We start from the raw sequence: 55194 nt of genomic DNA on the forward strand, positions 1-55194 counted from the left end.
GTGGCGCTCTCGGTGCCCTTCATCGCCGCGGGCGCCGTCATCCTGCTGAGTCAGGCCAGCGCGTTCCGGGCGCTGACGCTCGGCGAAGAAGCCGCGCAGAGCCTCGGCGTCGATGTCGCCCGGTTGCGGCTCTTCGTGATATCGGGCGTCGCGCTCGGCGTCGGTGGCGCGGTCGCCGTCACCGGCACGATCGGGTTCATTGGCCTGGTCGCGCCGCATCTGGTGCGGCCCCTGGTCGGCCACGACCCGGCGCGGCTGTTGGTGCCGAGCGCGCTCGCGGGCTCGGCACTGCTGCTTGCGGCCGATATCGCGGTGCGGATCATCCCCTCGACTTCGGACATCAAGGTCGGCGTCCTGACCTCGATCATCGGCGTGCCGTTCTTCCTCTATTTGATCATGCGCGAGCGCCGCGCGCTCGGCGGAGGCGTCGCATGACGCTGTTGAGGGCGACAAATCTCGACGCATCGCTCGGCGGCCGCAAGGTGCTCCGCGCCATCTCGCTGTCGCTGTCGTCGGGGCATCTGGTCGCGCTCGTCGGCCCGAACGGCGCCGGCAAGACCACGCTGTTGCGCGCGCTCGCAGGCTTGATTCCGTCCGGCGGCGGAATCGAGATCGGCGGCGTGGCGCTGTCGTCGCTGTCGCTGCGCGAGCGGGCGAAGCGCTTTGCCTATCTGCCGCAGGGGCACATGGTGCACTGGCCGCTGCCGGCGCGCGACATCGTCGCCCTCGGCCGCTATCCGCATGGCGCGACCGATCCGGCGCGGCTGTCGCCGAAGGACATGGAGGCGGTGCTGCGGGCGATGCAGACCGTCGATGTCACCGAATTCGGCGATCGCCGTGTCACCGAGCTCTCCGGCGGCGAACGCAGCCGCGTTGCGCTGGCGCGCGTGCTCGCGGTGGAAGCGCCCGTCATCCTCGCCGACGAGCCGACCGCCTCGCTCGACCCGCGCCATCAGATCGACGTGATGCAGAACCTGCGCAGCGTCGCCGACAAGGGCGTGCTGGTGATCGTGGTGACCCACGATCTCGGGCTCGCCGCGCGCTTTGCCGACCATGTGCTGGTGCTTTGCGAGGGCCGGCTGGCGTCGCAGGGCGCGCCGGCGGAGGCGCTGTCGGACGCCGTGATGGCCGATGTGTTCCGGATCAGCGCCTATCGCGCCGAATACCGCAGCGAGGCCGTGATCGTGCCGTGGGCCGATGCCTGAGGCCGCGGCTTAGAGCGTTTTCGAGCGAAGTGGAAACCGGTTCGCGTGAAGAAAACGCGTCAAAACAAGAATCTAGAGCCCCGTTCCGATTCCGTCGGAACGAAAAGGGCTCTAGCCCGTCACCACCGGCCCGCCGGCTTTCTTCCAGGCATCGATGCCGCCTTCGATGTGGGCCGTGTTTTCCAGCCCGGCCTTCTTCGCGGCCGCCACCGCCATCGCCGAACGCTCGCCGAAGGCGCAGAAGAACACCACGCGGCGGCCGGTCGCGGCGGCGACCTCGCGCAGCATGCCGCCGGGCATCAGGCTTTCGCCGATGCCGGGATAGGGGGCGTGCAGTGCACCCGCGAGCGTGCCGTGCTTGGCCCGTTCGCCGCTTTCGCGCAAATCCACCAGCAGGATGTCGGGCCGTCCGAGGCCCGCAATGGCGTCGCGCGCGGTCAACGACAGCCCCTGCTTGGCGAGTTCGTCCTGATGCAGGCCGACATGCATGTTGGCGGGAACCGCAACGTCCATCATTTTCGGGTTGGGCAAATGGAGGTTGTTCATCATCTCGACATAGTCGTCGATCGACTTCACCTGCAGGCGCGGATTGTAGCGCCTTTCCTCGCCGATCGTGGACACAGTATCGCCCTTGTAGTCATGGGCGGGGAACACCATCGTCTCGTCAGGCAGTTTCAACAGGCGATTGAAGATCGAATCATACTGCTCCCGCGCGCTGCCGTTCTGGAAGTCGGTGCGGCCGGTGCCGCGGATCAGCAGCGTGTCACCGGTGAAGACGCGGTCGCCCATCAGGTAGCTGTAGGAATCGTCGGTATGGCCCGGCGTGTACATCGCTTCCAGGCACAGGCCCTCGATCGTCACCTTGTCGCCGTCGGAAACCCGCATCGACACCACGTCGGCCTTGCTCTGCTCGCCCATGATGGTGATGCATTGGGTGCGGTCGCGCAGCTCGCCGAGACCGGTGATGTGGTCGGCATGCAGATGCGTATCGACCGCCTTCACCAGCCGCAAGTCGAGTTCCTGCAGCAATTTGCAGTAGCGGTCGGCTTTCTCCAGCACGGGATCGAGGATCAGAGCCTCGCCGCCGGCGCGGCTCGCGAGCAGATAGCTATAGGTGCCCGAGACGCTGTCGAAGAGCTGACGAAAGATCATGACGGCTTACCTATTCTCTGAAGTCTATCCTGCATAGGACAGTATTCTATAGGAAGTGCCGTCTCAAACCAAAATCATCCCCGCGTGATGCCGACTCGCTCAACCGAGCCTGGCAATGCCCGGATTGCCCTCGACACCGTTCAGCGTCACGCCCGGCGCATCGCGGTTCGGCGGACGGCCCGCGCGCAGATGCCTTGCGACGATATCCCAGACCGGCGCGCCGCTCTGTTCGTTGACCGAGGCCCAGCCCGCGACCCTGTAGCGCTTGCCGGCTTCGAGATGCCGGCCGTTCCTGAGCTTGAGCTCGGAAATGCGCTTCCCGATGCTCTCCGCCGGCGTGCAGGCATAGGCAAGGCCGCCGACCCGGACCATGTCGCCGCCCTGCTGGTGATAGGGGTCGGCATTGAAGAGGTTGTCGCAAACGTCTTCCAGCACATCCTTGATCTGGCTGCCGGTCATGGTCGCGACATAGGTCTCCGGATAGGTGATCGCGGTTTCCGCCAGCACGTCTTCCATGGTGAGCGGCTGGCCGGCGAGCGCGGTGGGGCCCCAGCGGAAGCCTGGCGACAGCGCGATCTCGGAATCGAGCTCGTTCAACAGCGCGTCACAGATCAGTTGATCCATGGTGCCGGAGAAGTTACCGCGGCGGTAGAGCAGGTGATCGGCGGTGGCGAGCTTGTCGCTCCAGTCGGTCACGTGCGGCTCGCGCACCCTGTCGATCAGCGCCTGCATCGTGGAATCGGGCTTCAGCAGCTCTGAAAATACCGGCAGCAAGCGGTAGCGCACATTGGCGACCTTGCCCCGTGTCAGCTCCAGATCAAGCACGGCGAGGAATTTACCGTTCGAGCCGGCATTGGTGACGAGCGTCACGCCGCCGGCATTGGTCACCGTGATCGGCAGCGGGATCGCATCATGGGTGTGGCCGCCGAGGATCACGTCGATGCCGGTGACGCGGCTTGCGAGCTTGAGGTCGACGTCCATGCCGTTGTGCGACAGCAGGATCACGGCGTCGACCTTGTCGGTGTTGCGATGGCTGTCGACGAGCTTCTGCAGCTCCTCGTCGCGGATGCCGAACCTCCAGTCCGGCGTGAAGCGCCTCGGATGCGCGATCGGAACGTAGGGAAAGGCCTGGCCGATGATCGCGATGCGGAAGCCGGCGATCTCCTTGATGACGGAGGGCCTGAACACACGCCCCGACGCCGGATCGAACGCCTTGGCGTCGTTGAACGCGGCTTCGTCGGTCAGGAACACGTTCTGCGCCAGGAACTCTCCCTTGAAGCGGGAGAGATTGTCGCGCAGCACCTGTTCGCCATAGGTGAATTCCCAATGCCCGGTCATCGCCTCGATGCCAAGCAGATTGGCGGCCTCCACCATGTCGGCGCCCTTCACGGTATTGGCGAGCCCGGTGCCCTGCCAGAGGTCGCCGCCGTCGAGCAGCAGCGAACGGCGCTCGCCGACATCGGCGCGAAGCTTGTCGACCAGTGTTTTCAGATGGGCGAAGCCGCCCAGCTTGCCGAAGCGGCCGGCGGCCTTCTCGAACTCGACGCAGGTGAAGGCATAGGCATCGGCGCTATCGGGCCGAATGCCGAAGCGATCGAGGAAGGCCTTGCCGACCAGGTGCGGCGGCTGGCCTGCCATCGCGCCGACGCCGAGATTGACGCTGGGCTCGCGGAAGAATACCGGCTTGAGCTGCGCATGGGTGTCGGTGATGTGCAGGATCCGCGCATTGCCGAAGCGTTCCAGATCGTAGACGCCCGGCGTATCCGCGGCGCGCGCGCGGCGCGGCAGGCCCGCCGTCAGCGTCGCCGCGGCCGTCGCTGCGAGAAGGTCCCGGCGGCGGATACTCATGGCTCTCTCCGCGCGGCCCGCCTAACCTCTCTCGCCGCAAGCGAGAGAGGGGGTGCAGTCGCTTTGCGGCGGCGGTTCGATCCGATCTCCATCCCTAACGAATTTCCATGTCCTTCCAGCGTTCCTTCTCGCTGGTCGCCTGGAAGATCGATGCCCGGGCCAAGGCTTCCGCTTCCCTGGCCTGCGCCACCGCGGTGTCGAAATCGCCGGCGTCGCCGGCCTTTTTTGCGGCTGCGAGGGTGGCCGCGGTCGTCGTCCACTGGTTACGTAGCGCGCCCGCTTCCTTGTTCGCGGCTTCCGCCGCGGCAAAGGCCGCCTTGTAGTCGGTCTCGGAGGCGGCAAAGGCGGAACCCCCGTTTGCGATCAGCAGCGCCGCCGCTGCAAAGACTCTCGTCATCGTCATGGCCGCGCTCCCGGACCCGAGATCGGCAATCCGTTGCTCACGTAGGACAGGTAGTATTCGAGGTTGCGGTACTCGTCGTCCTGCGGATTGAGCGGCACGCCGCGGATCTGACTATTGCAGGTGGTGAAGCGCCGGCTGGTCGTACCCATGCCTGACCATTCCGAGCGATAGATCGGCATCGCATTCAGGATGCCCAGCGCCGGCGCCAGCACCTCGGCGCGGATACGCTCGCCCGGGCTCTGCACATGGCAGGTGGCGCAGGAGAAATTGAGCTGGCCGCGCCGGGTGTAGAAATACTCCTTGCCCTTCTGGTAGGCCTCCAGTGCGCGCGGGTCGTTCGGGATCTTGATGTCCATAGGCTTGCCGCGCGACGTGTAGGCCATATAGGCGGTGAGCGCCGCCATCTCGTCCTTCACATAGGAGAACGGCGCTTCGCCATTGGCTTCTCGGCAGCGGTTCAGCGCGAGCTCGAGCGTGATGACCTTGCCTTCCTTCTCGTCGAAATAGGGATAGTTCTGGCGGATGCCGATGCCCTTGTTCGGGAAGCAGTCCGCGTAGCTCTTGCCGTTCTTGAACGGCTTCGCGAACATCTCCTTGCCCGCTTCGAGCGCGAATTCGTATGGCGGAAACTCCTCCTTCTCTTCCCACTGCCGGTGCAGGTCCTCACTCATCGAATAGGGACCGTTGACGAAATCCTTAAGCGTCACCTTGGGGAATTTGTCGGTGAAGAACTTCTTGAATGCGTTCGCATCCGCCACGGGATCGACGGAATCGGCCGCGTGCGCGGCGGGCGCAAAGGCCAGCAGGCCGAACGCGACCGCGGCGGACGCCGCATGAATTGCGAGACGTAGGATCATTGAATCTTTGCCGTGGTAGCGTCGGTCGCGCCCTTGTTGTCGATCCAGGCGATCTTCAGATCGTCGCCCTTCTTGCCGTTCTTGAAGGCGAACTTGACATACGGGTCCTTGGAGACGCCGCTACCCCAGTCGGCAATGAACACCGCCTTGCCACCATGTTCGAAGGTCAATTGCTGGATGTAGTGCGGCGGAATGATCTCGCCCTTGGCGTCCTTGACGTAGCCGGTATCCATCGGGTGCTGGATCAGCACCTGCACTTCTGTGGTCTCGCCGTTTGACGTGGCGCGCACGCGAATGGTTGAAGCCATTTGACTCCTCCTGATGACCTAGCCGCCGCAGCCGCCGACGGTGACCTTGACTTCCTTGGTGGCGCTGTAGAGCTTGCCGCCGGCCTCGACGATCACGGTCAGGTTGCTGGTCTTCGCCATCTTGATGCGGTTGGACACGCTCGGCAGCGTGCCGTCCGGGATCCGGTACGAGGCGACCAGCGCGACCGGGTTCTCGCTGACCAGGAACGAGATCGAGGTGACGCCGGTAAGCGTCGTGATGGCGGAGACAGGCACGACAGCGCCATTCTCGGCGATCTCGGGCGCATCCATCTTCACCTGGTCGGATGGCTCGGCGGTCCGGCCACCATAGAGCGCCTTGATCGCGTCGGCCTCGTTCTTCTGCTTGAATGCCTCTTCCGGATATTTGTCGTTCGCTGCCGCCAGCGCCTGCGGCACGTCTAAGGGAAGGACGCCGAGGCCGATCAGCGCGGCGACGCCCGCGCCCTTCAGCACCAGCCGGCGCGTCGCCGAAAATTCACGGTCCGTAATGTTCATCTAGCAAATCTCCAAAAAAAGTTCGCCGCGTCGTCACAATGTCTGCAGAAAATCCACCACCGCGTTGATCTCCTTTTCGGACAGGATCCGGTTTCGCCCGAACGGAGGCATCACCGTCAGCGGATTGCGCTTGGTTTCGTCTGACACGATCGCGATCAGATCGTCGCGGCTGTATCTGCTTTTGAGATCGGATAGTTCCGGGCCGATCGTGCCGGGCAGGTCGCCGCCCTTGATAACGTGACAGGTCAGGCAGTTCCCCTTGGCGCGGTCGAAGGCGAGTTTCTGCCCCTCGGCGATGGATTGGGCCTGAACGGCGGACGCCGTCAGTATAGGATACGTCAGCAGCGCCAGCACGAGGGATGGCTTGGAGAACCTGGCGATCAAAGGCGCTTTCACGGACTTAAATCTCGATGATCCTGTCGCAGTATAGGGTGTGAAAAGCACAAAGGCCATCGGCTGGCAATGTCGGGAATGATTGCTGCGGCGACGCCGGTTTGGGTGTCAATGCGCTGCATGTTTCCGGCGGTTTGTGCGCCTTTTCCCCGTCATAGTCGTGCGGTTGAGATAGTCTGACAGGAGACTGCCATGGCGGAATATGTGGTGGAGTTCGGCAAGGACGGCCAACCGGTGGAAGCCGACGGGCGGCTCGATGCAGCCGCGTTCCACCGCAACCATCAGCCAATTTGGGATGTGCTCAAAGGCTTCCTCGCCGGCCGGTCGGGCGACGTGCTGGAGGCCGGCAGCGGCACCGGACAGCATGTCGTGTATTTCGCCGGTCATACGCCCGGCATCAGCTGGTGGCCGAGCGATTTCCAGGACTCCCATCTCAGGAGCATCGAGGCGTGGCGTGTGCATTCCGGCCTCGCCAATATCCGCCCGCCGCAGCGGATCGATTTGTCTGATCCCGCCTGGTCGCCCGCGCCGCCAGAGGGCAGCGGTCCCGACAAACTGCTCGCGATCTTTTGCGCCAATGTGATCCACATTGCGCCCTGGCCGGTCGCCGAAGGCCTGTTCGCCGGCGCCGCGCGCCATTTGCGCGCGGATGGACGACTGTTCCTCTATGGCCCGTTCAAGCGCGACGGCAAGCACACCGCGCTCAGTAACGCCGTGTTCGACACCTCCTTGCGCGAGCGCGATGCCGAATGGGGCGTGCGCGATATTACTGATCTCGAAAAGCTTGCGGAGGGAGTCGGCCTGAGATTGGCGGATACCTTCGAGATGCCCGCCAACAACATGATCCTGATGTTTGCGCGGCGATAGCTGCACTCAGGCGTCGCGGTCGATCCGGCAGGCGCAGGGCAGGCTAGCAGGGCGCAATCGGCCGCTCGCGAAAGGTGAAGATGGCGGATTGCGTTTCGCTGAGCCTCCCTGCAGGCTGCGCAAACGCAATCATTGATTTGCCCGACGAGGCAAGTCCGACGCGAGAAAACATTTCGCTTCGCGATTGACCCAAATCAGGTGTTGAATCCTGCCCATCTCACCCGATTGAGGGGCGCTTCGCGATCGTCACGAGTGTTGGGTTGAGATGCGGTGGACGCTGATTGCGTGACTGACGAGCACGCGAGAGGCGGACGGCGAAGTCGTGTGGTTCTGACGCCCCGATGCAGGTGTTAAGTTCGCCGAGCGGCAAGCTGCTCGCGGATGACGGTGACAACAAAGCTGGTCTCACCGAGAAGAGCACGAAGGACACCGTAAAACCATCGCGCAGGGAAAGCCGGGTCGTTTCCGGTTACACCTGTGGTCCTACCCCCGGTGCTTTTTGTTGCACCGGGCCCATGGGTGCAATCGGCACCCGGCTTTCCCTGCGCCCTCTGTCTTCGGCAGAGAGCGGAACGTGATGCAAGACTCGGGCAGATCGTGCCGCGAGAACGCGAACACTCATCCTCAGAGTTGTTTGATAATTGAGATTCAAGACCTCACATCGTCATTGCGAGCGAAGCAAAGCAATCCATGCCATCACTTGCTGAGACATGGATTGCTTCGTCGCTCCAGCGCAAGAACTCCTCGCAATGACGTCGTCGTGGCTTTCAAACGCGCCACGGCATGCCTGGAAAGCCGAACGCCGATCCACCGTGCATTGTCCGCATGGCCTTCGTCCGTTTGCGACGGTTGATCGGCACGGCCCATCCCTCCATAGTTGCCGGCAAACAACAGGGCTCCCGCCGGGGCCTTCCGGGCGGGAATGCCGATGATGGACGTGACAGCGACCGAAGAGTCGGCCGGCGATGCGCGGGCCCGTGGCAATGTGCTGCGGCTCGCCGCGGCGCAGGCGCTGACCGGCGCCAATTCGGCCGTCATCTTCGCCACCGGCTCGATCGTCGGCGCGACGCTGGCGCCCGACATCTCGCTCGCTACCGTGCCGCTCTCGATGTATGTGCTCGGGCTTGCCGCGGGCACGCTGCCGACCGGCGCAATCTCGCGCGCCTATGGGCGCCGCGTCGCCTTCATCATCGGCACCTTCTGCGGTGCGCTGACCGGCACGCTCGGCGCCTGGGCGATCCTGCATTCCTCGTTCTGGCTGTTCTGCTGCGCGACCTTTCTCGGCGGTCTCTATGGCGCGGTGGCGCAATCCTATCGGTTCGCGGCGGCGGACGGCGCCAGCACCGCGTTCCGGCCCAAGGCCGTGTCGTGGGTGATGGCGGGCGGCATATTTGCCGGCGTGCTCGGGCCGCAGCTCGTGCAATGGACCATGGACGTGTGGTCGCCCTATCTGTTCGCGTTCTCCTTCGTGGTGCAGGCGCTGGTCGCGCTGGTGGCGATGGCGGTGCTCGCGGGCGTCGACGCGCCGAAGCCGGCAGCGGCCGATCTGCATGGCGGCCGGCCTCTGCTCGAGATCGCGCGGCAGCCGCGGTTCATCGCGGCGGCGCTGTGCGGCGTGATCGCCTATCCGATGATGAATTTGGTGATGACCTCGGCGCCGCTCGCCATGAAGATGTGCGGGCTCTCGGTCAGCGATTCCAATTTCGGCATTCAGTGGCACATCGTGGCGATGTACGGCCCGAGCTTCTTCACGGGCTCGCTGATCGCGAGGTTCGGCGCGCCCGTGATCGTCGCGCTAGGGCTGTCGCTCGAGGCGGTCGCCGCGATGGTCGGGCTGTCGGGAATCACCGCGCCGCACTTCTGGGCGACGCTGATCGTGCTCGGCGTCGGCTGGAATTTCGGCTTTGTCGGGGCCTCCGCGCTGGTGCTGGAAACGCATCGGCCGCAGGAGCGCAACAAGGTGCAGGCCTTCAACGATTTCCTCGTCTTCGGCATGATGGCGATCGGTTCGTTCTCATCCGGTCAGTTGCTTGCCAGTTACGGCTGGAATGCCGTCAATCTGGTGGTGTTCCCGCCGGTGCTGCTGGGGCTTGCCGTACTGTCGCTTGTTTCGTTTGCCAGGCGGCGCGCAAGATTGCGCGACGTCGACGAGTTTCCGGAGCCGAGCCTCTAAACCTGATCCGAAAAGTGTGCGCCGATTTTCCGCACGGCCAAACGCCAAAGGTCGATTTGCTGCCAACTGCTGACAGTTCGATCTGCGTCGAACTAATCGCCTTGCTCGCCTTCCTACATCGTCTGGGTGAGGATTCCTGACGATGCGAAAAGCAAGAGAGCACAATGGACGCAACAGCGCATATCACGATCGACGAGACCTCGCTCCGCTACGATGGCTGGCGCATCGTCGTCGTCTGCTTCCTGCTCGCAACCTTCGGCTGGGGACTCGGCTTCTACGGGCAAAGCGTCTATGTCGCCGAACTGCAGAGGCTGCACGGCTGGCCGGCCGCGCTGATCTCGTCGGGCACGACATTCTTCTATCTGTTCGGCGCCGCGCTGGTCGCCTTCGTCAACGAGGCGATCAGGGCGTTCGGTCCGCGGAATTGCCTCATCGCCGGGACCTTCGCGATGGCGGCGGCCGCGGTCGCGATCGGCGAGGTGCGCGAACCCTGGCAGCTCTATCTTGCCGATGCCGTGCTGGCGTTCGGCTGGGCCGGCACCAGCCTCGGCATCATCACCAATACGCTCGGCCTGTGGTTCGACACCAAGCGCGGCATGGCGATCAGCCTCGCGCTGAACGGCGCGAGCTTTGGCGGCATCGTCGGCGTGCCGCTGCTGGTCGCGGGAATAGGATATTTCGGCTTCTCCGGCGCGATGCTCGCCGCCGCGGTGCTGATGATCGGGCTGATGGTGCCGGTGATCCTGATCTTGGTCGGGGAGCCGCCGGCTCACCTCCAAGCCGTCACGGCCACGGCCGCCAACGCGCCATCGGCGACGCAGATCCGCGCGCGGGCGCTGCGCGATATCGGCTTCCTCTCGGTCAGTATCGCGTTTGCGCTGGTGCTGTTCGCCCAGGTCGGCTTCATCGTGCACCTGATCTCGTTTCTCGACCAGGTGATCGGCCGCGAGCGGGCGACGGTGGCGATGGCAATGCTGACGGCCATGGCCGTGGTTGGCCGCGTCTCCTTCTCCGTTGTGATCGACCGGCTCAACCAGCGGCTCGCCTCAGCGCTGTCCTTTGTCAGCCAGGCGGTCGCGCTCGGCATCGTCATCAACGTACATAACGACATTGTGATGATCGCCGCCTGCGCGCTGTTCGGCTTCTCGGTCGGCAATCTGATCACACTGCCGGCGCTGATCGTGCAGCGCGAGTTCGACCCGCGCTCCTTCGGCGTGCTGGTCAGCCTGATCACGGCAATCAACCAGATCACATACGCGTTCGGTCCGGGTGCGGTCGGGCTGCTTCGCGATATTTCCGGGAGCTACGCGCTGCCGTTCTATGGCTGCATCGCCCTAGAACTCGCAGCCGCGGTGCTGGTCATGATCCGCGGGCGCGCAGGAGGTCTTCGACATCAAGCCGTTTCGTAAACATGGCAAGCTTGCCATCCTCGGTGCGCGGCCACTCCGACTCGGGCCGGTCCCGATAGAGTTCGACGCCGTTTTCGTCGGGGTCACGCAAATACAGGGCCTCGCTGACGCCGTGGTCGCTCGCGCCGTCGAGCACGATACCGGCCGAGAGCACGCGATGGAGCGCGTCGGCGAGGGCTGGACGCGTCGGATACAGGATCGCCGTGTGGAACAGGCCAGTCGTGCCGGGCGGAGGCGGGTGTCCGCCCTTGCTCTCCCAGGTATTGAGGCCGATGTGGTGATGATAGCCGCCGGCGGAGATGAAGGCCGCGCCAGAGTTCTGGCGCTGCTGCAGCCCGAAGCCGAGCACGCCGCAATAGAAGTCAAGCGCGCGGTCGAGATCGGCGACCTTGAGATGGACGTGCCCGATCCGCGTGCCCGCGATGATGGGTGGATTTTGCGGCATGTCGTGGCTCCGTTCACTTTAAGGTCGTTCCCGGGAGTGGGAATCCGTAGCCCACATAGGATTGGAATCCACGGATGGAAGAGCGGCCGACTTCAAAACGTATCGTGTCGGACGCATCCCGATTGCGGATGCAAGGATTTGGCCTACGCCAGCTCCGACAATTCGCCGCCGGGCACCTCGAACTCGAACGTGTTCAACGTCATCGACACCATCGTGTAATAGCCGCACAGCCCGATGATCTCGACCACGCCGCGCAGGGTCAGCAGTTCGACCGCCTCGTCATACAGCGCTTTCGCCACGCCGTGGCCCTCATGCAGCGACTTGGCAACCTCATAGATCATCTTGGCCTTGGGATCGTCGAAGGTCGGGATGCGACGCACACGGATGTCCTCGATGATCCTGGGATCCAGACCGCCCTTCAACGCCAGGCGCTTGTGCGCGTACCATTCGTAATGCGCAGTCCAGTGCCGCGCCGTGACCAGGATCGCGATCTCCGACAGCCTGGCCGGAAAGATGGTGTCGAAGCGCAGCACCTCGCCGAGCCGCGTGGCATGCCGCGCCATCTCCGGGCTGTTGAGCCAGGCCATCATCGGCGCCGGCGGGGCGCCGCGCTTGCCGGCGATCGACTCGTCGTAGGTTTCCTTCTGCGCCGCGTTCATTTCGCCTGGCGAAAGCAGCTTCAGCCGCATGTCCGTTTCCTCTTGTTTTTCAACCATTATGACCTCCCGCGCATACACCCGATCACGCGGGGTGACCACCGCTGCCACGGCATGGCGCGGCCGCAAGACGTATTGAATTCCGCGATGCGGCGGCTAAGGTCGAACCCAATTCGTCAATGTCGATCGGAAACGCGCCATGTCTGACCTGGAGAAATTCCGCCGCGAAGCCCGCGCCTGGCTGGGGCAGAACTGCCCGCCGGAGATGCGCAAGCCGATGGCCTCGGACAGCGATACGTTCTGGGGTGGCCGCAACGCAACGTTCTCGTCCGAAGCGCAGCGCGTCTGGTTCGAACGCATGCGCGACAAGGGTTGGACCGTACCACATTGGCCGACCGAATATGGCGGTGGCGGCCTCGATGGCGAGGAGGCCAAGATCGTGCGCCAGGAGATGGCGGCGATCGGCGCGCGTCAGCCGCTCACCTCGTTCGGCATCTCGATGCTTGGGCCCGCGCTGCTCAAATACGGCACCGACGAGCAGAAGAAGGAGCATCTGCCGAAGATCACCGCAGGGCTGATCCGATGGTGCCAGGGCTATTCCGAGCCGAATGCCGGCTCCGACCTCGCCTCGCTGCAGACCCGGGCCGAGAGCGACGGCGACGACTATGTCATCAACGGCCAGAAGATCTGGACGTCGTATGCCAACCATGCGGACTGGATATTCTGTCTTGTGCGGACCGATCCGGCGGCGAAGAAGCATGACGGCATCAGCTTTATTCTCTTCGACATGACGTCGAAAGGCGTATCAACCAAGCCGATCCTTTTGATCTCAGGCTATTCGCCATTCTGCGAAACCTTCTTCGACAATGTGCGGGTGCCGAAGGCGCATGTCGTGGGTCAGGTCAATCGCGGCTGGGATGTCGCGAAATACCTGCTGCAGCATGAGCGTGCGATGATCTCGGGCATGGGCGAGCGCGGCGTCGGCCGTCCGCTCGGCCAGATCGCAGCCGATTCGATCGGCGCCGACGAACAGGGCCGGCTCGACGATGCCCCGTTGCGCAGCCAGATCGCGAGCTTCGAAGTCGACGAGGCGGCACTCGCCGCGGCAGCCGAGCGCGCGGTCGATCTCGCCAAGGCCGGCCAGTCGCATCCGGCGTTTTCCTCGGCGATGAAATATTACGGCACCGAACTCAACAAGCGCCGTTACGAGATCCTGATGTCGGCCGGCGGCATCGACGCGCTGGAATGGGAAAGCGAACGCTCCAGGGGCGGCGCCCGGCCGCGCGCCTGGCTGCGCACGAAAGCGAACTCGATCGAGGGCGGCACCAGCGAAGTGATGCTTGGCATCGTGGCAAAGCGCATCCTCGATCTGCCGGGAGCGTGAATGAAGTTCCTCATCCTGCGGGGCGCGGAACGTACGTCTGGAAGGATGAGGCACCGATATCAGCCTTATGGCTCGAGACGACGCTGACGCGCCGCCTCACCGTGAGGGTCAACAGTGAATGCGATCGAAGATCAGAATAGCGGAATCCACCCATGGCTCTCGTCCTCACCGAAGAACAATCCATGCTGCGCGACAGCGCGCGCGGCCTCATCAGCGACAAGGCACCGGTGTCGCATCTGCGCAGCCTGCGCGACAGCAAGGATGCCACCGGCTTCTCCCGCGAACTCTGGAGAACCTTTGCCGAAATGGGCTTCTCCGGCTTGCTGGTGCCGGAAGAATTCGGCGGCAGCGGGCTCGGCTGTGTCGAGGCCGGCATCGTGATGGAGGAGATCGGCCGCACGCTGATGCCTTCGCCGTTCCTTGCGACCTCGGTGCTCGCGGCATCTGCGCTGTCGCGCGGCGGCAACGAGGCGCAGAAGGCGCAATACCTTCCCAAGGTCTCCGACGGCTCGTTGCTTGCAGCGCTCGCGATCGATGAAGGTGCAAAACATCGTCCGCTGCAGACCAAATTGCAGGCGACGCGCGCCGGTAACGGCTTCAAGCTTAATGGCGACAAGGCGTTCGTGGTCGACGGCCACACCGCCGATCTCCTGATCGTCGCTGCGCGCAGCGCGGGCGCCGCAGGCGACAAGAACGGGCTGACGCTGTTCCTGGTCGATCCGAAGTCAAAAGGGCTCGCGATCGAGCGTATCGCGATGGTCGATTCGCATAATGCTGCGCGAATCGTGTTCGACCATGTCGAGGTCAACGCCGACAGTGTGCTCGGCGAGGTCGACGAGGGATACGCGTTGCTCGATGGCGTGCTCAATATCGGCCGCGGCGCCGTCGCCTCCGAAATGGTGGGCCTGAGCGAGGAGGTATTCGGCCGCACCGTGACGTATCTCAAGGAGCGCAAGCAGTTCGGCAAGGCGATTGGCGAATTCCAGGCGCTGCAGCACCGCGCGGCGCAGCTCTATATCGAGATTGAGATCACCCGCGCCGCCGTCTTGAAGGCGCTTCAGACGCTCGATGCCGATCCCGGTAAGGCCGGCACGGCGGTTGCGGTTGCAAAGGCGCGCGCCGGAAACACCGCAACGCAGGCCGTGCAGGAGGGTGTGCAGATGCACGGCGGCATGGGCATGACCGACCAGTTCGACATCGGCTTCTTCATGAAGCGCGCCCGCGTCTGCCAGGAACTGTTCGGCGACAGCAACTTCCACGCCGACCAGTTGGCGCGCGCCAAGGGCTATTGACCGTCGTTCCTCATCGTAAGGAGCCGCGAAGCGGCGTCGCGAACAATGAGGCCGGGTCGGCTGCTTCGTCCCTTGAGAAGGCCGCTTTGCGGTCTCCTCAGAATGAAGCGATGCCGGCGCGTTTACCTGATCGGCGGCGCGTACTGGATGCCGCCGGCATTCCAGAGCTGATTCATGCCGCGCGGGATCTTGAGCTTGGACTCGCTGCCGACATTGCGGTCATAGACCTCGCCGTAATTGCCGACATGCTTGATGATGCGCACGGCCCAGTCCTTGGTCAGGCCGAGGTCCTCGCCATAGCTGCCCTCGGTGCCGACCAGGCGCATCACCTCGGGCTTCTTCGACTTCAGCGCCTCGTCGATGTTCTGCGAGGTGATGCCGAGCTCCTCGGCGTTGATCATGGCGTAGAGCGTCCACTTCACGATCATCATCCAGTCGTCGTCGCGCAGGCGGACCACCGGCGCGAGCGGCTCCTTGGAGATGATGTCGGCCAGGATGGTGTGGTCAGTCGGTTTGGGAAGGTTGAGCCGAAGTGCGTAGAGCTGGGAGGCGTCGGCGGTAAGGGTGTCGCACTGGCCCGATTCATAGGCCTTGACCACCTCATCGAGCTTTCCGAACTTCATCTCCGTGTAGTTCATGTTATTGGCACGGAAATAGTCTGCAAGGTTGAGCGCCGTCGTGGTGCCGGCCTGCACGCAGACCTTGCTGCCGTTCAGGTCGAGCGCGGAATCGATGTTGCGCGCGCGCGGGAGCATGAAGCCCTGGCCGTCATAGAAGGCCACCGCCGGGAAGTAGAGGTCGTAATTGGTCTCGCGCGACATGCTCCAGGTCGAGTTGCGCGAGAGGATGTCGACCTTGCGGTTTTGCAGCTCCTTGAAGCGTTCGCTGGCGTCGAGCGGGACGAACTTCGCCTTCGACGGATCGTCGAAAATCGCCGCCGCCACCGCGCGGCAGAAGTCGACATCGAACCCGGTCCAATTGCCCTTGTCGTCGGGGATCGAGAAGCCCGGCAGGCCCCTGTTGACGCCGCACAGCACCTCGCCACGGCGGATGGTGCGCTTCAGCGTGCGGGTGTCGTAGCGTTCATAGGTGATGGCGGCGGCCGCGACCAGCACGGCGACCGCGAGCCCGATGGTCAGGCCGCCTCGAAATGTGCGCATGGATTTTCTCTCGCCAATTATCGGAAGAACGGGTCGAAGCGGACTGAAGGCTACAGTTGGGGCTTCTGGCGGACGATCACCTTGGTGCCGACCGGTACGCGGTCGTAAAGATCGGCAACGTCGTTGTTGACGAGGCGGAAGCAGCCGGAGGAGACGGCGGTTCCGATGGTGTCAGGCCGGTTGGTGCCGTGGATACGATAGACCGTGGTACCGAGATACATCGCGCGGGCGCCAAGCGGATTGCCGGGACCGCCTGCCATGAAGCGCGGCAGATAGGGCTGGCGCGCGATCATTTCGGGTGGCGGTACCCAGTCCGGCCACTCGGCCTTGCGGGTGATGTTCAGCAGGCCCTGCCACTGAAAGCCTTCGCGGCCGACACCGATGCCGTAGCGGAGCGCACGGCCGTTACCCTGCACGAGATAGAGATGGCGCTCAGCGGTGGAGACGATGATGGTGCCCGGCGGCTCGTTGGTACGAAAATACACCACCTGCTTCTGCCATTCGGGATCGAGCTCATAGGATTCGTCGGCGACCAGGCCGGGCTCGTCGGCGTCCGGGCGCTTCTGCGCAAAGCTTTGCGATGTCGACAGCACGAGGACGACCGCGGCAATCAACATCCAGACCAGGTGACGCAGTTTGGTCATGCAAAGCTCTCCTTGTGGCGAGGCAGGTGGTTCCTCCCATCCAGCCCCGGAACCATCAAATCTCAGTGGCGGCTTGATGGCAAGTTTATGGCGGGTAGGGTCAATATGTTGCTGTAATGCTTTTGTTTTTCGTCGCGTGATCCGGGGGCGGCGCCATCTGCTCTATTTCGTCGCGATCCAGAGCCGCAGAACGTATGAGATCAGCGCCACCGTGCCGACGCCGCCCAGCCAGAGCGCGACGAACCACAGCAGACGCTGTGTCAGCGGCCGTGGATTCGGATGGGACCGCATCAGTGATACCCGCTTTCTGGCCTGACCTTGCCGCGGAATACCCAGTAGGCCCAGGCGGTGTAGCCGAGGATCAATGGGATCAGCACTGAGACGCCGAACAGCATGAAGATCTGGCTGTTCTCGGGCGAGGCCGCCTGCCAGATCGTGATGCTCTGTGGCACGATGTAGGGAAACATGCTGATGCCGAGCCCCGCATAGGATAGCGCGAACAGCGCAAGCGTCAGGAAGAACGGCTGGTAGTCGTATTTATTGGCAAGCGCGCGAAGCAGCATTGCAGTAACGGCGGCGACCGCGATCGGCACCGGCGCGGTGAGGATGATGTTCGGCCAGGCGAACCAGCGGTGCGTGTATTGCACGTGCAGGAACGGCGTTGCGATGCTGACGGCGCCGATTGCCCCCAGCATTGCGGTCAACAGCACCCAGCTCAGGCGATAGGCGCGGTCGCGCAGGATTCCTTCCGTCTTCATCACAAGCCAGGTCGCGCCGAGCAGTGCATAGCCGATCACGAGCGACACGCCGGTCAAGATGCTGAACGGCGTCAACCAGTCCCACCAGCCGCCGGCGTATTGGCGTCCCTCGACATGAATGCCCTGCAGGATCGCGCCGAGCGCAATCCCCTGTGCCAGCGAAGCGAGCAGCGAACCGCCGGAAAAGGCGAGGTCCCATTTGTTGCGCGCCGTCCGGGTGCGCCAGCGGAATTCAAAGGCGACACCGCGGAATACAAGGCCGAGCAACATCGCGATCATTGGCGTGTAGAGCGCCGGCATCAGCACAGCATAAGCGAGCGGAAACGCCGCCATCATGCCGCCGCCGCCGAGCACCAGCCAGGTCTCGTTGCCGTCCCACACCGGCGCCACGCTGTTCATGATGACGTCGCGATCGGCCTTTTGCGGAAACAGCGGAAACAGGATGCCGAGGCCGAGATCGAAGCCGTCCATGACGACATAGACGAACACTGCAAAGGCGATGATGAAGGCCCATATCGTGGCAATGTCCACGGCGAAGCTCATCGCGCACCCTCCGCGGCAGCGCCTGCCGCCGGCGTGATGCCGGCGGCGCGGGCAGGAATGTGGCTGTCCAGGCCATGCTCACCCGGATGCGGCGGTTGCGCCATCAGCCGCAGCAGATAGACCACGCCGGCGATGAAGACGATGAAATAGACGATGACGAAGGCGATCAGCGAGGAGCCGACTGCGGGCGCCGCCAGCGGCGAGGCGGAATCCGTCGTCCGCAGCAGTCCATATACCGTGAACGGCTGCCGGCCGGTCTCGGTGGTGATCCAGCCTGCGAGCACCGCGACGAAGCCGGCCGGTCCCATCGCGATGGCAAACAGGTGCAGCAGGCGCGAGCTGTAAAGTCCGCCGCGCCAGCGCATCCACAGGCTGAGCAGGCCGAGCCCGAGAATCAGGAATCCGAGTCCGGCCATGATGCGGAACGACCAGAACGTGATCGGCACCGGCGGCCAGTTTTCCCGAGGCACGGTGTCGAGGCCGGCCATCGGCGCGTCGGGCGAATGCTTCAGAATGACGGAGCCGAGTTTCGGGATCTCGATCGCGTAGTCGACTCGCCCGGCGGTCTGGTTGGGCAGGCCGAACAGGATCAGCGGCGCGCCGTCCTTGTGGCTTTCGAAATGGCCCTCCATGGCCATGATCTTCACCGGCTGATGCTCCAGCGTGTTGAGGCCATGCTGGTCGCCGGCAAGGATCTGGATCGGCGCCACCAGGGTTGCCATCCACATCGCCATCGAGAACATCACGCGGGGACCCGCAAGATGCTGGTCGCGCAACAGGTGATAGGCTCCAACCGCGCCGACCACGAGCGAGGTGGTGAGGTAGGCCGCCAGCACCATATGAACGAGGCGGTAGGGAAACGACGGATTGAAGATCAGCTTCAGCCACTCGTCGGCGACAAACTGCCCGTCGGCGTTGACCGCGTGGCCTGCCGGCGTCTGCATCCAGGAATTGGCCGAGAGGATCCAGAACGCCGAGATCAGGGTGCCGATCGCGACCATCAGGGTCGCCAGGAAATGCAGCCTGGGGCCGACTCGTTCGAGGCCGAACAGCATCACGCCAAGGAAACCGGCCTCGAGGAAGAAGGCGGTCAGCACCTCATAGGCCATCAAGGGGCCAATCACGGGACCGGTCTTGTCGGCGAACGCCGACCAGTTGGTACCGATCTGGTAGGACATCACGATGCCCGACACCACGCCCATGCCGAAGGCGACCGCGAAGATCTTCAGCCAGTAATTGAACAGGTTGATGTAGACCTCGCGCTTGGTCGCAAGCCACAGCGCTTCCAGCACCGCAAGGTAGCTTGAGAGTCCGATCGAGAATGCGGGAAATATGATGTGGAACGACATCGTGAAAGCGAACTGCGCCCGGGCGAGCGCGACAGCATCCCAGCCTTCCAACATCACGCGCCATCCATCGTCGGTTTCCTGGGCGCGATACTTCCCGAACCAGCTTCCACTCTTCGGGATCGCGCCCGACCCGGCACCCACCTTACCACGCCAGGCTTGGCGATAGTACGGTGCTGATGGTCGCGCGGCTCAGCTAATGGCGTCGAGCAGCCGTGCAACCCGTCCGGAGCACGTTTGGGATCGAGATCAAGGGCGCACGGGATCGCGCTCGGCACCTATGCCTGCATCGAGAATGACGCATCAAAGCCGAGCGAATCACCGCGGGAGGGGTGCCGCGCCTTGCGGGTCAGACCTGTCGAGGCCCCGAGGATGGCAGCATCGGCAGGGTGCAAGGCGCGGCGACCGTGGCGACACCGGCAAGCCGCGCAAGAGCAAGATCGCGCACCGGTATCCCGTTCATTTGGCTTCCCGGCTCGTCATTGGGCCGCTCCGGGACACATGATACCTTTCGTAAAATGTCTCGTGCCGTTACGGCGCCCCAAGCTTGGAGAACGTCACGTCTGTGTGACTCCGGCCGGGCCCTCCTCACCACGGCGCCGCCATATACAGGGCAACCCGGCCGGGGGGCATCCCGGCCGGGTTGTTGGAGGTTGCTTGGGAGACTTGGAAACTTGGTTCAGCGGGTACCCGTCCCGCGTTCGCTGGAGATCACGCAGACCTCCGTGGATGGTTTGAAGCTGCAATCCACCACCTGCTCGCGAACCAGCATCGTGCCGCTGTGCGGGAGGCGCGGCGCAACGTTCTGGGTGGACAGCGAGGCCAGGGTAGAGACGGCGCCGAGCGGGATGATGAGGAAGCGAAGGGAAGGCTTCAGCATGTCATTCTCCTGTTCGGCGTTGGCGTTGCGGCGTTAGTTGCGGGTATAGGGACCGAGCTTTTCCGCGTGATGTTTCAATTGTTTCGTCACTGGAGTCTTTTGGCTTAGACGCAATTGGCGAGCCGATAACTATCTAACGTAATGCGCTAAGGCTGTTTCACGCGGCAACACTGTCCACACCGGCGACCTTCAACAACTCGGCGAGTTGCTTGCGAGCGTAGAACATCCGGGTTTTCACCGTGCTCTGCGGGATCCCGATGATGAGTCCGGCTTCTTCAACCGACTTCTCATGGTAGTAAACGAGGTTGATGATCTCGCGGTGCGCCGGCGACAGCTTGGATACGCATGCGCGCAGGATTTCGCTGGTGGTGGCGCGATCGAGGGAGGATTCCGGCGTGTCGGCGCTGTCGGCGATCTCCAGCACGTCCTCCTGCTCGATATCCTCATGCTTACGCTGGCGCAGCGCGGTCAGCGCTTTGAAGCGGGCGATCGACAACAGCCAGGTCGAGACCTGCGAGCGTCCCTCGAACTGGGCGGCGGTCCGCCACACGTCCAGAAACACCTGGCTCACCAAATCCTCGGCCATCGCGGTGTCGCGCACCATGCGCAGCACGAAGCGGTAGACCCGGACGTTGTGACGAGAATAAAGGACGTGCATCGCGGTGCGATCGCCCCTGGCGATACTCTCGAGCAGCATTTCATCCGAGGTCGCGCGGGCAGCGGCAATGTGCTTCTCGGCTGCGGCGTTGATGGCGATGACGTTCGGCATGACAGGCTCCCAGTACGCCGTTTGGCGGCGGTTCGTTGGGAGAATTGTTAGATAGCCCCCGTTTCCGGACGTCTGCGCGAAAAACGGAAAATGGTTTCGTGAGCGGGAGAATTGTTTCGTCGCGAGCCACGCGACGAAACATCCGGAGCCAAAAAGGCAGTTATTTCAATACGCGGAAAATACCACAGGCCGGATTCGAGGGGTCGGAACGAATCTGCCACAGGCGTCTTGAAGGTTCGGCCTCATTCCGCTGCCTGGAGGGTAGGCACTGGCTTCTTCGGTGCTATCCAGAGCGCCTCGGGCCGCTCGAACAGGAAGTTGGCGTGCGCCGCCAGGGCCAGCCGCCAGATCAGGAGCGCGCCGGCGACGCCGACGGCCGTCACGATCAGCGAGATCAGGCCGATGTCACCGATCACGGCGGTACGCAGCAGGATCGTTCGCGTCGCAGCCATCGGCAGGAAGAAAGCGAGATAGATGACGATCGAATGCTCGCCGCAATAGCGTAGGACGCCGAGCCAGCGCGCCCGGGCAAGCAGGGTGCCTGTAACGATGATCGCGCAAGCGCCGGCAAGCCCGAGTGCGAGCGAGACGAGCGGCGCTTCGCTTCCACCTGATGCCACCAAGCCGCCGTTCACCAGTGCCCAAAGCGCGAGCCCGAGGAGCGCGAGCGCAGGCTGCGACCGTGCGCGATCCGAGAGCGCGAACACATGATTGGCCAGTATGTAGCCGGTGAAGAAGTAGACGAAGCGGGTGCAGAACTCGTCGATCGCAGTCCATCCGGTCGAGACATGCATCGTCTCAAGCGCCGCGGCGACGAGCCATATCGCCAGCGGAGGAACGCTGCGTGTCAGTTTTGTGACGACGAAGAAAATCGGCAGCAGATAGATGAACCACAGCGTGCCGAACGGCTCGACGAAGGATTCAAGATACAGCAAGGCGACCTGGCTCCAGCCCGATGCGGCGGCCAACGACGGCGCCTTAAAGCCGAACTGGATCGTCACCCACAGCACATAGAAATAGGCGAAATGCACGACCTTGCGATCGAGATAGGTGCGCCAGTCGCGGTCGATCACGACGGAGAGGAAGAGCCCGGAAATCAGGAAGAAGTCCGGCATCCGGAACGGCTTTGCGAAGCCGACCAGCACGTGCATGAAGCCGGTCTGGTCGGCGGCCTTTTCCACACCCAGCACCGAATGCATCATCACGACCATGACGATGCAGATGCCCTTGGCATAGTCGACCCAATCGACGCGGCCGCCAGAGGCCCTTGTGGAACGATTTGTCGCCGCGGGTGTGCCGTTTGCGATCATCTTTGTCCTGTTTCGGCCTGATCGGACGCATCATCGGCGCGATCTGTTGATTTCGCCTTTACTCCTTCAAATGGCATGCCGGGGTACTGCGCAATTCCACGTTCCCCTTGGCCGGCAAATGTTCTATGAGGCGCACGAATTCCCAGGGGTCATTAACCATAGCAAGCGGGTTGTTCCATGCGCATCGCCATGATTGGCACGGGTTACGTCGGGTTGGTGTCGGGGGCCTGCTTCGCGGATTTTGGTCACCACGTGACCTGTGTGGACAAGGATGCCGGCAAGATCGCCGCACTTCATCGCGGTGAGATTCCGATCTTCGAGCCCGGCCTCGACGCGCTGGTGGCGGACAATGTGAAGGCCAAGCGCCTCGAATTTACCACCGACCTGGCGGCGCCCGTCGCGGAGGCCGATGCCGTATTCATCGCGGTCGGTACCCCATCGCGGCGAGGCGATGGTCATGCTGACCTCACCTATGTCTATGGCGCCGCACGCGAGATCGCCGCGGCGCTGAAGGGCTTCACGGTCGTCATCACCAAATCGACCGTGCCGGTCGGAACCGGCGATGAGGTCGAGCGGCTGATCCGCGAGACCAACCCGGAAGCCGACGTCGTGGTCGCCTCCAACCCGGAATTCCTGCGCGAGGGCGCCGCGATCCGCGATTTCAAATTCCCGGACCGAATCGTGGTCGGGACGTCGGACGAACGCGGGCGGAAGGTGCTCGGCGATATCTATCGGCCGCTGTCGCTGAACCAGGCGCCGCTGATGTACACGGCGCGGCGCACGGCGGAGTTGATCAAATACGCCGCAAACGCGTTCCTTGCCACCAAGATCACCTTTATCAACGAGATTGCCGACCTCTCCGAAAAGGTCGGCGCCGACGTGCAGGAGGTCGCGCGAGGCATTGGTCTCGACAACCGCATCGGCTCCAAATTCCTTCATGCCGGGCCCGGCTTCGGCGGCTCCTGCTTCCCGAAGGACACCCGTGCCCTGATCAAGATCGCGCAGGACCATGACGTCCAGCTTCGCATCGTCGAGGCGGTGCTCGGCGTCAACGACAACCGCAAGCGCGCGATGGCGCGCAAGGTCGCGAGCGTCTCCGGCGGCAGCCTGCGCGGCAAGACGATCGCGGTGCTCGGTCTCACCTTCAAGCCGGACACCGACGACATGCGCGAGGCGCCGTCGATCCCGCTGGTCACCGGCCTGCTCGACATGGGTGCGAAGGTGCGGGCGCATGACCCGGCGGGGATGGAACAGGCTCGCCATGAACTGCCGCAGATCGAATATTGCGACGATCCCTATGTCTGCGCCAAGGGCGCCGACGCGATGGTGCTGGTGACCGAGTGGGTGCAGTATCGCGCGCTCGATCTCGAGCGGATCAAGGCCGAAATGGCGCAGCCGGTTGTGGTCGACCTGCGGAATATCTATCGTCCCGAGGACATGGCCGCCCACGGCTTTGCCTATGACAGCATCGGCCGCCCGCCGCTGCCGCGGGCGTAGTAGCTCCATTACCGCTGTCATACCCCGCAGAGGCGGGGTATCCAGTACGCCCGGTTTTTGTAATCGGACATGACGGTGGATCACCCGCCCGCGCGGGTGGTGACGGATGATTGGTTTTGCCCCACAATTTCGATTCGCCGCTGCCGATCGATGCCGTGCTCGGTGAACTCGAGCGCACGCTCGATGGCCACAGTGCCGCGGTGCTGGTTGCGCCGCCCGGCGCCGGCAAGACCACGCGGGTGCCGCTGGCGCTGCTCGACGTGCCTTGGGCGAAGGACAAGAAGATCATCGTGCTGGAGCCGCGCCGCATCGCGGCGCGCGCCAGTGCCGAGCGGATGGCCAGGACCCTTGGTGAACGCGCTGGCGAGACTGTCGGCTACCGCGTCCGCTTCGGCTCGAAGGTGTCGCGCGCGACGCGGATCGAGGTTGTCACCGAAGGCATCTTCTCGCGGCAGATTCTCGATGATCCCGAACTCAGCGGCGTGGCAGCGGTGCTGTTCGACGAATTCCACGAGCGTTCCCTCGACGCCGACCTTGGGCTCGCGCTTGCGCGCGACGCGCAGACCGGCTTGCGCGAGGACCTGCGCATCCTCGTGATGTCGGCAACACTCGACGGCGCCCGCGTCGCGAAGCTGCTCGGCGACGCGCCCGTGGTGGCGAGCGAGGGCCGTGCCTTTCCGGTCGAGACGCGCTATGTCGGCCGCAAGATCAACGTGCCGCTGGAGCGGCAGATGGCGGAGACGATCGCGACCGCCCTGCGGGCGGAATCGGGCTCGGTGCTGGCGTTCCTGCCGGGCGCGGCCGAGATCCGCCGCACCCAGACCTTCCTCACCGAGCGCGTGCAGGACGCATCGGTCGAGATCGTGCCGTTGTTCGGCGCACTCGATGCCGGCACGCAGGACCGTGCCATCGCGCCAGCCCCGAAGGGGAGACGCAAGGTGGTGCTGGCGACCTCGATCGCGGAGACCTCCCTCACCATCGAGGGCGTCCGTATCGTCGTCGATTCCGGCATGGCGCGGGTGCCGCGCTACGAGGCTGACATCGCGCTGACCCGGCTCGAGACTGTGCGCGCCTCGCGCGCGGCGGTCGATCAGCGGCGCGGCCGCGCCGGCCGGATCGAGCCGGGGGTTTGCTACCGCTTGTGGGACGAGCCACAGACTGCTTCGCTTGTCGCTTACACCGCGCCCGAAATCCTCTCCGCCGACCTGTCGTCGCTTGTGCTCGATCTCGCGCAATGGGGCGTCAGCGATCCCGCTAGCCTTGCGTTCCTCGATCCGCCGCCGGCCGCGGCGCTGAAGGAAGCCAAATCGCTGCTCCATGAACTCGGCGCGCTCGACGGCGACGGCCGCCTCACCGCAGAAGGAAAGAGCCTGCGCGCGCTCGCCCTGCCACCGCGGCTCGCGCGGATGATCGTGGATTCGGCGCGCTTCGGCGCGGCGGAGGACGCGGCCGACATCGCCGCCATCCTCACCGAGCGCGGGCTGGGTGGCGACAACATCGATCTCGATGTCAGGCTCGATCAGTTCCGCCGCGACCGCTCGGAGCGCGCCGCGAGCGCGCGCAGCATGGCGCGGCGCTGGGCCTCGCAGGTGGAGGCTCTCGGGAGCGAGAAGGAGCTTTCCACCGGCGTCATGCTGGCCTTCGCATTTCCGGACCGCATCGCGAAGAATCGCGGCAATGGCAGTTTCGTGCTCGCCAATGGCCGGGGCGCAGCCGTGGAGCAGACCTCGGCTCTGGCGCGTGCGCCCTATATCGCGGTGGCGGAACTGACCGGCACTGCTGCGAGCGGCCGCATCCTGCTCGCGGCAACGATCACCCAGGAGGAGATCGAGCAACGTTTCGCCGACCAGATCGAGAGTGCGGAAGACGTGTCGTTCGATCGCAACGCGATGGCGCTGCGCGCGCGTCGCAGGCGTTCGCTGCATGCGATCACTCTGTCCGAAGCACCGATGCCGCTGTCGCCATCGGCCGAGACCGCGCGGACCTTGGCCGACGGCTTGATTGCCGCGGGCCTCGACCGGTTGCCCTGGTCGAAGCATTCCAGGCAATGGCGCGACCGCGTCATGTTCCTGCGCAGGGCCGAGGGCGAGAACTGGCCCGATCTGTCCGACGCCGCGCTCGCCGCCCGCGCCGGCGACTGGTTGGTGCCGGCGCTATACGACAAGACCGCGCTGAAGGATCTCTCCGCCGGCGACCTGTCGGAGGCGCTGATGTCGCTATTGCCCTGGGATCTGCGGGCGCGACTCGATCGCGAGGCACCGACCCATTTCGAGGCGCCGACCGGCACTCAGCTTGCGATCGACTATGAGGCCGAGCAGGGGCCGACGATCGCGGTGCGCCTGCAGGAACTGTTCGGGCTCAACATCCATCCCTCGATCGCACGGGGCGCGGTGCCGCTGGTTCTGGAATTGCTGTCGCCGGCGCAGCGGCCGGTGCAGGTGACGCGCGATCTCCCGGGCTTCTGGCGCGGCAGCTACGCCGCCGTGCGCTCTGACCTGCGCGGCCGCTATCCTCGCCACCCCTGGCCCGAGGATCCCGCCGGCGCAATGCCGACAAAACGGGTGAAACCGCGCGGCACCTGAGTTGTCGCGCCGGCGACCGACAGCTCTGAAAAATTGTCAGATTTGAGGGCCGGGATCACCGGCTCGCTCTTCAATCGTCCTTCTTCACCGGCGTATTAACCGTTCGCTCATCCTTTTCGCCAAAATGGCAGGGTCCTGTCCGCGCCGTCGCTCCCGGCGGGGCATCAGGCGTGGTCAAATTGGGTCTCCGGTTTTCCGAGTGTGGTGTCATGCGTAACCTGATGATCTTCGCGGCCATCATGATCGGGCTCGGCACGTTCATGGCGCAGATGGCGAGCAAGATGACGCCCGCCGCCGCGACCACAGCGGCGGGGCAAAAGGCCCCTCCCGGCGTCACGGTGGCCCAGGCCTCCGGCCGCACGCTGAGCATTCCGCGCGACTCCCGCGGCCACTTCGCGACCGACGGCCGGATCGACGGCCAGCGGATCGACTTCATGGTCGACACCGGCGCGTCGCTGGTTGCGCTGAACGAGAAGTCCGCAGCACGCTTCGGCCTGCGTCCGACGCCGGGCGACTACACTTCGAAGGTCACCACCGCCAACGGAACCATCAAGGCCGCGCGTGCGCGCATCGCGATGATCGACCTCGGCGGTCTCGTCGTGCGCGATGTCGACGCCATGGTGCTGCCGGACGAAGCGCTCTCCGAGAATCTGCTCGGCCTATCCTTCCTGTCGAAGCTGAGGCGCTTCGAATACGCCAACGGCCGGCTCGTGCTGGAGCAGTAAGAACCAACGCCTTGGTCGGCGCATCGCGGTGATTTCGTCACCGCCAATTCTGCCGCAATTTTCGGCCACCAGCCGTCACTCTCACCTTTCGCCCGGCCTGGGCCTTGGCTAAGGCTGCAGCGATGCTCATCCGCACTCGACGATAAGGCCGCTCCATGTTTCCGAAGCCGAAGTCCGCGCTGGTTCCGAATACCTATGCCTTCGAATCCGAGCCGATGGTGAAGCCGACCGGGTTTCGCGAATATGACGCGCGCTGGCTGTTCAACAAGGAAATCAATTTGATGGGCGTGCAGGCGCTGGGCATGGGGCTCGGCGCGCTGATCGCCGAACTCGGGGTCAAGCAGGAAATCGTCACCGGTCACGATTTCCGCGGCTATTCGGCCTCGATCAAGTATGCGCTGATCTCGGGCCTGATGGCGGCGGGCTGCAAGGTGCATGACGTTGGGCTTGCCGTCACGCCGATGTCATACTTTGCGCAGTTCGATCTCGATGTGCCCTGCGTCGCGATGGTCACCGCCTCGCATAACGACAATGGCTGGACCGGCGTGAAGATGGGCGCAAACCGCCCGCTCACCTTCGGTCCGGACGAGATGACGCGGCTGAAACAGATCGTGCTCAACGCGGAGTTCAAGAACAAGGCCGGCGGCTCCTACCAGTTCCACGAGAATTATCCGGCCCGCTACATCGCCGATCTCACCAATCGGCCGAAGCTGAAGCGCAAGCTGAAGGTCGTTGCGGCTTGCGGCAACGGCACCGCGGGCGCGTTCGCGCCGCAGGTGCTGGAAGCGATCGGTTGCGAGGTGATCCCGCTCGATACCGAGCTCGATCACACTTTTCCGAAATACAATCCGAATCCGGAAGACATGGAGATGCTGCATGCGATCCGCGATGCGGTGCTGGCGCACAAGGCCGATATCGGGCTCGGCTTCGACGGCGACGGCGACCGCTGCGGCGTCGTCGACAACACCGGCGAGGAGATCTTCGCCGACAAGGTCGGCGTGATGCTGGCGCGCGACATGTCGGCGATCCACAAGGACGCGCAGTTCGTCGTCGACGTGAAGTCGACCGGCCTGTTCGTCACCGACCCGGTGTTGCAGCGGCAGGGCGCGAAGACCGCCTACTGGAAGACCGGCCATTCCTACATGAAGCGGCGCACCAACGAACTCGGCGCGCTCGCGGGCTTCGAGAAGTCCGGCCACTTCTTCTTCAACAGGCCGTTCGGCCGCGGCTATGACGACGGCCTGGTCTCGGCGATCGCGATCTGCGAGATGCTGGATCGCTCGCCGGGCAAGTCGATGGCGGACCTGAAGGATGCGCTGCCGAAGACCTGGTCGTCACCGACCATGTCACCGCATTGCGCCGATGAGGCGAAATACGGCGTCGTCGATGCCGTGGTGAAGCATTTCGAGACGCTGAAGCAGAGGGGCGAGAAGGTCGCGGGCCAGCCGATCCGCGATCTCGTCACCGTCAACGGCGTGCGTGTCACGGTCGAGGACGGGAGCTGGGGCCTGGTGCGGGCGTCGTCGAACAAGCCGGAACTGGTGGTCGTGGTCGAAAGCCCCGTCGGTGAGCAACGCATGCGCGACATGTTCGAGGCAATGGATTCGGTGCTGCGTACCCATCCCGAGGTCGGCGAGTACAATCAGAAAATTTGAGCGGAGTAATCGCTGCAAACCTGGCTCTCATCAGCCGAGAATGCGAGTGATCCGGTGCGCCGCGGCCTCCCGATCGAAAACGACTGTCGCTGGAATACTGGATCGCCCGGTCAAGCCGGACGATGACCGTTAGACTTGCGATCGCGTTGCTTACGCCGCTGGCACCGGCAGCGCGGTGACGGATTTTATCTTTTCCATCGCGAAGCGTGACGTGACGTTCTTGAGCGGTACGGCGCTGATCAGCTTCTTGTAGAAAATGTCATAGCTCGCCATGTCCGCGACCACGACGCGCAGCATGTAGTCGACGTCGCCGGCCATCCGGTAGAACTCCATCACCTCGGGCATGGCGCTCACCGCGTCGGCGAATTTGCGCAGCCAGGCTTCCGAATGGTCGCCGCTCTCGACCGAGACGAACACGGAGATCCCGAGCCCGATCTTGTTCTGGTCGACCAGCGCCACCCGGCGCAGGATCACGCCGTCGGCTTCCAGCCTCTGAATGCGCTTCCAGCAGGGTGTCGAGGACAGTCCGACCCGGTCGCCGATCTCGGCGACGGAAAGCGAGGCGTCTTCCTGCAGCACGGTCAAAATCTTGCGGTCGATGGCGTCGAGGCGCCGGCTATCGGAAACCTGAATGGCAGTGTCGGTCATAGAAGAAAGTTCCATGCAATGGCTTGATATACCTAATATAGAGAAAAATCTTCTAGCGCAAGCGGTTGCTAGCCGGGGCTGGCCCGCGGCGCATCCTCGCGCCGATGCAAAAACTCTTCAACGTCAGCACGTTGCGGTGCAGCATAAGCGCCCCCGAAGCGGGTGCATTTCAGCGCTGCGGCGGCGGAGGCGAAGCGCAGGGCCTGCCGCAGCTCCTGCTTCTCGGTGATGGCAAGCGCGAACGCCCCATGGAAGACGTCGCCCGCGCCGAGCGTGTCCACGGTATGGACCGGAAAGGCCGGAGTTTCCTCAAGCTCGCCCTTGTCGTTCAGCCAGATCGTGCCCCTCGGGCCGCGCGTCCCGGCCAGGAAGGACGGGGTCAGCTTGGCGATTTTCTTCAGGGCTTGGCCGTCATCGGTGACATCGGCGGTCTCCTGCAGCGGCTCGCTGGAAAAGACGAGATGGGAGGAGGCGGTGAGGAGCCCCTCCCGCAGCGACATTGCGCGGTCGACGTCGACGATCACGGGGATGCCGCGCCGAACGGCCTCGGCGCAAAGATCGGTGCAGAATGGCGCGCAGCGGCTCTCGGTCAGGATCGCCGCGCAATCGTCCAGCAAAAATTCGGTCGGCGGCAGCCTCACCTTCCAGAGCTCCGGATCGCGAAAGGTGACGATGGTGCGCTCACCGCTCGGGTCGATCATGATGGTCGAGATCGGGGTGACGAGATCAGGCATGTGCACGATGTGCTTGGTTTCGATGCCCTCATGGGTGAGCTTGTCGAAGATGTAGCGGCTCGACGTTTCCTTGGAATCGCCGATCGGCCCGCACATCGACGCGCGGCCGCCCAGCCGCACGATGCCGATCGCGGCATTGAGCGCATTGCCGCCGCAGATCTCGTCGAAATGGGTGGCGTGTTCCTTGGAGCCGCGCGCGGGAACGCCGCTGACGCGGAAGGTGAGGTCGCGCACCGGCATGCCGATGCAGAGAATACGAGGCGGGATCTTGGGAGCTTCGGCGTGAAAATTCATGCGGGAATCCGTCATGACGGCTCCGCCTTTCGCCGAAGCCGCTGTCCCGAACTAATCGGCAGGAGCATCTCCCGTTCCCGCTATGCGCCCGAGTCGTTTCCGTTATGCACCCACCGTCCGAGCAGATGATGGGCGATCGCGAATGGGTGCGGCCCGGCGAGGCCGTCGGGGTGCTGTCGCTTGAGCATCAGCGTCGCTTCCGTGCGGTCGAACCAGCGCGCATGCTCGAGCTCGGTGTGGTCGACTACGATGTCTTCATTGGTGGCCCGCGCGGTGCAGCCGATCATAAGCGATGACGGGTAGGGCCAGGGCTGCGTCATGTAATAATTGACGTCGGTGCAGTGGATGCCCGACTCTTCGAAAATCTCGCGGCGCACCGCGTCTTCGATGGTCTCCGCTGCCTCGACGAAGCCGGCGAGGCAGGAATACATGCCGGGCAGGAACTGCTTTTGCCGTCCCAACAGGCATTTGTCGCCGTGAGTGACCAGCATGATCACGACCGGATCGGTCCGCGGAAAGTGCTCGGCCTTGCAGCTCGGGCACTCGCGCTTCCAGCCGCCCTCCTTCATCGCGGTCCGGACGCCGCAATTGGCGCAAAAGCCATGGCGCTGATGCCAGGTCACCATCGACTTCGCCATCGCGATCGCGGAGAGCTGTTCGGGCGGCACCACGCCCTGCATCGCCATGCCGCGCAGTTCAGTCACCGCAACGTCGCTGCGGCCAACTAGTTTTTCCGCCGCCTGCGGCGCGATGCCCATGCCGAAAATCGGCGCGCCATCGCGCAGACCCAGGAAGATCGTGCCGGGATTGGCGCCGAAGCCGCGGGCCTCGTCGAGCGAGAGCAGCGCACGCGGTCCGCCATCCTCCTGTTTCACCACCAGTGATTCGCGATAGACGACATAGGCGCGAGCCTGGCGATGGCCTTCCAGCGCAAACAGCTTGTCGTCGTTGGTGCGCAGATGCGCGGCGCGATCGAGAACATGGGTGACAAAGGCCGGTTGCCCGAGCGGAAATTTTTCGAATGCGGACATCTCAACCCAACCAGATTTTGCGTCGAAGCGCGCTGATGAAATTCTGCACTTCCTCGGCGTCATGCGCCAGCGGCGGCATCACGCCCCAGACGGGACGGGGCCACGCGGCGTCGCCGGTGCGCCGGGCGATGACATGGACATGAAGCTGCGGAACCAAATTGCCGAGTGCGGCGATATTGAGCTTGTCGCACTTGGTGATCTCTTTCAGCGCCCGGGCAACCCGGGATACTTCTGTCATCAATTGCGCCTGCTCAACCTCGTCGAGGTCGATGATCTCGACTGCTCCGTCACGTCGTGGCACCAGCAGAAGCCAAGGATAATGCGCATCCTTGATGACCAGCACCCGGCATAGCGGCAGATCGCCGATATCGATAGTGTCTTTCTTGAGCTGCGAATGCAGCGACCAATTGGCGGACATGACGGCAAATAATGCCTTTCTGTGTTCCCTTACAAGTCCCACAAACCACTGTCAGGCCGCTTGCTTTCCGGCTCTTTTGGCCCCAAATAGGAGCCGGGAGATTGGCGGTGGACGAGCCACTCGCCAACCGGGTCAGGTCCGGAAGGAAGCAGCCCTAACGAGGTCCGGATCGGGTCGCTCGTCAGTCTCCTACCTGTTTTTCCGAGCGAATCGCGCGCTGGAACGGCGGTCTCCGCGCCCGGCGCTTGATTTCGGCTCCCATCCGCAAGCCGGCCGTTGAGAGACAATCCAAGTTGCGGATCGACGCATGAACGATGCCGGCTCCCCCTCCCATCCGCCTGACAGCGCCGACCAGGGCGGGTTCGATCTTGGCGGGGCACCGGATACCGCCAAGCCCTATCGCGTTCTCGCCCGCAAATACCGTCCCTCCAGTTTCGAGGATCTGATCGGGCAGGAGGCCATGGTGCGCACCGTCTCGAATGCATTCGAGACCGCGCGGATCCCGCAGGCCTGGATCCTGACCGGCGTGCGCGGGGTCGGTAAGACCACCACCGCGCGCATCCTCGCCCGGGCGCTGAACTACGAAAAGCCGGATGGTTCGGTGAAGGGGCCGACCATCCACATGCCTGACCTCGGCGTGCATTGTCAGGCGATCATGGAAAGCCGGCACATGGACGTGCTGGAGATGGACGCTGCGTCCCACACCGGCGTCGACGACGTGCGCCAGATCAATGACAGCGTGCGCTATGCGCCGGCGAGCGCGCGCTACAAGGTCTACATCATCGACGAAGTCCACATGCTGTCGACCGCGGCCTTCAACGCCTTCCTGAAAACGCTGGAGGAGCCGCCGGAGCACGCCAAGTTCGTTTTCGCCACCACCGAGATCCGAAAGGTGCCGATCACGGTCTTGTCTCGCTGTCAGCGCTTCGACCTGCGCCGCGTCGAGGCCGATGTGCTGATGAAGCATCTTTCGAGCATCGCGGCCAAGGAGGGCGTCGAGGTCGAGCCCGAGGCGCTCGGCATCATCGCGCGCGCCGCCGAAGGTTCGGTGCGCGATTCGCTGTCGCTGTTCGACCAGGCGATCGCGCATGCCGCGGGTCAGGTGAAGGCCGACGCGGTCAGGCAGATGCTCGGCCTTGCCGACCGCACCCGCGTGATCGATCTCTTCGACTCGCTCGCACGCGGCGATATCGCCAGCGCCTTCTCGGAATTCCGCGCCCAATATGACGTCGGCGCCGATCCGGTCGTGGTGCTGTCCGATCTTGCCGAGTTCGTCAATTTCGTCACCCGCGTGAAGATCGTGCCGGCGACCGCGGATAACGTTGCGTTCGGTGAGACCGAACGCGTGCGCGCGCGCGATTTCGCCGCAAAGCTTTCGATGCGGGTGCTTTCGCGGATGTGGCAGATGCTGCTCAAGGGCATCACCGAGGTGCAGGCCGCAACGAGGCCGGCCGCCGCCGCAGAAATGGTGCTGGTGCGGATCGCCTACGTCTCTGACCTGCCGACGCCGGACGAGGCGATCAGGATGATCGAGCAGAACGGCGGCGGCGCCGCGCCGGCGTTGTCGGGCAGTGCCGCGCCATCGCGCAGCGCGCCCACGGCGTCGATGTCCGCAATGCCATCCATGCCGCTCCGGGCGCCACTCGCAGGCCCCCGCGCCGATGTCGCCACGCGTGCGCAGGTGACAGTTCCGGCGGCCGATGTCCATGTCGCGCCGGCGCTGCGGATCACGAGCTTTCCCCAGCTCATCGCGCTCGCCGGCGAGAAGCGCGATCTGATGATCAAGGGCGCGCTGGAAGCCGATGTGCGGCTGGTCCGCATCGAGGATGGCCAACTCGAGATCGCGCTCGAGCCGAAAGCGTCGCGCGGCCTCGTCACTGATCTCTCGCGCAAGCTCGAACTATGGACCGGGCGGCGCTGGACCGTGATCATCTCCAACGAGGTCGGCCAGCCGACGGTGCGATCGCAGAATGAACTGGCGCGGAACGAGCATCAGCGTACGGCGGAGGCCGATCCGCGCGTGCAGGAGGTGCTGGCGCGCTTTCCCGGCACGCGGGTGGTCGAGGTGCGCCGCCTGGCCGCCGAGCCCGCGGCTGAGCTGACCGGTGAAGATCCCATCGAAAGTCCCGACAATGACGACGATTGAGAGGCGAGGAAGCACGAATGGCTGATTTTCTCGGCATGATGAAGCAAGCGGCACAACTGCAATCCAAGATGCAGGCGATGCAGGAGGAACTCGGCAATGTCGAGGTCGAGGGCATTTCCGGCGGTGGGCTCGTCGCCGTCCGCATGACGGCGAAGATGGAGGTGAAGGGCGTCAGGATTGACCCGTCACTGATGAAGCCGGAGGAGCGGGAGGTGCTCGAGGACTTGCTCGTCACCGCACATGGCGACGCCCGCCGCAAGGCGGAAGCCGCGATGCAGGAGAAGATGGCGGCGCTGACCGGCGGGCTTGGCTTGCCGCCGGGACTCGGTCTGACCTAAATGGCTGCAAGCGTTGCCGGCCCCGAGATCGAACGCCTGATTCAGTTGCTGGCGCGGTTGCCCGGCTTGGGTCCGCGGTCGGCCCGACGCGCGGCACTGCACCTGATCAAGAAGCGCGAGGCGCTGATGACGCCGCTCGCCGCAGCCTTGCAGGTCGCGATCGACAAGATCCAGGTCTGCAAGACTTGCGGCAATATCGACACGCAAAATCCCTGCACGGTGTGTACCGATCCGCGCCGCGATCCCTCGATCATCGTCGTGGTCGCCGACGTCGCCGATCTCTGGGCGCTGGAACGTGCCAACGCGACCAATGGTCGTTACCATGTGCTGGGCGCGACGCTGTCGCCGCTCGATGGTATCGGCCCACAGGATCTTACCATCGATGCGCTGGTAGCGCGGGCTCACGCGCCTGAGGTCAACGAGATCATTCTGGCGCTCAACGCCACCGTGGACGGCCAGACCACGGCGCACTACATCACCGATCTCCTGTCGGAAGCCAACGTCCGGATAACGCGGCTCGCGCATGGCGTGCCGGTCGGCGGAGAGCTTGATTATCTCGACGAAGGTACGCTATCCGCAGCCATGCGGCAGCGGACGCTGTTCTAGCGAACGATCCAAAAGGTGGAGGACCACAAGAAGGTCGGCCCGACGCTTCGAAAGATCTCGCTAAAACAACATGATAGTGTGGATGACGATTCGGGAGCGGTCATCTCGCTCTGGACACATCTGTTTACGGAACCATTCGACATGACGAAACACCGATTCGGCGTACGCTTGGGCTTTGCAGTTTTTGCTGCGGCAATGGCGGCGCCCTGGGCGATGGCGCAGCAGACCGAACCGTCGGCCAAGCCGGGGAAGCTTATCCACGCCGGCGATGTGCTGTCAGGGGAGCTCAACGCCATGCGCGTCCGCGACGGAAAGAAGGGCAAGCGCGTCGCGACCTACCAACTTACCAGCGAGCCGCGTCGCCTGCCGCCGCCGAACGGCCTGTGCAACCTTGAGACCGGCCCGGAAACATTCCAACTCATCGCCGCAAACGATGCCCAGGCCGCGCAGCTCAGGAGCCATGTCGGCAAGGAGTTTTCGGTGAAGGTCGACGAAGTCGCCTGCGCTGAGGATGCCGGTCAGATGAGCGAAGCGATCGTCACCAAGTGGAGCGTGATGACCAAGTAGGAGGCGATGCCATGTCGCCGCGGTTCATTGGTCTTGCGATCGGGATCGGACTGACGGCGCTGCTCGCGGTGCCTGTTGCCGGACAGGAGCCTATCAAGGAAGGCGATCCGCTGACGGGCACATTGCGGCTGATCCGCACCCGCGATCCCAACGGCACCAAGCTCGAGGCCTATCAGATCGTCAGCGCGCCGCGCCTGATGCCGAAGGGCGACGACTTCTGCGACTACGAAAAGGGCGCAACGACCTTCCATCTCTTCACCATGACGGACGCCGCGCGCAAGCAATTGAAGCCGCTGCTCGGCAAGATCGTCACCGTGAAGGCGACCGCGCTGTTCTGCTCGGAGACCGCCTGGCACATCGGCGATGTCGCCGTGCCGGAATGGACGCTGGTGGGGAAGTAACTTCGTAGTTTGTTGGAAAGCCATGGCGTTTTCGAGCGAATTGGCCACCGATTCGCGTGAAGCAAACGCGTCCAACAAGAATCTTGACGAATTTAGTAGCTGTCGGTCTCTTCCTCGTCATACCCCGCGAAGGCTGGGTATCCAGTACGCCGCGGCGGCTGACGTGAACCGAAACGTTCGGGGTACTGGATCGTCCGCGTTTGCGGACGATGAGTTCCGATAAAGCTACCCGAAATACCGGTCCAGCACGCCCCGATAGACCTTGGTCAGGCCTTCGAGATCGGCGACCGGCGTGCGCTCGTCGATCTGGTGCATGGTCTGGCCGACCAGGCCGAACTCGATCACCGGACAGTAGCTGGAGATGAAGCGCGCATCCGAGGTGCCGCCAGAGGTGGAAAGCTCCGGCCTGCGGCCAGTCACCTCCTCGATCGCCGATACTGCGAGGTCGGTGAATGGCCCCGGCTTGGTGACGAACACGTTGGAGTTCGACGGCTCCCAGACGATTCGGGCGCGAATGCGATTGCCGCAGGCTCGGGCGAGGCGCTCGTCCACCATCCGCCGCAGGCTCTCCTGCGTGTGATTGTCGTTGTAGCGGATGTTGAACTTTGCCCGCGCCTGGCCGGGGATCACATTGCTCGCGGTGTTGCCGACGTCGATGGAGGTGAATTCGAGGTTGCTGGCCTGGAATTGCGCGCTGCCGTGATCGAGAGGTTCGTCGCTGAGCGCGACGATCAGCCGCGAGATGTCGGGCACCGGGTTCGATGCGCGGTGCGGATAGGCGACATGACCCTGCACGCCATCGACATAAAGAGTACCGGATTGCGAACCGCGGCGGCCGACCTTGATGCAGTCGCCGAGCACCTCGACGTTGGACGGTTCGCCCAGCACGCAATGGTCGAATTTCTCGCCCCGCTCGGCGCACCACTTCAACAATTTGACGGTGCCGTTGATGGAGACGTCTTCCTCGTCGCCCGTGATCAGGAACGAGATCGATCCCTTGCCGTTCTCTTGCGGCTTGCCGTCATGGTCCTTGAGATATTGCAGAACCGCGGCGACGCTGCAGGCGATGCCGCCCTTCATGTCGACCGCGCCGCGGCCGTAAAGATAGCCGTCCTTCACCTCGCCGGAAAAGGCGCCGAACGTCCATGTCGACTCATCGCCGGGCGGCACCACATCGGTATGGCCGGCAAAGGTGAGATGCGGGGCGGCGCTGCCGATGCGGGCGTAGAGATTGTCGATATCGGCAGTGCCGGGCTCGGAGAAAGTGACGCGATGTACGGTGAAGCCCGCAGCGTTCAGCAGATTCTCGAGAACGCCTATCGCGCCGGCATCAGCAGGCGTCACCGACGGACAGCGGATGAGATCGCGGGTGATGGAAACGGCATCAGTCATGCCTCTCGTCTAACATGCATGCCCGGCGGCGTGCTAGCGCGGTGCGGGATCAATTCCGCTTCACTCTATTGGTCCCAGCCCTGTGCAGCACGCGGCCTGATGTCGCGGTCGCCGCGTGGCCGGGTTTGGATACTGGCGAGCGGATCGGGCCGTATCGGTTGGGCCGCGGAGCGCCGCGCAGGAAGTACGCTTCGTGAATGATGAGGAGCGAATGGCGAAATTCGCTGCTCGTCATTTCCAAATTGCCGACTTCAATCCCGCAGCAGCTCGTTGATGCTGGTTTTGGCGCGTGTGCGCTCATCGACGCGCTTGACGATGACGGCGCAGGCGGTGGCCGGACCGGGCGCGCCGTTCTTGAGCGGCTTTGCAGGCAGCGTACCGGGCACGACGACCGAATATTCCGGGACCTCGCCGATATAGGTATCGCCAGTCTCGCGATCGACGATCTTGGTGGAGGCGCCCAGGAAGACGCCCATTGCCAGCACCGCGCCCTTGCGCACGATCACGCCCTCAGCGACTTCCGAACGCGCACCGATGAAGCAATCGTCCTCAACGATCACGGGCTCCGCCTGCAGCGGCTCCAGCACGCCGCCGATGCCGACGCCGCCCGAAATATGCACGCGCTTGCCGATCTGGGCGCACGAGCCGACGGTCGACCAGGTGTCGATCATGGTCGCCTCGTCGACATAGGCCCCGAGATTGACGAAGGAGGGCATCAGCACGACGTTGCGCGCGATGAAAGCCGAGCGGCGGACGATCGCGCCCGGCACCGCGCGGAAACCGGCGTCACGAAAACGGTTCTCGCCCCAGCCATCGAACTTCGAGGGCACCTTGTCCCACCACGATGCCTTGCCGGGGCCGCCGGCAATCTGCCCCATGTCATTGAGACGGAATGACAGCAGCACGGCCTTCTTCAGCCACTGATTGACCTTCCACTTGCCGCCGGCCTCGCGCTCGGCAACGCGCGCCTCACCCTTGTCGAGCAGTTCGAGCGCGTGATCGACGGCGTCGCGGACCTCGCCCTTGGTCGAGGTCGAAATGCCTTCGCGGGCGTCGAACGCGGCGTTGACGGTGGATTCGAGGGCGGACAGCGACATCGGGTCTTCCTTGGGCGAACGGGAGATCGTGACGGGAATTTGCAGGGCTTTTTCGGGATTTGAAGCCTTGGAGTCAAGGCAAACTCGCCGTCGCTACGGCTTGCCGCTCAGCCCCTGCAAGAACCCCGTCAGGTTGTCCGTGACGTGGTCGACATGTGTGGCGTCGCGCCCCTCCAGCTCCCAGTCCTCGCGCACCACCTCCCGGCCGCCGTCGGGCACAACCAGCACGGTGGTCATGCCGAGCCGGTGTGGCACGATCAAGTTGCGCGCGAGATCCTCGAACATCGCAGCCCTGGTCGGCTCGACGTCATGCAGCTCAAGGAATCTCTGATAGGTCCGCAGCGCGGGCTTCGGCTCGAACTCGGCGGCGATGATGTCGAACACGCCGTCAAAATGTGTCGCCAGACCGAGCCGGCTCAGCACGGCATCGACATGGTCGGTCGAACCGTTGGTCAGGATCAGCTTGCGCCCCGGAAGCCCGGCGATCGCGGCCCCCATCGCCGGATTGGGCTCGAGCGGCGAGTGATCGATCTTGTGCACATAGGCGAGGTAATCGTCGGCGCGCACGCCGTGCTGGGTCATCATCCCCCGCATGGTGGTGCCGTAGCGCAGATAGTAATCCTTCTGAATCCGCCGCGCTTCCTCCGGCGACACGTTCAGCCAGTTGCCGACGAACTCGCCGATTCGCGCATCGACCTGCTGCCACAGATTGACGTGGTGCGGATACAGCGTGTTGTCGAGGTCGAACACCCAGGTCTCGACGTGGTTGAAACCGCGGGGTGCCTTCATGGAATTTCCTCGGCTGTCCCGCCCGCGCAGGCGGGTACCCGGCACGTTGCGCCCTGCGAAGCAACGTCGATGTCACGGCGCACTGGATCACCTGATCTCGCAGGTAACGACGCGTCGGGGCGTGGCGAAGCTGGCGGCATCATGGCATCGCAAAGCGAAGTGTCTTGCCGCCGCTGGTCATGTCGACGGAAGCAAAGCCGATCGCGGTGAGACCGCGGGTGGTGCAGTCGCCCTGATCGGTGATCTCGAACTTGCTGTCGCGGGTGCAGAGCTCCTTCGCGCCGCCCCAGTTCAGCGGCTTGTCCCTGATCCTGATGGCCCGGTTCTCGCTGTCGACGGCTTCGGCGAAGGAGAATATCTGCTTCGGCTGGCCGGTGACGTCGGGATGCAGGCACTTGCCGGGCTCGATGCGGTACCAGCCGCGGCTCGTCACGGACTTTCCGTCGTCGGTCGCAACCGCCGCCATGACCTTGTGCGGCGTATCGTTGCACCAGGTCAGTCCCGTCGAAGAGGGCTTCTGCACGGCGTCGATCATGGTGGCGAAGAAGCCCGGCGATTGCACCACGTCGCTGGGGAGGCTCCGGCTCTTGAGGAACGCCGACAGCGCGCTTTGCGTCTTCGGCCCGTCGACGCCGTCGATCGGCGCGGCGTCATAACCCGCGATCACCAGCAGGCGCTGGATGCCGGCGAGCCGCGCCTGCTCGTCGTCATATTCGGAATCCTCGGCGAGATAGGCGACGAGATTGCCGTCGTCGGTTTGGGTCGGCGTGATCTGGGTGAACTGCGCCGGCGTCTGGCCGGTGCGGCACTGCCGCGCGGCCGCGATAACGAAATTGTCCTGCGCGACGCAGAGCGTATCGGCGCCGTTCTGCGGGATCGGCGAGGCGCCGTAGACGGCCAGTGCGCGCGCGTTCAACAATACGCGGTCGGCGGTCAGCACGCCCTGCACGACCACGCGGCAGGTGGCGGGATCGATCCGGAACCAGCCGCGCGTCGCGGTCGCGGCCTTCTCGTCGATGCCGATCGCTGCCTCGACGACATAGCTCATGCGATTGCAGAGCTTTAGGTCCGCATGCGCCGGCGCCGCGGAGAACAGGAACGAAACGGCCGCGGGAGGCAACGACATCAGCAAGCGTGCCACTGAGTGACGGCGACGCGGCCTCGACCGCAATTCGTCAGGTCCGGCCTGGGCAACCCTCAATCGCTTGAGTGCATCGATCATCACTTGTGGATCAGCGTGCCCGTGCCCTGGTTGGTAAAGAGCTCAAGCAGCACCGCGTGCCGCATCTTGCCGTCGATGATCACGACGCCCTGCACGCCCTGTTCGAGCGCGTAGATGCAGGTCTCGACCTTCGGAATCATGCCGCCCGAAATTGTGCCGTCGGCGATCAGCTTTCGCGCCTCCTTGATGGACAAATCGGGAATCAGTTTCTTGGACTTGTCGAGCACGCCCGGCACGTCGGTCAGCAGCAAGAGGCGCTTTGCCTTCAGCGCCCCCGCAATCGCGCCGGCGAAGGTGTCGGCGTTGACGTTGAGCGTGTGGCCGTCCTGCGAGGTTGCGAGCGGCGCCAGCACCGGGATCAACTCGTAGCCGATAAGCTGGTTGAGCAGCGTGAGGTCAACCTTCTCTGGATCCCCAACAAAGCCGAGGTCGATCGCTTTCTCGATATTCGAATCCGGATCGACCATGGTGCGCGTCGTCTTCGACGCCTTCACCATGTTGCCGTCCTTGCCCGAGAGGCCCACGGCCTTGCCGCCGGCCTCGTTGATGTAGCCGACGAGCTGCTTGTTGACGGAGCCCGCGAGCACCATCTCGACGATCTCGATGGTCGCCGCGTCGGTGATGCGCAGTCCCGCCGCGAATTCCGACTGGATACCGAGACGCTTCAGCATGGTCGCGATCTGTGGTCCGCCGCCGTGCACGACCACCGGATTGATCGCGGTCTGCTCCAGGAGCACGATATCGCGTGCGAAGGCCTTGGCGGTGTCCTCGGCGCCCATGGCGTGGCCGCCATATTTGATGACGATGGTCTCCTCGTCATATTCCTGCATGTGCGGCAGCGCCTCGGACAGGATGCGGGCCTGATCGAGCGGGCTGATGTACGTGTCGGTCATGGAGCGGATCTCGTCGTCAGCGAAGGGTTGGGCGCGGTTCTATCTGATTGCCGGGCAGGGCGCAAAGTGGGGTCCGAAGCGGTCCGCGCCGACGGCTCCGGCCCCGAAGGCGGCGTTCAGCGCCTCGGCCATACCGCCGCGACGGCCAGCACCAGCCAGCTCACGATCAACAGCGTTCCGCCGGTCGGCGCGGCCATCGGAAACAGGCCCTGACCGGCGTACTGGCGCAGCGTCAGGTCACCCGCGAACAGCGACGCGGCGATGACAAAGCCGGTCGCGGCACCAGTTCCGATTTTCGCGTGGATGATCGCCTGCGCGGCGACGGCAACGGTCGCAATCACTGCGAGCGCGTGAAACAGCAGCATCGAGGATGCTGCTGCCAATCGCGTTGCGTCAGGCAGATGTGCCGCGGCGGCAGCCAGCATCACGCCGCTGGCGCCCATCAGCGCGGCAAGCGCGATCAGGACACGGGAGAGACCGTTCACCCGCGGCGCTCCGCGAGCAGGCGAACCATGGCGGCGCGCAATTCCGGCATGCCGGAGCCCGTGCGCGAGGAGGTCACCAGCACTTCGGGAAAAGCCGCCGGATGAGTCGCGAGCGCGGCCGTGGTGTCGGCGACGACAGTCTCGAGCTCGCCCGCCTTGACCTGGTCGGCCTTGGTCAGCACGACCTGATAGCTGACGGCCGACTTATCCAGCGTCTTCAGGACGTCCAGATCGACATCCTTGATGCCGTGGCGGGCGTCGATCAAAACATAGACGCGCGCAAGCGTCGCGCGTCCGAGCAGGAATTTGTGGATCAGCGCCGTCCACGACGCGACCTTGGTCTTGGGCGCGGAGGCGTAGCCATAGCCGGGCATGTCGACGAGACGGAAGGCGGCCTTTTCCGGTCCCTCGAAGAAGATCAGCTCCTGTGTGCGGCCCGGCGTGTGCGAGGTGCGCGCGAGATTGTTGCGGCCGGTCAGCGCGTTGATCAGGCTCGATTTTCCGACATTCGAGCGGCCGGCAAAGGCGACCTCGAGCCCGGCCATCGGCGGCAGTGTCTCGATCGAGGGCGCGGCCCAGATGAAGCGCCAGTCGCCGGCGAACAGCTTTCGCCCCTGCTCGATCAGCTCCGCATCCGTCTCAGCAATCATGTGCGAGGGTGTCCCACTTCTTGTCATGGCCGCGCTTGTCCCGGCCATCCACGCCTAGATCAAAATGCGATCAGGTCGAATCGCATCATGATCCCATCTCTACTGTTTGAGCATGGTCCTTTCGGAAAACCGCGACACGCGTTTCCGGATCATGCTGTAACGCGTTGCTACCCTCCAATACGTGGATGCCCGGCACAAGGCCGGGCATGACGCATGAGATGGGCTGATTGACTGGAAGAGCTACGTCGCCTTCCTGGCAAAGGTCGACTTCAGATTGTCGAACAGCTCCACTTTCACGCCGTTGAGGCGCATGATGTAGCTCTGCTGCGTCACCGAGAGCAGGTTGTTCCAGGCCCAGTAGATCACGAGACCCGCCGGGAAGCCGGCCAGCATGAAGGTGAAGATCAGCGGCATCCAGTCGAAGATGATCTTCTGTGTCGGATCCGGCGGGGCGGGGTTCAGCTTCATCTGGACCCACATCGTGATGCCCATGATGATGGGCCAGACGCCGAGCCAGAGGTAGTGGCCGAACACCGGGATCTGCGTGGGGTCGAAGTGCAGGAGACCGAACAGGTTGAACAGATTGGTCGGATCGGGCGCCGAGAGGTCCTTGATCCACCCGAAGAACGGCGCATGCCGCATTTCGATGGTGACGAACAGCACCTTGTAGAGCGAGAAGAACACCGGGATCTGCAGCGCGACCGGAAGACAGCCGGCGATCGGGTTGATCTTCTCCTTCTTGTAGATCTCCATCATTTCTTGCTGCTGCTTCACCCGATCGTCGGGATAGCGCTCCTTCAGCGCCTGCAGCTGTGGCTGCACCGACTTCATCTTTGCCATCGAGGCGTAGGACTTGTTGGCGAGCGGGAAGAACAAGAGCTTGACAATCACGGTCACGAGCAGGATCGAGACGCCGAAATTGCCGAACAGACGGTAGAACCAGTCGAGCGCCAGAAACATCGGCTTGGTGATGAAGTAGAACCAGCCCCAGTCGATCAAAAGGTCGAAGTGGTTCAGCCCGAGCTGCTTGTTGTAGCCGCCGAAGCCGACCAGCGGGAAGTTGATGCCGACCACGCTCGCTTCCTTGGCGCCGGCGAACAGTCGCGCATTGGCGCTGATCGTGCCGCCGACCGGCAGCGTCTGCGGTTCCAGCAGGTAGTCGGTCTGGTAGTTACGGCTGGCGCCGACCGCACTCGATGAAAAGCGTGCTGCGAGCTTGGCGGTGGTGTCGGGCAACAGCGCCGACGCCCAGTACTTGTCGGTGATGCCCAGCCAGCCGTTGGTGACGTTGAAGCTGACCGACTTGGCTTCGTCGATCTTCTTGTAGGCATATTCCTGCAGGCCCTGGTCACCGAGATAGCCGATCAGACCTTCGTGCAGGATGTAGTAGCCGGAGACTTGCGGCGTGCCGTGGCGCGAGATCAGCGCGAACGGGTAAAGGCTGACAGGCGAGGTGCCGGCATTGCTGACCTCGTCCTTGATGGTGAAGAGGTAGCGGTCGTCGATCGAGATGGTGCGGCGGAAGGTGAGGCCCTCGCCATTGTCATATTTCAACGTGACCGGGCTGGATGGGGTCAGGTTTCCCGAGCCCTCCTGCTGCCACACCGTGCTCTGGTCGGGGATGTGCACGGTCGATCCGGCGGTGGGCACCCAGCCGAACTCGGCGTAATAGGGCGCCGAGGTTTGTGACGGTGAGAACAGCACGATCGGCGGTGAGGCGGGGTCGACCGTCTCACGGAACTGGACCAGCGCCAGGTCGTCGATGCGCGCGCCCTTCAGCGAGATGCTGCCGGCAAGGCGTGGAGTGTCGATCTTGACACGCGGGGTAGCCAAGATCGCCGCCTCGCGGCTGATGACGGGCCCGACCGCCCCCGGCGGCGTGGTCGCGGGCGTACCGCCGGCCGACGGCGAAGGTGTCGTGGAACTCTGGCCCGGGGTCGCCTGCGGCGTCGGCTTCTGCAATTCGGCCTGCCTCTGGACCTCGGCGCGCTGCTTTTCCATCTGCGGGACGTTGTAGAAATACTGCCAGGCGATCAGCACGAGGCCGGACAGAATGACGGCGAGGATGGTGTTGCGGTTATCGGACATCTATTGGGATCTCGTCGTTCCAATCGGATTGCGCGCCTTCGGTGCCGGGCGGTCGAGGCGGCGCAGCGCCGAGCGCAGATCGTCAAGCATGGTCGCAAAGTCACGGGTCAGCGCGTCACGGCGGCCGACTAGCACATAATCATGGCGCGGTCGCATCGATGTGACTTCGACGCGCTTCACCACTTCGCGAAGCCGGCGGCGGATGCGGTTGCGCTCGGTCGCGGTGCCGTTCTTCCTGGTGACAGTGAAGCCGACGCGGATCGGGCCATTATCGTCTCGGCGAAGCGCCTGTAGCAGAAAAGCTGGGCTGTTCGCCCGTGCGCCACTGGCAACGGCGAGGAAGTCCGCCCGCTGCCTCAGCCGATCCATAATAGCCTCCTCCGGGGAGGGAGACGTCCGGGCTCAGGCGCTGAGGCGCTTGCGGCCACGTGAGCGGCGCGCGGCGAGGACCTTGCGGCCGCCGGCCGTGGCGAGACGGGCGCGGAAGCCGTGACGGCGCTTGCGCACCAGTTTGCTGGGTTGATAAGTCCGCTTCACGGGTAATTCTCCGCTGACCGGGCAACTTGCCGTTAAATTGAGATGAAGTCCGGAGATGCTGGCCGGCTCCAAACGAGCCACTCGCGGCCCAAATGAGCCGCCCCCGGTCAAGAACCGGGCCATCGCGGACAATTGGCGCGGCTTATACGGGAGCGCCCCCTCTTCGTCAATGTCGCAAGGGAGAGCAAATCCCCTCCTTGAAAGCTCGCAGTTGGGGCGAATATACATGGTCTAGCGGTGGTTTTGGCGATGGGGCGCTTTGCGGCGCCGGGGAACCCTCGACATTAGCGATCCGTAATTTGACCGGTCCGGGGCCGGTCAGCATCCTCGAACACTCGAGCCCGACAAGGCCTTTTTGTGGCTGTGACCGACGATCAGGCGAGCACGCAGAAGCCACGGCCCAAGCCGCTCGTCCGGCTGGGGCTGTCCGGCAAGCTTCTCATGCTGACGATCCCTCTGGCGATGATCGCCGGGATGCTGATCTATGTGCCGGCCATCGCCAATTTCCGGGTCAATCGCCTGTACGACCGGCTGGCCGCCGCCAATACCGCGGCGCTGGTGCTGGACGCGGCGCCCTCGGGCATGGTGCCGGAGTCGCTCGCGCGGCAGATCCTGACCAGCATCGGCGCGCGCGCAGTCGCCATCAAGCTCGGCCAGCAGCGGCGCCTGCTGGCCAGTGCGGATCTGCCGGCCGCGGTCGATCATAATGTCGACATGCGAACCATGACGGTATGGTCGGCGATCGTCGACGCGTTCGAGATGATGCTCGAGAACGGCGACCAGACCATCCGCGTGGTCGGACCGGCGCCGGGCCAGGCGCAGTTTATCGAGGTCGTGATCGACGAGAAGCCCCTGCGGCGGTCGATGTACCGATTTTCCCGCAACGTGCTGGCCGTCGCGCTCCTGATCGCGGGCATCACCTCTCTACTGGTCTATCTTGCCTTGCACTATCTGTTCGTGCGGCCGATGCGGCGGCTGACCGCGAATCTGGTCGGCTTTCACGAAAACCCGGAGAGCGCGGCGCGAATTATCGTGCCGAGCCAACGTGGCGACGAGATCGGGGTTGCCGAGCGCGAGCTCTCCGATATGCAGCGCGATCTCGTCTCGATGTTGCATCAGAAGAGCCGCCTCGCCGCGCTTGGGCTCGCGGTCTCCAAGATCAACCATGATCTGCGCAACCTACTGGCATCCTCGCAGCTATTGTCGGATCAGCTTGCCAGCGTGCCCGACCCGCGGGTGCAGCGTTTTGCGCCAAAGCTGCTGCGCTCGCTGGAGCGCGCCATCGCCTTCTGCCAGTCGACGCTGTCTTATGGCCGCGCACAGGAGGCCGCGCCCGAGCGCCGCATGATTCAGGTCGAGCAGGCGATTGCCGAGGTGCGGGAGTCGGCCGGCCTTGCCGCGGATGCCACTATCACCTGGATCAACGCGATCGAGCGCGGGCTGACCATTGATGCCGATCCCGATCAGCTGTTCCGCGTGCTGCTAAATCTCGTGCGTAACGCGGCACAGGCGATGGAAACCCACCCTTCGCCCGCCAGCATGCAGATCCGCGTCACCGGCCGTCGTGAGGGGGCAGTCGCGATCGTCGAGGTCTCCGACACCGGCCCCGGCGTTCCGGCAAAAACGCGGGAGCACCTGTTCGAGGCGTTCCAGACCTCCGGCCGTCCCGGCGGCAGCGGGCTGGGACTTGCCATCGCGGCCGAATTGGTCCGCGCCCATGGCGGCACCATTCATCTGGTCGAAGGCACCATCGGGGCGACCTTCCGGATTTCGATCCCCGATCGCCCGGTGGAACTGCTTTCGATCCGGAGCGAGCGGGCGCGGGCGTAAACCGCCGGCGACCCAGTGGCGGCACTCCCAAAACCCGAAATCCCGCGGTCGTCGCGTCAGCGTCGCGGGTGAGTTCCCCACCAAGGGCAGCGGATCAGAAAAAATCGGTGGCGATGGGAGCCGTTTTCGCCGTTCCCGACCAGATTGGCCATCAGAAGCGTTCTTCCGGAGCTTGCCAATCCGACCCGGAGCCTGTAGCTAGAGCGCTCTTTCGCGACGTCTCCGAGCCTTTTCGGATGCAATCAGGGCCTCACGCCCAGCCGCGAAGATGCGCCCGTAGCTCAGCTGGATAGAGCATCAGACTACGAATCTGAGGGTCGGACGTTCGAATCGTTCCGGGCGCGCCATTTGCCTTTGTTTCCGTTAGGCTTTCTCGACACGCGGTGGCGTTGTTACCGAGTACTACCTGCTTGTTCAGACGGGCTTTCCCGACTGCTCCTCCTCGAATGTCACCGCCACAGCCGCGGTCGCAGAAAGACGAACCCTTTGCCCCTCGACGTCGGCGACAAGTCCGAGGTCGATGAAATGGGCGTGGCCTCTGTGCGGGCCCTCGCCGCTGTCGCGCTTGGCGAGCCTGATGCGACCGTTCGCGACACCGTCGACGGTGCCGACGTGGACGCCGTCCGCGCCGATTACTTCCATGTTCTGGGCGATCTTGTCCGTGGTCATCTGGTCTCTCCTTTGGTTTCGCTGAATGCGCTTGAGGTACGCGTCCTCCGCCAAGCGGAGGCCCGCGAATTGCCAACGCGTGTTCGCCGGGACGAAATTGCGGTAGCTCGCACGGAGTGTCCCGGCGCCGTCACGCAAGAGCCGCCTCGCAAAACGAATTGCCGAGACTTGAACTTGTACTCGCCGACCGCTCCCTCGACCGCGCGGAAGCGCGGGTAGGGCGTGAACGGGGCTTCGCGTCGACTCCCAGACGTCGCCGGACATCTGCTGCACCCCGGCTTTCGGTGGTGTCACGGGCTTGGGCCTGAGGCGCTTGCGGTCCAAGTTGCCGTCGACGTCGAGCCCGTCGCGCATGCCAAACGACATGCAAATTACCGAAGGTCGAGAATCTCAAAGCCGGGTCCGGCCGTCCAAACTTGAGCTGCGTCTGCCGCAGGCCACAGACACCGCGATCGCCGTCAGGCGGCGCTCCTCCGCGGCAACTTCCACTGCGGGCGAACGAAGTGGCAGGTGTAGCCGTTCGGATAACGTTCCAGATAGTCCTGGTGCTCGGGCTCCGCCTCCCAGAAATCGCCAGCAGGCGAAAGCTCGGTCACCACCTTGCCCGGCCACAGCCCTGAAGCTTCAACGTCGGCGATGGTGTCCTCGGCGACGCGGCGTTGTTCCTCGCTCGTGTAGAAAATCGCCGACCTGTAGCTTGTGCCCCGGTCGTTGCCCTGCCGGTTGGGCGTCGTCGGGTCGTGGATCTGGAAGAAGAACTCCAGCAGGTCGCGGAAGCTCGTCTTACTCGGGTCGAACGTGATCTCGATCGCTTCCGCGTGCGTGCCGTGGTTGCTGTACGTGGCGTTATTGACGTCGCCGCCCGAGTAGCCGACCCGCGTCGAGGTGACGCCGGGCAGGCGCCGCACCAGCTGCTGCATTCCCCAGAAGCAACCCCCTGCCAGGATCGCGCGCTCTGTAGTCGCTACCATCGTCAGGCCTCCTGCTTTGCGAAGAGCTTCGCGTACTCGCCGTACCCCTCGCTCTCCAATTCGTCGCGGCGGATGAAGCGCAGAGAGGCCGAGTTCATGCAGTATCTCAACCCTCCCTTGTCGCGCGGCCCATCCGGGAAGACGTGGCCAAGGTGGCTGTCGCCGTGCTTGGAGCGAACCTCGGTCCGTGTCATGCCGTGCGAGCTGTCAACGTTCTCGACGACGTTCGCGGCCTCGAGAGGCCGCGTGAAACTCGGCCAACCCGTTCCGCTGTCGAACTTGTCGAAGGATGCGAAGAGCGGCTCGCCGGAAACCACGTCGACGTAGAGGCCAGGCTCCTTGTTGTCCCAGTATTCGTTGGCGAAGGGGCGCTCGGTCCCGTCAGTTTGCGTGACGCGGTATTGCTCGGGAGTCAACTTCGAGACCGCTTCGGGGTTTTTCCTGTAGGTCGGCATTCGCGAAGCTCCTTTTTGTTCGACACTTAAGATAGGCATGGAGTGGGCGAACGTCCAATCACCTCCGGCTATCGAAATGATGCCGTGAGGATCGACGCTGGGGGTGTTTCAAGCTGCCGGGTCCGATCCGCTTGCCCGAGGATGATCAGCCTGCTGGTGCGAGCGCCCGCGGCGACGTCGTCAGCTTCAACCTTGCCGGCTGAGGTCGGGCGAGGACTCTTTGCGTCCCCGTGAAATGCGTGGCCGGCGCCCGCGCCCCGCGCGGGCGCACGGTCACGAGCGCCGCGCGCCAAGGTCCCCGCCCTAGGGGAACGTCAGGCCGAAAGCGGCCGGATCGGGCTGCTCGCCTTTCGGGGGGACCAAGAAGCGCTCCAGCCCACCCGGCACGAAGCTGAGCAGCAGGGTCGCCTGTTCGCCGACAACCTCGATCGTATGCGGTACACCGCGGGGAAGAGCCGCGTAAGCGCCCGGCCCCACCTCGACGCGGGCATCGCCGACCCGCGCGATTAGCTGCCCCTGCACCACGTAGAGCAGCTCGTCCTCGCGCGAGTGCGTGTGCAGCGGCGGCTCCTCGCCGGCCCGCACCGTCCACAGGACAGTGCCATATTCGCCTCCGGACTGGCTGCTCTCCACTTTCATCTCGACGCTCGAGCCCCCGCTCGAGGTCACCGTCCGGCCGCCGTGCGGCGCCGTGAGAACCGGCTTCTGAACTGACATTTGTAGCCTCCTGACTGTGCGCCGGATGAGCCCGGTACTGTGTAAGCATGGAATTCCGCGCGGCGAATGGGAAATGACGTCGCGCCATGAAGTCGATAGCCGCGCGTTATGACGGCTGTCCGCGTTCCGCATCGGACTCGCGTGCACTGACGCCGACTGCTCCAGCAGCTCGGTCAGCGTCCTGACGGCCATCCGTTAGCTGAAGACTTAGCGCTCGCGCAGTTGGTCGATCTTCTCATGCAGCAACTCTCCGGCGAGGAGGCGCAAACGGAAGCGTCGCACTCCCGCCGCAGCGTGCCAGGCGTCTTTCAGCCATTCCGATAACGGTCGGCTATCGACTCCATGGCGAGAGGTGATTTTCCTTTCCGCCATCATGGACTCAATCTTCGATCCATCGTCGCGCGCCCTCGTCTATGGGCCGAAGTCGGCGTTCCGTTGAACGATCGCAGGCCAGGAGGTCCGACATGCAGATCAAAGAGACACCCGACGTTTCCTTCCCCGGCGCGGTCAAGAGCCCTCCGCTGGAGGATGTCGTCGTGCTCGCGGACAGCGCCGGCGTCTCGCTAGGAGTACAGCGCGCATTCAGCGCGAGGGTGCGGAGCGTCCACGATGACAGCAGCGGCGTCATCGTGTCCAGGTGCGTGGAGATTCCGCTCGTCGGGCGTGACGGCGAGATTTCCGGAGTGCTGTGCCGGACCGCCCCACGCTCCGACAGTGGCGTGTTCTCGTCCCGCGGACTGGAGGGGGTGAGGGCGATCGGGGACGTTGCGCAGTTCGTGGTCCACGACATCAACAATCTACTCGCCGTGATCGACAGCGGCCTGCGGCTGCTCGAGCGCCAGAGCGACGCCGCATACAGAATGGCCATCGTCAGCAAGATGCGGCACGCGATCACACGAGGCGCGTTGCTCAGCCGTCAATTCCTCGACACTGCGCGACCATGCCCCGCGTCGATCGGCGGGTTCGTCGCGGGGAGTCGCCTGGCCGCGCTGGCGGGCACGCTAGACCAGGCGTTGCGACCGGACGTCGCGGTTCGCACCGAGATCGCCCCTGATTTGTGGGACTTCAACGCTGATTCGGAACAGCTGTACTTCGCTTTGTTGAATCTCTGCCGAAACGCGGCCGATGCCATGCCGAACGGCGGCACGATCACCGTCGCGGCGCGCAACGTCGAGCCGTCCGCCGGTGCGGTCCTGGGGTTCGTCGAAATCGTCGTCGCCGACGACGGGGAGGGCATGACCGAGGAGGTCCTCTCGCAGGCGTTCACTCCTTACTTCACGACAAAGGCCGCTGGCAGCGGCACAGGCCTCGGACTCGCCCAGGTCCGGCGATTCGCCGAAGGGCGAGGCGGCGCGATCGGTATGGAGAGCGAGCGAGGTGCAGGCACGCTGGTGCGCCTCTTTCTCCCGCGCGTCGGCGATGCGGCGGTAGGGAGCAGTATCGTTGGCGCGGAGATCGCGTACACGCCGTCACCAAACGGCGGAGCATTCCACGTCGTCAACCCAGCGACCGGCTGTGCCGACGTCGTAGCCGGCGCGAACACCTGGAGACCGGTTCAGCGATGGAGCTCATGATCCCGCCCGGCCGCCTCGACCGTCCGGTCGACCCCGAGAAGGACCACGTGCTCGGCCCCACCGATGCCGAGATCACGCTCGTCGAGTACGGCAGCTACGCGTGCCCGCACTGCAGGGCTGCCAACGAGCGCATCGCGCAAGCACGCGACCAACTCGGCGACCACGTCTGCTACGCCTTCCGCCACAGGCCGCTCACGGACAACAGCCTTTCGTTTCGGGCCGCCGAGCTCGCTGAGCTTGCCCAGACGCCCGAGGCGTTCTGGTCCGCGCACATCAAGCTGATGACGAGGTCGACGCAGCTCACAGAGGACGACCTCGTCGCGGTGGCCACCGACCTCGGCGTGAACGCCGACTTCGCGCTCTGCAACAGCGACGCCGCACGGCGCGCGAGGGCGAGGGTGGAGGCGGACATCGCAAGCTCACGCGCGAGCGGCGTGAGGTTAACGCCGACCTTCTTCATCAACCGTCGGCGCTACGACGGGCCTTGGGACGAGAGCTCTCTCGTCGATGCGATGCTTGGCACGCTCGGGCACCGCGTCCGTACGGCAGCCCTGGACTTCGCGAGCTGGGGCCCCTCGGCGGGTATCTTGCTGGTCCTCGCGACCGCGGCCGCGATCGTCATCACGAACTCTCCGCTCGGTCCGGCCTTCGAGGCGCTCTGGCGCCAGGAGCTCGGTTTGAGCCTGGGCGACGCAGCCTTTCGGATGCCGATCCTTCATTGGGTCAATGATGGCCTCCTGACGGTGTTCTTCCTCGTCGTCGGCCTGGAAGTGAAGCGCGAGATGACAGTCGGGCATCTCGCGAGCAGCCGCTCCGCCGCGCTTCCGATCGCGGCCGCGCTCGGCGGCATGGTCGTGCCGGCGCTTCTGTATGCGCTGGTCATCCCTGCGGGGACGTGGTCGCCCGGGTGGGGCGTCCCGATGGCGACGGACACCGCGTTCGCGATTGCCCTGATCGCCGTGATGGGCGCACGCGTCCCGGTCGAGTTACGCATCTTCCTCACCGCGGCGGCCATCGTTGATGACATCGGTGCGATCGTGGTCGTCGCTGCATTCTACTCTGGCGAGATCCATCCGGGATACCTTGGCGCGGCTGCGGTGGTTGTGGTTGCACTGGCGCTGCTGAGCCGATCGAGGGTCTACCTGCTGTCGCCCTACATCCTGTTGGGCGTTGCGTTGTGGGCTTTCGTCGATGCGGGCGGCCTTCACCCTACGCTGGCCGGCGTGGTGCTCGCGCTGTTCATTCCGACGCGGCCGCCCGCCGACTTGGCCGCCCTGATGACGCAAGCCAGCACCATCATCGCCTCCGAGGCCCGGCATGAGGGCGAGGTGCTCAGGCACGGACCCTCCACACCGGCACTGCACGCGCTCGACGCGATCTACGACAGACTTGAATCGCCCGCCGACCGGTTGCTACGGCACGCCGGCGCGCGGTCGAGCTACGCTGTCCTTCCGATCTTCGCGCTTGCTAATGCGGGCGTGACGATCAACCCGAGCGTCTTCGTTGGGCATGGCTGGCTCATCGCCGCGATCGTCGCTGGCCTCGCCATAGGAAAGCCGCTCGGCGTCTTCCTCGCGGCCGCCGCGGCCGTGCGCGCAGGCATAGCCGTCAAGCCGGCAGAGTACACTTGGCGGCAGTTGGCCGGGGCGGGAGCCCTCGCTGGCATCGGCTTCACGATGTCGCTCTTCATCGCCGGGCAGGCGTTTCCAAGCGCCACTGACTTCTCGGCGGCCAAGATCGCCGTGTTCGCCGCGTCGATTCTTTCGGCCGTCGTTGGGGCTGCCCTGCTCTGGGAAGTTTCGCGCCGGGAGCTCATCGAAGAGGCGCCGCAGAGCGCCGGCGTACAAGTATCATAGCCCGCGGTGCCTATGCGTGATCGTGAACAGGAGGACTTTGGATGATTCTACCTACCGGTGCGACAGTAGCAGTCGCTGACGGCGCGACGGTGCGCCTGTTCCACAATTCGGGCGTGAAACCTGGGGTGCACTTGGTCGAGATCATGACGGCTCCGCCTGTGTCCACCCACTCGGGCTCGGGTGCGCGGCATCACACCGGCTCTGCCAACCCCGATGGCAGGCGGCTCGTCGAGGACGACTTCGCGGCGGCGACGGCCGCCTTCCTGAACAAGCTCAGCCTGGACGGGACCATAGAACACCTGGTCGTTGTCTCCGACCCCAGGACCCTGGGGGAGATGCGCAAGCACTTCCACCGCGACCTGAGAAGCAAGATCATAGGTGAGTTCGCGAAGGACTTCAGCCGGCGTCCGCTCGAGGACATCGCCTCATTGATCGCCGACGCCTGACGCGCCTCCGGAAACGGCTGCCGGCGCAAGCCCGTCCAGTCGCAACTTGAGAACAACTATTTGAGGGATTTTGGCGTTCCTCGGTCATGCGCACGTCGCTCTTGGGTCAAGTATCGATCTGATCCCGTGCCGACCATGTCGGGGTTGTCCCTGACAGCCGACCTCGGGGCAAGTGTCCGGAACGGTGGAGAAAGCCCAAAAAGCAGCCGTATGGGCGAGTGCCCTTCCGATCGGCAGCGGTTCTCATCCAGGTGCGCAAAAGACAAGGGCTCAATAGACCCGCGCGCTGCTGCAACTCGCGCAGCGGCCTCACATTCGCTCCGGTGTGACAACCCGACCTCGATTGTCGCGGCGACGCGCATCGGTCGCATGGGCCGATGGGCGCACCTAAGCAACCGCGACGTTAGCGCTCAACTCGCCTCCTTGAAGAGCCCGCAGCCCGCGGATCCGGTAGATCACGTCACCGGCGAGATAGCCGTCCCTCACGATGCAATCGAGCGCTTGTCGTACCTCGTCGAGGTCCGGCGGTCGATGATCCAGAAGCTTGCGAGCGGCCTGAGCGTAAGTGACTATCGTTGCAATGCGCTGCGTGACTTCAGCCATATTGTCTGATGCGGCGCCCACATGTTCAGTGTGCATCATAGTGCTCTCCATTGCATGTTCGGAGCGGAGCACAAGACCGCGAAGGTCTGTCTGAAGTGAGCATCCCACGAATGATCCAAGCACTCTTGGAGGGATTTGATCCGGCCCGGAGGCCCTTGCTCTTTTACCGGGAATTTTGATCGCCGGGATCAGCACTGCCAATACGCGGAAAGAGTTCCGTCAGTTGCGGTGATTGCGGGGGTACTCCGCGCGGTGTACCCTGAGGCCGCTTCGACAATGCCTTTTTGATATCCGCGGTGCTTTGAGGGCGCCGTTCGCCGCGACAACGCGTTTCGCCATAGTCGGAAACTGGACGGCGCGCCATTGCATAAGCCGCCATCGTGACCAGGTGCGGTGATGGAGCGCTCTGCAAGCTCGCTGGGCACTATCGTGGGGCACGCTGAACACGTTTGTTCGGTTGCCGAGGGGGCGACGCCTCCGCCGGGGATAGAACCGGTATCAAGTTCCTGGCAAAGATCAGCAAAAAAATACGGCCTCGATCCAATCGATAGCAAGGCGCCACGTATCCTCACGCCTGCTGAGCTGAAAAATTCTTGCGAACCGCTCGATAAGCTCATCTACATCGCCCAAGAAGAGATAGATCAATTATACGAGGTCGTTCGCGAAGCCGGGTATACCGTCTTGTTCTGTGATAGCTCGGGCGTCGCGGTCGCACATCGCGGCGAACAAATGCGGGCAAGGGAGTTCCAACATTGGGGAACTTGGCTCGGCGGGGTGTGGTCCGAGGAGGTGGAGGGCACAAACGGCATCGGCACCTGCATCGTCGATGAGCGGGCGGTCACTGTTCACAGGAGCCAGCATTTTAGGTCGAGGCACATTAACTTGAGCTGCTCCGGCGCGCCGGTGTTCGGGGTCGATGGGCAACTGATAGCAGTCTTGGACGTCTCCGCCATCGATCCC

The 55194-nt window shown here is 64.1% G+C and carries 57 protein-coding genes, 1 tRNA gene and 1 other RNA gene (2 of these 59 only partly in view); 23 read left to right on the forward strand and 36 right to left on the reverse strand.

The features are described 5' to 3' along the window. Nucleotides 1-435, forward strand: partial view of an iron ABC transporter permease gene (locus JQ553_RS21045; RefSeq protein ID WP_212501993.1) — the 3' portion only. 588 nt of this gene lie to the left of the window's left edge; only the last 435 of its 1023 coding nucleotides appear in the window; its start codon lies beyond the left edge, outside the window; its stop codon occupies nucleotides 433-435. Then, on the forward strand, nucleotides 432-1205 hold the full coding sequence (locus JQ553_RS21050; protein WP_212501904.1) for an ABC transporter ATP-binding protein: 774 nt from the start codon (nucleotides 432-434) through the stop codon (nucleotides 1203-1205). The genes JQ553_RS21045 and JQ553_RS21050 overlap by 4 nt, the downstream gene beginning before the upstream one ends. 111 nt (nucleotides 1206-1316) lie before the next feature. On the opposite strand, the gene JQ553_RS21055 is transcribed toward JQ553_RS21050, so the two are convergent. The 7 genes from JQ553_RS21055 to soxX all read right to left on the reverse strand — a co-directional run bounded on the left by JQ553_RS21055 (nucleotide 1317) and on the right by soxX (nucleotide 6643). Next, nucleotides 1317-2357: an MBL fold metallo-hydrolase gene (locus tag JQ553_RS21055; RefSeq protein ID WP_212501905.1), complete on the reverse strand. Its 1041-nt coding sequence runs from the start codon at nucleotides 2355-2357 to the stop codon at nucleotides 1317-1319. A 99-nt stretch (nucleotides 2358-2456) separates the two neighbouring features. After that, nucleotides 2457-4205, reverse strand: coding sequence for a thiosulfohydrolase SoxB (gene soxB / locus JQ553_RS21060; RefSeq protein WP_212501906.1), 1749 nt, complete (start codon nucleotides 4203-4205; stop codon nucleotides 2457-2459). A gap of 94 nt (nucleotides 4206-4299) precedes the next feature. Next, a complete protein-coding gene (locus JQ553_RS21065; protein WP_212501994.1) occupies nucleotides 4300-4602 on the reverse strand; it encodes a hypothetical protein in 303 nt (100 codons plus the stop codon). A 2-nt stretch (nucleotides 4603-4604) separates the two neighbouring features. Continuing rightward, nucleotides 4605-5465, reverse strand: a complete 861-nt coding sequence (gene soxA / locus JQ553_RS21070) for a sulfur oxidation c-type cytochrome SoxA (RefSeq protein ID WP_212501907.1) — start codon at nucleotides 5463-5465, stop codon at nucleotides 4605-4607. Next, nucleotides 5462-5773 carry a thiosulfate oxidation carrier complex protein SoxZ gene (gene soxZ / locus JQ553_RS21075; RefSeq protein ID WP_212501908.1) on the reverse strand — a complete coding sequence of 104 codons (312 nt, stop codon included), beginning with the start codon at nucleotides 5771-5773 and terminating at the stop codon, nucleotides 5462-5464. Before soxZ ends, soxA begins: the two co-directional genes overlap by 4 nt. 18 nt (nucleotides 5774-5791) lie before the next feature. Next, nucleotides 5792-6289 (reverse strand): thiosulfate oxidation carrier protein SoxY, encoded by a 498-nt coding sequence (gene soxY / locus JQ553_RS21080; RefSeq protein ID WP_212501909.1) that lies wholly within the window; start codon nucleotides 6287-6289, stop codon nucleotides 5792-5794. Between the two features lie 33 nt (nucleotides 6290-6322). After that, complete coding sequence (gene soxX, locus JQ553_RS21085; protein ID WP_312015173.1) at nucleotides 6323-6643, reverse strand: sulfur oxidation c-type cytochrome SoxX; 321 nt, start codon at nucleotides 6641-6643, stop codon at nucleotides 6323-6325. A gap of 231 nt (nucleotides 6644-6874) precedes the next feature. On the opposite strand from soxX, the gene JQ553_RS21090 reads away from it, so the two are divergent. The 3 genes from JQ553_RS21090 (at nucleotide 6875) to JQ553_RS21100 (ending at nucleotide 11131) form a co-directional block, all read left to right on the forward strand. After that, nucleotides 6875-7549, forward strand: coding sequence for a DUF938 domain-containing protein (locus tag JQ553_RS21090; protein ID WP_212501911.1), 675 nt, complete (start codon nucleotides 6875-6877; stop codon nucleotides 7547-7549). A gap of 928 nt (nucleotides 7550-8477) precedes the next feature. Continuing rightward, entirely contained in the window at nucleotides 8478-9722 is a 1245-nt protein-coding gene (locus JQ553_RS21095; protein WP_212501912.1) for an MFS transporter, read from the forward strand. A gap of 164 nt (nucleotides 9723-9886) precedes the next feature. Beyond that, on the forward strand, nucleotides 9887-11131 hold the full coding sequence (locus tag JQ553_RS21100; RefSeq protein WP_212501913.1) for an MFS transporter: 1245 nt from the start codon (nucleotides 9887-9889) through the stop codon (nucleotides 11129-11131). Here the strand turns inward: JQ553_RS21100 and JQ553_RS21105 are convergent. Further along, the gene (locus JQ553_RS21105; RefSeq protein WP_212501914.1) at nucleotides 11082-11576 is read right to left on the reverse strand and encodes a VOC family protein; all 495 of its coding nucleotides are present in this window, start codon (nucleotides 11574-11576) and stop codon (nucleotides 11082-11084) included. The two genes, JQ553_RS21100 and JQ553_RS21105, sit on opposite strands and share 50 nt — an antisense overlap. Nucleotides 11577-11719: 143 nt before the next feature. Then, nucleotides 11720-12265 (reverse strand): carboxymuconolactone decarboxylase family protein, encoded by a 546-nt coding sequence (locus JQ553_RS21110; protein ID WP_212501995.1) that lies wholly within the window; start codon nucleotides 12263-12265, stop codon nucleotides 11720-11722. 166 nt (nucleotides 12266-12431) lie between these two features. Here JQ553_RS21110 and JQ553_RS21115 point away from each other — a divergent pair, with 166 nt between their 5' ends. Both JQ553_RS21115 and JQ553_RS21120 read left to right on the forward strand, forming a co-directional pair. Next, complete coding sequence (locus tag JQ553_RS21115; protein ID WP_212501915.1) at nucleotides 12432-13616, forward strand: acyl-CoA dehydrogenase family protein; 1185 nt, start codon at nucleotides 12432-12434, stop codon at nucleotides 13614-13616. Between the two features lie 152 nt (nucleotides 13617-13768). Beyond that, the gene (locus JQ553_RS21120; protein WP_212501916.1) at nucleotides 13769-14908 is read left to right on the forward strand and encodes an acyl-CoA dehydrogenase family protein; all 1140 of its coding nucleotides are present in this window, start codon (nucleotides 13769-13771) and stop codon (nucleotides 14906-14908) included. Nucleotides 14909-15030: 122 nt separating this feature from the next. Here the strand turns inward: JQ553_RS21120 and JQ553_RS21125 are convergent, their stop codons facing one another. From JQ553_RS21125 to JQ553_RS21160, 8 genes are all read right to left on the reverse strand, one after another. Next, nucleotides 15031-16068, reverse strand: coding sequence for an amino acid ABC transporter substrate-binding protein (locus JQ553_RS21125; RefSeq protein ID WP_212501917.1), 1038 nt, complete (start codon nucleotides 16066-16068; stop codon nucleotides 15031-15033). A 50-nt stretch (nucleotides 16069-16118) separates the two neighbouring features. Next, the gene (locus JQ553_RS21130) at nucleotides 16119-16712 is read right to left on the reverse strand and encodes a L,D-transpeptidase (protein ID WP_212501918.1); all 594 of its coding nucleotides are present in this window, start codon (nucleotides 16710-16712) and stop codon (nucleotides 16119-16121) included. Nucleotides 16713-16874: 162 nt separating this feature from the next. Continuing rightward, nucleotides 16875-17003, reverse strand: coding sequence for a DUF2474 domain-containing protein (locus JQ553_RS21135; RefSeq protein WP_212501919.1), 129 nt, complete (start codon nucleotides 17001-17003; stop codon nucleotides 16875-16877). Then, nucleotides 17003-18013, reverse strand: a complete 1011-nt coding sequence (gene cydB / locus JQ553_RS21140) for a cytochrome d ubiquinol oxidase subunit II (protein ID WP_212501920.1) — start codon at nucleotides 18011-18013, stop codon at nucleotides 17003-17005. The genes JQ553_RS21135 and cydB overlap by 1 nt, the downstream gene beginning before the upstream one ends. Further along, on the reverse strand, nucleotides 18010-19416 hold the full coding sequence (locus tag JQ553_RS21145) for a cytochrome ubiquinol oxidase subunit I (RefSeq protein ID WP_212501996.1): 1407 nt from the start codon (nucleotides 19414-19416) through the stop codon (nucleotides 18010-18012). The genes cydB and JQ553_RS21145 overlap by 4 nt, the downstream gene beginning before the upstream one ends. A gap of 622 nt (nucleotides 19417-20038) precedes the next feature. Then, a complete protein-coding gene (locus JQ553_RS21150; RefSeq protein ID WP_212501921.1) occupies nucleotides 20039-20239 on the reverse strand; it encodes a hypothetical protein in 201 nt (66 codons plus the stop codon). 157 nt (nucleotides 20240-20396) lie between these two features. Beyond that, nucleotides 20397-21008, reverse strand: a complete 612-nt coding sequence (locus JQ553_RS21155) for a sigma-70 family RNA polymerase sigma factor (RefSeq protein WP_212501922.1) — start codon at nucleotides 21006-21008, stop codon at nucleotides 20397-20399. A gap of 242 nt (nucleotides 21009-21250) precedes the next feature. Then, nucleotides 21251-22318 carry an acyltransferase family protein gene (locus JQ553_RS21160; protein ID WP_212501923.1) on the reverse strand — a complete coding sequence of 356 codons (1068 nt, stop codon included), beginning with the start codon at nucleotides 22316-22318 and terminating at the stop codon, nucleotides 21251-21253. A gap of 177 nt (nucleotides 22319-22495) precedes the next feature. Between JQ553_RS21160 and JQ553_RS21165 the strand changes: the two genes are divergently transcribed. The 4 genes from JQ553_RS21165 to JQ553_RS21180 all read left to right on the forward strand — a co-directional run bounded on the left by JQ553_RS21165 (nucleotide 22496) and on the right by JQ553_RS21180 (nucleotide 28777). Further along, complete coding sequence (locus JQ553_RS21165; protein ID WP_212501924.1) at nucleotides 22496-23815, forward strand: UDP-glucose/GDP-mannose dehydrogenase family protein; 1320 nt, start codon at nucleotides 22496-22498, stop codon at nucleotides 23813-23815. Nucleotides 23816-23931: 116 nt separating this feature from the next. Further along, entirely contained in the window at nucleotides 23932-26397 is a 2466-nt protein-coding gene (gene hrpB / locus JQ553_RS21170; protein WP_212501997.1) for an ATP-dependent helicase HrpB, read from the forward strand. A gap of 209 nt (nucleotides 26398-26606) precedes the next feature. Then, nucleotides 26607-27122 (forward strand): TIGR02281 family clan AA aspartic protease, encoded by a 516-nt coding sequence (locus tag JQ553_RS21175; protein WP_212501925.1) that lies wholly within the window; start codon nucleotides 26607-26609, stop codon nucleotides 27120-27122. Nucleotides 27123-27277: 155 nt separating this feature from the next. Then, entirely contained in the window at nucleotides 27278-28777 is a 1500-nt protein-coding gene (locus JQ553_RS21180) for a phosphomannomutase/phosphoglucomutase (protein ID WP_212501926.1), read from the forward strand. Between the two features lie 150 nt (nucleotides 28778-28927). Here JQ553_RS21180 and JQ553_RS21185 read toward each other — a convergent pair whose 3' ends face one another. From JQ553_RS21185 to JQ553_RS21200, 4 genes are all read right to left on the reverse strand, one after another. Beyond that, nucleotides 28928-29425 carry an Lrp/AsnC family transcriptional regulator gene (locus JQ553_RS21185; RefSeq protein WP_212501927.1) on the reverse strand — a complete coding sequence of 166 codons (498 nt, stop codon included), beginning with the start codon at nucleotides 29423-29425 and terminating at the stop codon, nucleotides 28928-28930. 68 nt (nucleotides 29426-29493) lie between these two features. Further along, complete coding sequence (locus tag JQ553_RS21190) at nucleotides 29494-30453, reverse strand: sugar kinase (protein ID WP_212501998.1); 960 nt, start codon at nucleotides 30451-30453, stop codon at nucleotides 29494-29496. A gap of 80 nt (nucleotides 30454-30533) precedes the next feature. After that, complete coding sequence (gene nudC, locus JQ553_RS21195; RefSeq protein WP_212501928.1) at nucleotides 30534-31484, reverse strand: NAD(+) diphosphatase; 951 nt, start codon at nucleotides 31482-31484, stop codon at nucleotides 30534-30536. 1 nt (nucleotide 31485) lies between these two features. Continuing rightward, nucleotides 31486-31902, reverse strand: a complete 417-nt coding sequence (locus JQ553_RS21200) for an HIT domain-containing protein (RefSeq protein WP_212501929.1) — start codon at nucleotides 31900-31902, stop codon at nucleotides 31486-31488. A gap of 96 nt (nucleotides 31903-31998) precedes the next feature. Between JQ553_RS21200 and ffs the strand changes: the two genes are divergently transcribed. From ffs to JQ553_RS21230, 6 genes are all read left to right on the forward strand, one after another. Then, nucleotides 31999-32095: signal recognition particle sRNA small type (gene ffs, locus JQ553_RS21205), an RNA gene on the forward strand. 114 nt (nucleotides 32096-32209) lie between these two features. Then, a complete protein-coding gene (locus JQ553_RS21210) occupies nucleotides 32210-34048 on the forward strand; it encodes a DNA polymerase III subunit gamma/tau (RefSeq protein ID WP_212501930.1) in 1839 nt (612 codons plus the stop codon). 17 nt (nucleotides 34049-34065) lie between these two features. Then, nucleotides 34066-34386: a YbaB/EbfC family nucleoid-associated protein gene (locus JQ553_RS21215; protein WP_212501931.1), complete on the forward strand. Its 321-nt coding sequence runs from the start codon at nucleotides 34066-34068 to the stop codon at nucleotides 34384-34386. Next, nucleotides 34387-34992 (forward strand): recombination mediator RecR, encoded by a 606-nt coding sequence (gene recR / locus JQ553_RS21220; protein ID WP_212501932.1) that lies wholly within the window; start codon nucleotides 34387-34389, stop codon nucleotides 34990-34992. It abuts the gene before it with no gap. 141 nt (nucleotides 34993-35133) lie between these two features. Next, nucleotides 35134-35559: a hypothetical protein gene (locus JQ553_RS21225; RefSeq protein ID WP_212501999.1), complete on the forward strand. Its 426-nt coding sequence runs from the start codon at nucleotides 35134-35136 to the stop codon at nucleotides 35557-35559. Between the two features lie 11 nt (nucleotides 35560-35570). Then, complete coding sequence (locus tag JQ553_RS21230; RefSeq protein ID WP_212501933.1) at nucleotides 35571-35960, forward strand: hypothetical protein; 390 nt, start codon at nucleotides 35571-35573, stop codon at nucleotides 35958-35960. Between the two features lie 225 nt (nucleotides 35961-36185). Here JQ553_RS21230 and dapE read toward each other — a convergent pair whose 3' ends face one another. From dapE to rpmH, 10 genes are all read right to left on the reverse strand, one after another. Continuing rightward, nucleotides 36186-37352: a succinyl-diaminopimelate desuccinylase gene (dapE, locus tag JQ553_RS21235; protein ID WP_212501934.1), complete on the reverse strand. Its 1167-nt coding sequence runs from the start codon at nucleotides 37350-37352 to the stop codon at nucleotides 36186-36188. 251 nt (nucleotides 37353-37603) lie between these two features. Beyond that, on the reverse strand, nucleotides 37604-38449 hold the full coding sequence (dapD, locus tag JQ553_RS21240) for a 2,3,4,5-tetrahydropyridine-2,6-dicarboxylate N-succinyltransferase (RefSeq protein WP_212501935.1): 846 nt from the start codon (nucleotides 38447-38449) through the stop codon (nucleotides 37604-37606). 93 nt (nucleotides 38450-38542) lie between these two features. Next, entirely contained in the window at nucleotides 38543-39238 is a 696-nt protein-coding gene (locus tag JQ553_RS21245) for a pyrimidine 5'-nucleotidase (RefSeq protein WP_212501936.1), read from the reverse strand. Between the two features lie 139 nt (nucleotides 39239-39377). Continuing rightward, the gene (locus tag JQ553_RS21250; RefSeq protein ID WP_212501937.1) at nucleotides 39378-40364 is read right to left on the reverse strand and encodes a DUF1036 domain-containing protein; all 987 of its coding nucleotides are present in this window, start codon (nucleotides 40362-40364) and stop codon (nucleotides 39378-39380) included. A 95-nt stretch (nucleotides 40365-40459) separates the two neighbouring features. Next, nucleotides 40460-41353, reverse strand: a complete 894-nt coding sequence (gene argB, locus JQ553_RS21255; RefSeq protein WP_212501938.1) for an acetylglutamate kinase — start codon at nucleotides 41351-41353, stop codon at nucleotides 40460-40462. A 116-nt stretch (nucleotides 41354-41469) separates the two neighbouring features. Continuing rightward, complete coding sequence (locus JQ553_RS21260) at nucleotides 41470-41838, reverse strand: DUF423 domain-containing protein (protein ID WP_212501939.1); 369 nt, start codon at nucleotides 41836-41838, stop codon at nucleotides 41470-41472. Beyond that, nucleotides 41835-42488, reverse strand: coding sequence for a ribosome biogenesis GTP-binding protein YihA/YsxC (gene yihA / locus JQ553_RS21265; RefSeq protein ID WP_212501940.1), 654 nt, complete (start codon nucleotides 42486-42488; stop codon nucleotides 41835-41837). Before yihA ends, JQ553_RS21260 begins: the two co-directional genes overlap by 4 nt. 240 nt (nucleotides 42489-42728) lie before the next feature. Continuing rightward, the gene (gene yidC / locus JQ553_RS21270; RefSeq protein WP_212501941.1) at nucleotides 42729-44576 is read right to left on the reverse strand and encodes a membrane protein insertase YidC; all 1848 of its coding nucleotides are present in this window, start codon (nucleotides 44574-44576) and stop codon (nucleotides 42729-42731) included. After that, nucleotides 44577-44945: a ribonuclease P protein component gene (gene rnpA / locus JQ553_RS21275; protein ID WP_212501942.1), complete on the reverse strand. Its 369-nt coding sequence runs from the start codon at nucleotides 44943-44945 to the stop codon at nucleotides 44577-44579. 33 nt (nucleotides 44946-44978) lie between these two features. Next, complete coding sequence (rpmH, locus tag JQ553_RS21280) at nucleotides 44979-45113, reverse strand: 50S ribosomal protein L34 (RefSeq protein ID WP_212501943.1); 135 nt, start codon at nucleotides 45111-45113, stop codon at nucleotides 44979-44981. Between the two features lie 357 nt (nucleotides 45114-45470). Here rpmH and JQ553_RS21285 point away from each other — a divergent pair, with 357 nt between their 5' ends. Next, nucleotides 45471-46943 (forward strand): ATP-binding protein, encoded by a 1473-nt coding sequence (locus JQ553_RS21285; protein WP_212501944.1) that lies wholly within the window; start codon nucleotides 45471-45473, stop codon nucleotides 46941-46943. A gap of 270 nt (nucleotides 46944-47213) precedes the next feature. Further along, nucleotides 47214-47290, forward strand: a tRNA-Arg gene (locus JQ553_RS21290). A gap of 67 nt (nucleotides 47291-47357) precedes the next feature. On the opposite strand, the gene JQ553_RS21295 is transcribed toward JQ553_RS21290, so the two are convergent. From JQ553_RS21295 to JQ553_RS21310, 4 genes are all read right to left on the reverse strand, one after another. Beyond that, nucleotides 47358-47612, reverse strand: coding sequence for a DUF2171 domain-containing protein (locus JQ553_RS21295; RefSeq protein ID WP_212501945.1), 255 nt, complete (start codon nucleotides 47610-47612; stop codon nucleotides 47358-47360). A 458-nt stretch (nucleotides 47613-48070) separates the two neighbouring features. Then, nucleotides 48071-48583, reverse strand: coding sequence for a peptide-methionine (S)-S-oxide reductase MsrA (gene msrA, locus JQ553_RS21300; protein WP_212501946.1), 513 nt, complete (start codon nucleotides 48581-48583; stop codon nucleotides 48071-48073). 2 nt (nucleotides 48584-48585) lie between these two features. Next, on the reverse strand, nucleotides 48586-49038 hold the full coding sequence (msrB, locus tag JQ553_RS21305) for a peptide-methionine (R)-S-oxide reductase MsrB (protein WP_212501947.1): 453 nt from the start codon (nucleotides 49036-49038) through the stop codon (nucleotides 48586-48588). Nucleotides 49039-49341: 303 nt separating this feature from the next. Further along, nucleotides 49342-49755, reverse strand: a complete 414-nt coding sequence (locus JQ553_RS21310) for a cupin domain-containing protein (RefSeq protein WP_212501948.1) — start codon at nucleotides 49753-49755, stop codon at nucleotides 49342-49344. Between the two features lie 464 nt (nucleotides 49756-50219). Between JQ553_RS21310 and JQ553_RS21315 the strand changes: the two genes are divergently transcribed. The 3 genes from JQ553_RS21315 to JQ553_RS21325 are packed head-to-tail and all read left to right on the forward strand — an operon-like array spanning nucleotide 50220 to nucleotide 53631. Next, nucleotides 50220-51329 (forward strand): nitrogen regulation protein NR(II), encoded by a 1110-nt coding sequence (locus tag JQ553_RS21315; protein ID WP_212501949.1) that lies wholly within the window; start codon nucleotides 50220-50222, stop codon nucleotides 51327-51329. After that, the gene (nhaA, locus tag JQ553_RS21320) at nucleotides 51326-53185 is read left to right on the forward strand and encodes a Na+/H+ antiporter NhaA (protein ID WP_212501950.1); all 1860 of its coding nucleotides are present in this window, start codon (nucleotides 51326-51328) and stop codon (nucleotides 53183-53185) included. The genes JQ553_RS21315 and nhaA overlap by 4 nt, the downstream gene beginning before the upstream one ends. Before the next feature lie 41 nt (nucleotides 53186-53226). Continuing rightward, on the forward strand, nucleotides 53227-53631 hold the full coding sequence (locus JQ553_RS21325; RefSeq protein WP_212501951.1) for a host attachment protein: 405 nt from the start codon (nucleotides 53227-53229) through the stop codon (nucleotides 53629-53631). 387 nt (nucleotides 53632-54018) lie between these two features. Here the strand turns inward: JQ553_RS21325 and JQ553_RS21330 are convergent, their stop codons facing one another. Beyond that, on the reverse strand, nucleotides 54019-54273 hold the full coding sequence (locus JQ553_RS21330; protein ID WP_212501952.1) for a hypothetical protein: 255 nt from the start codon (nucleotides 54271-54273) through the stop codon (nucleotides 54019-54021). A gap of 357 nt (nucleotides 54274-54630) precedes the next feature. Between JQ553_RS21330 and JQ553_RS21335 the strand changes: the two genes are divergently transcribed. After that, nucleotides 54631-55194, forward strand: the beginning of a protein-coding gene (locus tag JQ553_RS21335; protein ID WP_212501953.1) for a helix-turn-helix domain-containing protein. It continues 798 nt past the right edge of the window; only the first 564 of its 1362 coding nucleotides appear in the window; the start codon lies at nucleotides 54631-54633; its stop codon lies off the right edge, out of view.

The organism is Bradyrhizobium lablabi (genome assembly GCF_018131005.1).
GTDB lineage: Bacteria > Pseudomonadota > Alphaproteobacteria > Rhizobiales > Xanthobacteraceae > Bradyrhizobium > Bradyrhizobium lablabi_D.

What these genes read in the sequence shown, in the direction of transcription:
- JQ553_RS21050 (WP_212501904.1), top strand. Translation starts at nt 432, where the DNA reads ATGACGCTGTTGAGGGCGACAAATCTCGACGCATCGCTCGGCGGCCGC.
- JQ553_RS21055 (WP_212501905.1), bottom strand. Translation starts at nt 2,357, where the DNA reads ATGATCTTTCGTCAGCTCTTCGACAGCGTCTCGGGCACCTATAGCTAT.
- soxB (WP_212501906.1), bottom strand. Translation starts at nt 4,205, where the DNA reads ATGAGTATCCGCCGCCGGGACCTTCTCGCAGCGACGGCCGCGGCGACG.
- JQ553_RS21065 (WP_212501994.1), bottom strand. Translation starts at nt 4,602, where the DNA reads ATGACGAGAGTCTTTGCAGCGGCGGCGCTGCTGATCGCAAACGGGGGT.
- soxA (WP_212501907.1), bottom strand. Translation starts at nt 5,465, where the DNA reads ATGATCCTACGTCTCGCAATTCATGCGGCGTCCGCCGCGGTCGCGTTC.
- soxZ (WP_212501908.1), bottom strand. Translation starts at nt 5,773, where the DNA reads ATGGCTTCAACCATTCGCGTGCGCGCCACGTCAAACGGCGAGACCACA.
- soxY (WP_212501909.1), bottom strand. Translation starts at nt 6,289, where the DNA reads ATGAACATTACGGACCGTGAATTTTCGGCGACGCGCCGGCTGGTGCTG.
- JQ553_RS21090 (WP_212501911.1), top strand. Translation starts at nt 6,875, where the DNA reads ATGGCGGAATATGTGGTGGAGTTCGGCAAGGACGGCCAACCGGTGGAA.
- JQ553_RS21095 (WP_212501912.1), top strand. Translation starts at nt 8,478, where the DNA reads ATGATGGACGTGACAGCGACCGAAGAGTCGGCCGGCGATGCGCGGGCC.
- JQ553_RS21100 (WP_212501913.1), top strand. Translation starts at nt 9,887, where the DNA reads ATGGACGCAACAGCGCATATCACGATCGACGAGACCTCGCTCCGCTAC.
- JQ553_RS21105 (WP_212501914.1), bottom strand. Translation starts at nt 11,576, where the DNA reads ATGCCGCAAAATCCACCCATCATCGCGGGCACGCGGATCGGGCACGTC.
- JQ553_RS21110 (WP_212501995.1), bottom strand. Translation starts at nt 12,265, where the DNA reads ATGCGGCTGAAGCTGCTTTCGCCAGGCGAAATGAACGCGGCGCAGAAG.
- JQ553_RS21115 (WP_212501915.1), top strand. Translation starts at nt 12,432, where the DNA reads ATGTCTGACCTGGAGAAATTCCGCCGCGAAGCCCGCGCCTGGCTGGGG.
- JQ553_RS21120 (WP_212501916.1), top strand. Translation starts at nt 13,769, where the DNA reads ATGGCTCTCGTCCTCACCGAAGAACAATCCATGCTGCGCGACAGCGCG.
- JQ553_RS21125 (WP_212501917.1), bottom strand. Translation starts at nt 16,068, where the DNA reads ATGCGCACATTTCGAGGCGGCCTGACCATCGGGCTCGCGGTCGCCGTG.
- JQ553_RS21130 (WP_212501918.1), bottom strand. Translation starts at nt 16,712, where the DNA reads ATGACCAAACTGCGTCACCTGGTCTGGATGTTGATTGCCGCGGTCGTC.
- JQ553_RS21135 (WP_212501919.1), bottom strand. Translation starts at nt 17,003, where the DNA reads ATGCGGTCCCATCCGAATCCACGGCCGCTGACACAGCGTCTGCTGTGG.
- cydB (WP_212501920.1), bottom strand. Translation starts at nt 18,013, where the DNA reads ATGAGCTTCGCCGTGGACATTGCCACGATATGGGCCTTCATCATCGCC.
- JQ553_RS21145 (WP_212501996.1), bottom strand. Translation starts at nt 19,416, where the DNA reads ATGTTGGAAGGCTGGGATGCTGTCGCGCTCGCCCGGGCGCAGTTCGCT.
- JQ553_RS21150 (WP_212501921.1), bottom strand. Translation starts at nt 20,239, where the DNA reads ATGCTGAAGCCTTCCCTTCGCTTCCTCATCATCCCGCTCGGCGCCGTC.
- JQ553_RS21155 (WP_212501922.1), bottom strand. Translation starts at nt 21,008, where the DNA reads ATGCCGAACGTCATCGCCATCAACGCCGCAGCCGAGAAGCACATTGCC.
- JQ553_RS21160 (WP_212501923.1), bottom strand. Translation starts at nt 22,318, where the DNA reads ATGATCGCAAACGGCACACCCGCGGCGACAAATCGTTCCACAAGGGCC.
- JQ553_RS21165 (WP_212501924.1), top strand. Translation starts at nt 22,496, where the DNA reads ATGCGCATCGCCATGATTGGCACGGGTTACGTCGGGTTGGTGTCGGGG.
- JQ553_RS21175 (WP_212501925.1), top strand. Translation starts at nt 26,607, where the DNA reads ATGCGTAACCTGATGATCTTCGCGGCCATCATGATCGGGCTCGGCACG.
- JQ553_RS21180 (WP_212501926.1), top strand. Translation starts at nt 27,278, where the DNA reads ATGTTTCCGAAGCCGAAGTCCGCGCTGGTTCCGAATACCTATGCCTTC.
- JQ553_RS21185 (WP_212501927.1), bottom strand. Translation starts at nt 29,425, where the DNA reads ATGACCGACACTGCCATTCAGGTTTCCGATAGCCGGCGCCTCGACGCC.
- JQ553_RS21190 (WP_212501998.1), bottom strand. Translation starts at nt 30,453, where the DNA reads ATGAATTTTCACGCCGAAGCTCCCAAGATCCCGCCTCGTATTCTCTGC.
- nudC (WP_212501928.1), bottom strand. Translation starts at nt 31,484, where the DNA reads ATGTCCGCATTCGAAAAATTTCCGCTCGGGCAACCGGCCTTTGTCACC.
- JQ553_RS21200 (WP_212501929.1), bottom strand. Translation starts at nt 31,902, where the DNA reads ATGTCCGCCAATTGGTCGCTGCATTCGCAGCTCAAGAAAGACACTATC.
- JQ553_RS21210 (WP_212501930.1), top strand. Translation starts at nt 32,210, where the DNA reads ATGAACGATGCCGGCTCCCCCTCCCATCCGCCTGACAGCGCCGACCAG.
- JQ553_RS21215 (WP_212501931.1), top strand. Translation starts at nt 34,066, where the DNA reads ATGGCTGATTTTCTCGGCATGATGAAGCAAGCGGCACAACTGCAATCC.
- recR (WP_212501932.1), top strand. Translation starts at nt 34,387, where the DNA reads ATGGCTGCAAGCGTTGCCGGCCCCGAGATCGAACGCCTGATTCAGTTG.
- JQ553_RS21225 (WP_212501999.1), top strand. Translation starts at nt 35,134, where the DNA reads ATGACGAAACACCGATTCGGCGTACGCTTGGGCTTTGCAGTTTTTGCT.
- JQ553_RS21230 (WP_212501933.1), top strand. Translation starts at nt 35,571, where the DNA reads ATGTCGCCGCGGTTCATTGGTCTTGCGATCGGGATCGGACTGACGGCG.
- dapE (WP_212501934.1), bottom strand. Translation starts at nt 37,352, where the DNA reads ATGACTGATGCCGTTTCCATCACCCGCGATCTCATCCGCTGTCCGTCG.
- dapD (WP_212501935.1), bottom strand. Translation starts at nt 38,449, where the DNA reads ATGTCGCTGTCCGCCCTCGAATCCACCGTCAACGCCGCGTTCGACGCC.
- JQ553_RS21245 (WP_212501936.1), bottom strand. Translation starts at nt 39,238, where the DNA reads ATGAAGGCACCCCGCGGTTTCAACCACGTCGAGACCTGGGTGTTCGAC.
- JQ553_RS21250 (WP_212501937.1), bottom strand. Translation starts at nt 40,364, where the DNA reads ATGTCGTTGCCTCCCGCGGCCGTTTCGTTCCTGTTCTCCGCGGCGCCG.
- argB (WP_212501938.1), bottom strand. Translation starts at nt 41,353, where the DNA reads ATGACCGACACGTACATCAGCCCGCTCGATCAGGCCCGCATCCTGTCC.
- yihA (WP_212501940.1), bottom strand. Translation starts at nt 42,488, where the DNA reads ATGATTGCTGAGACGGATGCGGAGCTGATCGAGCAGGGGCGAAAGCTG.
- yidC (WP_212501941.1), bottom strand. Translation starts at nt 44,576, where the DNA reads ATGTCCGATAACCGCAACACCATCCTCGCCGTCATTCTGTCCGGCCTC.
- rnpA (WP_212501942.1), bottom strand. Translation starts at nt 44,945, where the DNA reads ATGGATCGGCTGAGGCAGCGGGCGGACTTCCTCGCCGTTGCCAGTGGC.
- JQ553_RS21295 (WP_212501945.1), bottom strand. Translation starts at nt 47,612, where the DNA reads ATGACCACGGACAAGATCGCCCAGAACATGGAAGTAATCGGCGCGGAC.
- msrA (WP_212501946.1), bottom strand. Translation starts at nt 48,583, where the DNA reads ATGGTAGCGACTACAGAGCGCGCGATCCTGGCAGGGGGTTGCTTCTGG.
- msrB (WP_212501947.1), bottom strand. Translation starts at nt 49,038, where the DNA reads ATGCCGACCTACAGGAAAAACCCCGAAGCGGTCTCGAAGTTGACTCCC.
- JQ553_RS21310 (WP_212501948.1), bottom strand. Translation starts at nt 49,755, where the DNA reads ATGTCAGTTCAGAAGCCGGTTCTCACGGCGCCGCACGGCGGCCGGACG.
- JQ553_RS21315 (WP_212501949.1), top strand. Translation starts at nt 50,220, where the DNA reads ATGCAGATCAAAGAGACACCCGACGTTTCCTTCCCCGGCGCGGTCAAG.
- nhaA (WP_212501950.1), top strand. Translation starts at nt 51,326, where the DNA reads ATGATCCCGCCCGGCCGCCTCGACCGTCCGGTCGACCCCGAGAAGGAC.
- JQ553_RS21325 (WP_212501951.1), top strand. Translation starts at nt 53,227, where the DNA reads ATGATTCTACCTACCGGTGCGACAGTAGCAGTCGCTGACGGCGCGACG.
- JQ553_RS21330 (WP_212501952.1), bottom strand. Translation starts at nt 54,273, where the DNA reads ATGATGCACACTGAACATGTGGGCGCCGCATCAGACAATATGGCTGAA.